General features: G+C 45.3%; 44 protein-coding genes, 1 tRNA gene, 1 pseudogene and 1 riboswitch (1 of these 47 running past the window's edge). Of the genes and pseudogenes, 11 read left to right on the forward strand and 35 right to left on the reverse strand.

The features are described 5' to 3' along the window. From AB4Z30_RS22515 to AB4Z30_RS22555, 9 genes are all read right to left on the reverse strand, one after another. Positions 1–1,583 carry the 5' portion of an extracellular solute-binding protein gene (locus AB4Z30_RS22515; RefSeq protein ID WP_441929696.1) on the reverse strand. 109 nt of this gene lie to the left of the window's left edge, so the window shows 1,583 of its 1,692 coding nt (coding positions 1–1,583); it begins with the start codon at positions 1,581–1,583; its stop codon lies beyond the left edge, outside the window. A 124-nt stretch (positions 1,584–1,707) separates the two neighbouring features. Beyond that, positions 1,708–3,336 (reverse strand): response regulator transcription factor, encoded by a 1,629-nt coding sequence (locus AB4Z30_RS22520; protein ID WP_441929737.1) that lies wholly within the window; start codon positions 3,334–3,336, stop codon positions 1,708–1,710. Positions 3,337–3,357: 21 nt separating this feature from the next. Then, positions 3,358–5,118 carry a sensor histidine kinase gene (locus AB4Z30_RS22525; RefSeq protein WP_441929697.1) on the reverse strand — a complete coding sequence of 587 codons (1,761 nt, stop codon included), beginning with the start codon at positions 5,116–5,118 and terminating at the stop codon, positions 3,358–3,360. Positions 5,119–5,434: 316 nt separating this feature from the next. Beyond that, the gene (locus AB4Z30_RS22530) at positions 5,435–6,133 is read right to left on the reverse strand and encodes a hypothetical protein (RefSeq protein WP_441929698.1); all 699 of its coding nucleotides are present in this window, start codon (positions 6,131–6,133) and stop codon (positions 5,435–5,437) included. A gap of 162 nt (positions 6,134–6,295) precedes the next feature. Beyond that, positions 6,296–7,825, reverse strand: coding sequence for an ABC transporter substrate-binding protein (locus tag AB4Z30_RS22535; RefSeq protein ID WP_441929699.1), 1,530 nt, complete (start codon positions 7,823–7,825; stop codon positions 6,296–6,298). Positions 7,826–7,954: 129 nt separating this feature from the next. After that, positions 7,955–8,863, reverse strand: a complete 909-nt coding sequence (locus AB4Z30_RS22540; protein ID WP_441929700.1) for a carbohydrate ABC transporter permease — start codon at positions 8,861–8,863, stop codon at positions 7,955–7,957. Positions 8,864–8,880: 17 nt separating this feature from the next. Next, on the reverse strand, positions 8,881–9,867 hold the full coding sequence (locus AB4Z30_RS22545) for an ABC transporter permease (RefSeq protein WP_186809556.1): 987 nt from the start codon (positions 9,865–9,867) through the stop codon (positions 8,881–8,883). 181 nt (positions 9,868–10,048) lie between these two features. Then, a complete protein-coding gene (locus AB4Z30_RS22550; protein WP_441929701.1) occupies positions 10,049–11,662 on the reverse strand; it encodes a response regulator transcription factor in 1,614 nt (537 codons plus the stop codon). Then, on the reverse strand, positions 11,637–13,430 hold the full coding sequence (locus tag AB4Z30_RS22555) for a histidine kinase (protein WP_441929702.1): 1,794 nt from the start codon (positions 13,428–13,430) through the stop codon (positions 11,637–11,639). The genes AB4Z30_RS22550 and AB4Z30_RS22555 overlap by 26 nt, the downstream gene beginning before the upstream one ends. Before the next feature lie 298 nt (positions 13,431–13,728). On the opposite strand from AB4Z30_RS22555, the gene AB4Z30_RS22560 reads away from it, so the two are divergent. Then, the gene (locus AB4Z30_RS22560; protein ID WP_441929738.1) at positions 13,729–15,147 is read left to right on the forward strand and encodes a hypothetical protein; all 1,419 of its coding nucleotides are present in this window, start codon (positions 13,729–13,731) and stop codon (positions 15,145–15,147) included. On the opposite strand, the gene AB4Z30_RS22565 is transcribed toward AB4Z30_RS22560, so the two are convergent. The 4 genes from AB4Z30_RS22565 to AB4Z30_RS22580 all read right to left on the reverse strand — a co-directional run bounded on the left by AB4Z30_RS22565 (position 15,144) and on the right by AB4Z30_RS22580 (position 19,170). Continuing rightward, on the reverse strand, positions 15,144–15,752 hold the full coding sequence (locus AB4Z30_RS22565) for a DUF4269 domain-containing protein (protein WP_441929703.1): 609 nt from the start codon (positions 15,750–15,752) through the stop codon (positions 15,144–15,146). The genes AB4Z30_RS22560 and AB4Z30_RS22565 overlap by 4 nt on opposite strands. Continuing rightward, positions 15,749–15,961 carry a YwbE family protein gene (locus AB4Z30_RS22570; RefSeq protein ID WP_441929704.1) on the reverse strand — a complete coding sequence of 71 codons (213 nt, stop codon included), beginning with the start codon at positions 15,959–15,961 and terminating at the stop codon, positions 15,749–15,751. The genes AB4Z30_RS22565 and AB4Z30_RS22570 overlap by 4 nt, the downstream gene beginning before the upstream one ends. Positions 15,962–16,270: 309 nt before the next feature. Beyond that, complete coding sequence (locus tag AB4Z30_RS22575; RefSeq protein WP_441929705.1) at positions 16,271–17,050, reverse strand: polysaccharide deacetylase family protein; 780 nt, start codon at positions 17,048–17,050, stop codon at positions 16,271–16,273. Positions 17,051–17,139: 89 nt separating this feature from the next. Continuing rightward, positions 17,140–19,170: a Na+/H+ antiporter gene (locus AB4Z30_RS22580; protein ID WP_441929706.1), complete on the reverse strand. Its 2,031-nt coding sequence runs from the start codon at positions 19,168–19,170 to the stop codon at positions 17,140–17,142. A 208-nt stretch (positions 19,171–19,378) separates the two neighbouring features. On the opposite strand from AB4Z30_RS22580, the gene AB4Z30_RS22585 reads away from it, so the two are divergent. Further along, a complete protein-coding gene (locus AB4Z30_RS22585) occupies positions 19,379–19,678 on the forward strand; it encodes a hypothetical protein (RefSeq protein WP_441929707.1) in 300 nt (99 codons plus the stop codon). Positions 19,679–19,773: 95 nt separating this feature from the next. Here the strand turns inward: AB4Z30_RS22585 and AB4Z30_RS22590 are convergent, their stop codons facing one another. Further along, a complete protein-coding gene (locus tag AB4Z30_RS22590; RefSeq protein ID WP_441929708.1) occupies positions 19,774–20,256 on the reverse strand; it encodes a MarR family winged helix-turn-helix transcriptional regulator in 483 nt (160 codons plus the stop codon). Between the two features lie 286 nt (positions 20,257–20,542). Here AB4Z30_RS22590 and AB4Z30_RS22595 point away from each other — a divergent pair, with 286 nt between their 5' ends. Continuing rightward, positions 20,543–21,673, forward strand: a complete 1,131-nt coding sequence (locus AB4Z30_RS22595; RefSeq protein ID WP_441929709.1) for an FAD-dependent monooxygenase — start codon at positions 20,543–20,545, stop codon at positions 21,671–21,673. An 82-nt stretch (positions 21,674–21,755) separates the two neighbouring features. Here AB4Z30_RS22595 and AB4Z30_RS22600 read toward each other — a convergent pair whose 3' ends face one another. From AB4Z30_RS22600 to AB4Z30_RS22650, 11 genes are all read right to left on the reverse strand, one after another. After that, entirely contained in the window at positions 21,756–21,989 is a 234-nt protein-coding gene (locus tag AB4Z30_RS22600) for a hypothetical protein (protein WP_441929710.1), read from the reverse strand. A gap of 90 nt (positions 21,990–22,079) precedes the next feature. Beyond that, complete coding sequence (locus AB4Z30_RS22605) at positions 22,080–24,659, reverse strand: beta-mannosidase (protein ID WP_441929711.1); 2,580 nt, start codon at positions 24,657–24,659, stop codon at positions 22,080–22,082. 20 nt (positions 24,660–24,679) lie between these two features. After that, complete coding sequence (locus AB4Z30_RS22610) at positions 24,680–26,281, reverse strand: helix-turn-helix domain-containing protein (protein ID WP_441929712.1); 1,602 nt, start codon at positions 26,279–26,281, stop codon at positions 24,680–24,682. After that, positions 26,278–28,113, reverse strand: a complete 1,836-nt coding sequence (locus tag AB4Z30_RS22615; RefSeq protein ID WP_441929713.1) for a sensor histidine kinase — start codon at positions 28,111–28,113, stop codon at positions 26,278–26,280. The genes AB4Z30_RS22610 and AB4Z30_RS22615 overlap by 4 nt, the downstream gene beginning before the upstream one ends. 29 nt (positions 28,114–28,142) lie before the next feature. Beyond that, positions 28,143–28,997: a carbohydrate ABC transporter permease gene (locus AB4Z30_RS22620; protein ID WP_441929739.1), complete on the reverse strand. Its 855-nt coding sequence runs from the start codon at positions 28,995–28,997 to the stop codon at positions 28,143–28,145. Between the two features lie 36 nt (positions 28,998–29,033). Beyond that, a complete protein-coding gene (locus tag AB4Z30_RS22625) occupies positions 29,034–29,915 on the reverse strand; it encodes a carbohydrate ABC transporter permease (protein ID WP_441929714.1) in 882 nt (293 codons plus the stop codon). Positions 29,916–30,057: 142 nt separating this feature from the next. After that, a complete protein-coding gene (locus AB4Z30_RS22630) occupies positions 30,058–31,371 on the reverse strand; it encodes an extracellular solute-binding protein (protein WP_441929715.1) in 1,314 nt (437 codons plus the stop codon). Between the two features lie 288 nt (positions 31,372–31,659). Next, on the reverse strand, positions 31,660–33,747 hold the full coding sequence (locus AB4Z30_RS22635; RefSeq protein ID WP_441929716.1) for an acyltransferase family protein: 2,088 nt from the start codon (positions 33,745–33,747) through the stop codon (positions 31,660–31,662). A 497-nt stretch (positions 33,748–34,244) separates the two neighbouring features. Beyond that, complete coding sequence (locus tag AB4Z30_RS22640; protein WP_441929717.1) at positions 34,245–34,961, reverse strand: hypothetical protein; 717 nt, start codon at positions 34,959–34,961, stop codon at positions 34,245–34,247. After that, complete coding sequence (locus AB4Z30_RS22645) at positions 34,958–35,809, reverse strand: ATP-binding cassette domain-containing protein (protein WP_441929718.1); 852 nt, start codon at positions 35,807–35,809, stop codon at positions 34,958–34,960. The genes AB4Z30_RS22640 and AB4Z30_RS22645 overlap by 4 nt, the downstream gene beginning before the upstream one ends. Positions 35,810–36,347: 538 nt before the next feature. Continuing rightward, positions 36,348–40,172, reverse strand: a complete 3,825-nt coding sequence (locus AB4Z30_RS22650; protein ID WP_441929719.1) for an LAGLIDADG family homing endonuclease — start codon at positions 40,170–40,172, stop codon at positions 36,348–36,350. A 227-nt stretch (positions 40,173–40,399) separates the two neighbouring features. Here AB4Z30_RS22650 and AB4Z30_RS22655 point away from each other — a divergent pair, with 227 nt between their 5' ends. The 3 genes from AB4Z30_RS22655 (at position 40,400) to AB4Z30_RS22665 (ending at position 44,455) form a co-directional block, all read left to right on the forward strand. Next, the gene (locus AB4Z30_RS22655; RefSeq protein WP_441929720.1) at positions 40,400–42,160 is read left to right on the forward strand and encodes a DEAD/DEAH box helicase; all 1,761 of its coding nucleotides are present in this window, start codon (positions 40,400–40,402) and stop codon (positions 42,158–42,160) included. Positions 42,161–42,163: 3 nt separating this feature from the next. Next, on the forward strand, positions 42,164–43,339 hold the full coding sequence (locus tag AB4Z30_RS22660) for a YqhG family protein (RefSeq protein ID WP_441929721.1): 1,176 nt from the start codon (positions 42,164–42,166) through the stop codon (positions 43,337–43,339). Between the two features lie 129 nt (positions 43,340–43,468). Continuing rightward, on the forward strand, positions 43,469–44,455 hold the full coding sequence (locus tag AB4Z30_RS22665; RefSeq protein WP_441929722.1) for a hypothetical protein: 987 nt from the start codon (positions 43,469–43,471) through the stop codon (positions 44,453–44,455). 183 nt (positions 44,456–44,638) lie between these two features. Here the strand turns inward: AB4Z30_RS22665 and AB4Z30_RS22670 are convergent, their stop codons facing one another. Then, positions 44,639–44,830: a YqzE family protein gene (locus tag AB4Z30_RS22670; protein WP_441929723.1), complete on the reverse strand. Its 192-nt coding sequence runs from the start codon at positions 44,828–44,830 to the stop codon at positions 44,639–44,641. A 190-nt stretch (positions 44,831–45,020) separates the two neighbouring features. Between AB4Z30_RS22670 and AB4Z30_RS22675 the strand changes: the two genes are divergently transcribed. Beyond that, entirely contained in the window at positions 45,021–45,770 is a 750-nt protein-coding gene (locus AB4Z30_RS22675) for an N-acetylmuramoyl-L-alanine amidase family protein (RefSeq protein WP_441929724.1), read from the forward strand. Here the strand turns inward: AB4Z30_RS22675 and AB4Z30_RS22680 are convergent. After that, entirely contained in the window at positions 45,745–46,611 is an 867-nt protein-coding gene (locus AB4Z30_RS22680) for a divergent polysaccharide deacetylase family protein (protein ID WP_441929725.1), read from the reverse strand. The two genes, AB4Z30_RS22675 and AB4Z30_RS22680, sit on opposite strands and share 26 nt — an antisense overlap. 660 nt (positions 46,612–47,271) lie before the next feature. Here AB4Z30_RS22680 and AB4Z30_RS22685 point away from each other — a divergent pair. Further along, positions 47,272–48,498, forward strand: a pseudogene (locus AB4Z30_RS22685) (carbohydrate-binding protein); the annotation flags it as partial. A 306-nt stretch (positions 48,499–48,804) separates the two neighbouring features. On the opposite strand, the gene AB4Z30_RS22690 reads toward AB4Z30_RS22685, so the two are convergent. Both AB4Z30_RS22690 and pelA read right to left on the reverse strand, forming a co-directional pair. Next, positions 48,805–48,889 (reverse strand) — tRNA-Leu (locus AB4Z30_RS22690). Between the two features lie 205 nt (positions 48,890–49,094). Further along, positions 49,095–50,048, reverse strand: a complete 954-nt coding sequence (gene pelA, locus AB4Z30_RS22695) for a pectate lyase (protein WP_441929726.1) — start codon at positions 50,046–50,048, stop codon at positions 49,095–49,097. Between the two features lie 383 nt (positions 50,049–50,431). After that, a riboswitch (cyclic di-AMP (ydaO/yuaA leader) is annotated at positions 50,432–50,563 on the forward strand. A 5-nt stretch (positions 50,564–50,568) separates the two neighbouring features. Here pelA and AB4Z30_RS22700 point away from each other — a divergent pair. Next, positions 50,569–51,033, forward strand: coding sequence for a C40 family peptidase (locus AB4Z30_RS22700; protein WP_441929727.1), 465 nt, complete (start codon positions 50,569–50,571; stop codon positions 51,031–51,033). A gap of 102 nt (positions 51,034–51,135) precedes the next feature. Here AB4Z30_RS22700 and AB4Z30_RS22705 read toward each other — a convergent pair whose 3' ends face one another. The 4 genes from AB4Z30_RS22705 to AB4Z30_RS22720 all read right to left on the reverse strand — a co-directional run bounded on the left by AB4Z30_RS22705 (position 51,136) and on the right by AB4Z30_RS22720 (position 52,988). Then, positions 51,136–51,465, reverse strand: a complete 330-nt coding sequence (locus tag AB4Z30_RS22705; protein WP_090924755.1) for a carboxymuconolactone decarboxylase family protein — start codon at positions 51,463–51,465, stop codon at positions 51,136–51,138. Between the two features lie 177 nt (positions 51,466–51,642). Then, on the reverse strand, positions 51,643–51,861 hold the full coding sequence (locus AB4Z30_RS22710; RefSeq protein WP_441929728.1) for a hypothetical protein: 219 nt from the start codon (positions 51,859–51,861) through the stop codon (positions 51,643–51,645). 117 nt (positions 51,862–51,978) lie between these two features. Next, a complete protein-coding gene (locus AB4Z30_RS22715; RefSeq protein WP_110893402.1) occupies positions 51,979–52,308 on the reverse strand; it encodes a hypothetical protein in 330 nt (109 codons plus the stop codon). A 98-nt stretch (positions 52,309–52,406) separates the two neighbouring features. After that, positions 52,407–52,988, reverse strand: coding sequence for a xanthine phosphoribosyltransferase (locus tag AB4Z30_RS22720; RefSeq protein WP_441929729.1), 582 nt, complete (start codon positions 52,986–52,988; stop codon positions 52,407–52,409). Between the two features lie 204 nt (positions 52,989–53,192). Between AB4Z30_RS22720 and AB4Z30_RS22725 the strand changes: the two genes are divergently transcribed. Next, a complete protein-coding gene (locus tag AB4Z30_RS22725) occupies positions 53,193–54,248 on the forward strand; it encodes a YkvI family membrane protein (RefSeq protein ID WP_441929730.1) in 1,056 nt (351 codons plus the stop codon). A gap of 229 nt (positions 54,249–54,477) precedes the next feature. Further along, the gene (gene catA, locus AB4Z30_RS22730; protein WP_441929731.1) at positions 54,478–55,128 is read left to right on the forward strand and encodes a type A chloramphenicol O-acetyltransferase; all 651 of its coding nucleotides are present in this window, start codon (positions 54,478–54,480) and stop codon (positions 55,126–55,128) included. 68 nt (positions 55,129–55,196) lie between these two features. On the opposite strand, the gene AB4Z30_RS22735 is transcribed toward catA, so the two are convergent. Both AB4Z30_RS22735 and AB4Z30_RS22740 read right to left on the reverse strand, forming a co-directional pair. Further along, a complete protein-coding gene (locus tag AB4Z30_RS22735; RefSeq protein WP_441929732.1) occupies positions 55,197–56,321 on the reverse strand; it encodes a glycosyltransferase family 4 protein in 1,125 nt (374 codons plus the stop codon). Positions 56,322–56,688: 367 nt separating this feature from the next. Beyond that, on the reverse strand, positions 56,689–57,234 hold the full coding sequence (locus tag AB4Z30_RS22740; protein ID WP_441929733.1) for a GNAT family N-acetyltransferase: 546 nt from the start codon (positions 57,232–57,234) through the stop codon (positions 56,689–56,691). Positions 57,235–57,622 lie beyond the last annotated feature (388 nt).

A 57,622-nucleotide genomic window follows, 5' to 3' on the forward strand; every position in this document is an offset into this window, starting at 1 on the left:
CCATAGATGATCTCATTAAAGGTCTGGTTCTCGATTTTGTTGAGATAATCCAGTTTGGACTTCATTGTTTTGGTTGTAGGCCCTGTGAACATGTTTTTGAAAGAAATATCTTTCTGTTCAAGCAACACTTTCGCTGCGTTAGGTGTCTCTTTACCATAGTTTGCGGCAACATCTTTTTCCAACTTGGTTTCCGGCTCTTTGCCATCGGCCAGATTCATCAAGGCTTTCATCTGTGCATCCGGAATACGGGCACCATCACGCACGAGCAAATAACGTACTACGTTGACATGCCCGCCATCAATGTCTTCATACCGTTTTTGTTTCCCGTTCGCATCTAATTGATAGTCATAGCCTTCAAATAGACCGTTATCATATTCACTTCCCGGTTTCGGGTCTGCATAATTATCAAACAGATAATTTTGATACGTAAAGAATGCTTCCGGGTGAGCCATATCTTTCTTGATCAAAGTAACACCATTGACAAATGCTGTACCATGGCGCATCGCTTTGCCATCAGGACCACTTGGGATCTCGATTGGTTTCCAAACGGCACCTGGGACGTTTTTCACCGTATCGTTCAGTGGCCATCCACTCATCCAGTATGGACCCGGAATGATGCCGGCTGTACCTGCAACGGCCGGTTCTGCCGTTTTATTTTCATCCCACAGCGCTGCTTCCTGAGGAATGTAACCTTTCGTCAGCCATTCATTCAGCTTAGTCAAACCTTGTTTCATACCTGGGTTAATCGAACCATACTCCAGCTTGCCATCTGCACCCACATTCCATTGTTGCGGTAAGGTACCATATGCGCCAAAGATCCAGGATGGATCCCCCATCCATGTGTTCATGGATTTCTTGAAACCAATGCTCAGCGGTGTGACTTTGTCTGGAGCTAATCCATCCGGATTTTTATTTTTGAACGCTTCCATCACGGCTTCCAGCTCGTCAATGGTTTTTGGCGCTTTCATGTTCAGCTTGTCCAACCAGTCTTGACGAATCCAGAGCAGGTAGTCGTTGTTGTAAGCGTAGTCCAGTACGGGAATACCCATTCTTTTACCGTCACGGCTGTATTGATTCCATACGTTTGGATCTTGCTCCATTGCTTTTTTCCATGTGTCTGAAGCATATTTATCGAACAACGGTCCAACTTCCTGATACATACCCGAGTCAATCAAATCTTGAGCAACCAGATTGTCCGGTTGTCCGATCGTAACGATATCAGGCATTTCTTGACCAGAAGACATCGCCAAACGAAGTTTGGTTGCGAATGCACTGTTCGTATCGGTTACGGACCAAAGGGATTTGATATCAATACCGAATTTGTCCTTCGCCCATTTGGTAGCGACGTTATTTTCCATTGATTCGCCGTTTTTGAATTTCAGTTCCGGGTCAATGCCCCACGCTGTCGTAATCGTTACTGCCGGGTCATACTTTTCTTTGTATTCATTCTGAGCTCCCGTGGAGCTTGGTGCTGCACTCTCTTTGCTTTCATTGCCGCCCGAACATCCTGCAAGCACGACCGTCAGACACAGCGTTGTAGCGAGAAGCGACAAGAATCTCTTTTTCGTTGATTGCGCTCTCATGTTGTTCCCCCTTAAATCGTTTTGGTTACCCTTTCATTATAGGACGGGTCAGGTACATCAGCCTATGATACGAAATCAAGATTTCTGCACCTTTGCCAACCTATATGCTCGAATGATGTTGTATTTATGTCTGATCCCGGAATTCATTCGGTGTCAATCCATAATGTTTTTTGAACATTTTGCTGAAATATTGCGGATTTTGATACCCTAGTTCACTCGTGATCTCATATATTTTTTTGTTTGTGTTTTTGAGCAAATACAGTGCACGTTCCATACGCATACGAATCATATAATCGCCCAGACCCTCGCCTGTCTCTGCTTTATATATCTTCGAAAGGTATACTGGGTGTAAATAGACCTTATCTGCAATCATTTTTACGGAGAGGTCTTGCCCGGTGTCTCTTGTTACCAGTTCCTGTACCTGTTTGATGACATGTCTGCGACTTTGTGCACCCTCCTGATCGGACAGTTCCTCTTGCAGTTTCGCCAGCATGTCCATCGCCCACCGACGTAGCTTCTCTGGGGATTGGATCAACTGATGTGCCAGCAACAAATCAAACCCCGCATGATCGATCTCGTGTACCAAATGACCCTGTTTGTGGGCAATATACATAAAAGCATTAGTAACCGACAAGTACATCTCATACACATGCTCTCTGGACAGGCAAACCTGCTCCGCTGCATCAAAAACAGCATTCAATTTTGCAGCTGCCGCTTCCCACTGTTTGGTCTCCAGCAACTGAGGCAATACAGGCGGCTTGTACAACTCTTCTAGAGCTTGGGTTGCATCAGTTTCAGAACGTTTGTTCAAGTTGTTTTCCATATCCATATAGATGATTTTGTGTTCTTCCGGCCCCGATAGGATAAGTGAACCCAAACTTTTACGATAAACGTTGGTAAGATCCTGAAAAGGAAATGGCGGGGTCACAACTACGGACAACTCCCCTTGAAGGTAACGCACGACATGCTCACGGAAGGTCTCAACTGCATCTTGCATGTTAGTGCTCCCTAACCGGGATAGCTCTGGCAGTTCCCGGTTCTGGAGAAACATAACCAAACAATCATGAGGCCCGCGACTCAACCAGACATGGTACGTCTCTCCCAGTACTTCCTCAGCGATATTCCCCACAGCAAAATCCATCAGATCAAGCGACTGTTGATCCATGGTTGCAAAACGCCCAGCCAAGCGAATCAGCATCATCGCAGCAAGCTGCTCCGGCTCCATATGAAGCTCATATTGTTCTAACTGCTCACGCAAAGCTTTTGATGAAATGACTCGGCCGAGCAGCAAATCATGCATTAGATTCTCTCTTAAAATCTTGTAATCGGATTTACGGCTGTAGAGCAGACGATGATACTTGTCGAACTCATCCCATTCATCCCGAAGTGAGGTAATCGCCGCTGAGACTGAATTCATAAACTCATCATCGTTGACAGGCTTTAAAATATAATCTGTTGCCTGCAATTGAATTGCTTTTTTGGCATAGTCAAAGTCACTGTGCCCTGTCAGCAGAATACAGCGCACATGAGGCCAGCGCCGGTTTACTTCCGAAATCAGATCAAGGCCTGTCATACCCGGCATACGAATATCTGTAACGACGATATCAACTGCATTTTCCTCCATGATCTCCAGTGCTTCCTTGCCGGATGCCGCACGCAGCACTGTCGTGACTCCAAGTTCCCCCCAAGGAATCGTTAACTCCAAACTTTCCGTTACATACGTTTCATCATCAACAAGCAATATATCAATCAATGTAGTCACTCCCCCGTCCACTTATATTGAATCTTCGTCCTCCAGCAGAGGTTGTTGTTCCACTGGCCATGACAAGGTCACACGCACTCCCCCAAGCTCCGATGCTGAGAGCTCAATGCCGCCCTTCCCTCCATACCTGAGTTGAAGCCTCTGGTTCACATTCCATAACCCGCAACCCATCTCCTGATCCATCGTGCCTGCAAGTTTGATCAATAGCGCTTCGCGAGCTTCTTGTGTCATTCCTTGACCATCATCTTCAACAACTAGAAACATAGTGCCGTCACGTTGCTCACCAGACACTCGGATCTCGCCAGCCTCGGCATCCGCTTCAATACCATGGATAACGGCGTTTTCAACTAGAGGTTGTACGATTAGCGGCGGTACCTCGATCCGCAGCATATCTTCCGGCAAATGCAGCGTATAGTGGATGCGTTCCATACGCATACGTTGAATTTCCAGATAGTTGGTTACAAATTCAATCTCTTCTGATAACGGAACAACATCCCGTTCCTGTCTTGTTGTATACCTGTAGTACCTCGACAGATTATGAGACATGGCCACAACGGCATCGACACGCTTCAGCTTCGCCATACTCGTGATAAACGAGAAACAGTTATAGAAGAAATGCGGGTTAATCTGGGACTGAAGCTGCTTTAACCGGGCTTCCCGGACATGGATCTGCTCCAAGTATACGTGTTCAAACAGCTGCTGTATCTTTTCCACCATGGAATTAAAACGTTCGGACAAAAAGCTGAACTCATTACGACCTTTGGGCTCAATACGAACAGAGTAATCCTCTTGCTTCAATCGCTGAAAACCGCGAATCAGTTGCTTCACTGGCACTTGAACTTGCACATACAACAAATACGCAGCAATACAACTCATCAGTAGCAGACAGATCATCGCAGAATAAAACAGGAGATTCGACTGGTGAATCGGTTTCAAAATATCTGACAGTGGCATATAATCGACCAAATACCAGCCGGTTGTACTCGATTTCACAGAATTGACCATGTATGGTTCATTCCCGATGACAATCGTACGATTTTCCACGTCTTGCAGTGCATGGCTGGATAATTCCTCAATTAATTGATTGGTTAGCGTGTGGTCTGATGTCCGATTATAGATCACCCCTGTTCCTTCACGAAAATAGAACGGGTCATGTCTACCATCGCCTTTGAATTTATCGAGCATATCCCGGATATTGTCACTGTCAAATTCGAGCTTAATGATCGTTTCTGCATTCTCCGCAGGATTCTCGATGCCATAAGGAGATACGGTGATCCAGCTGAACTTGAAGCGATCATTTTCCCCATCTTTGATTTTGTGTACGTCCCAGCCGGAGATTATATTTTCTTTTAAAGCCTGCTTGTCGTAAGTACGAGCATCTCGCTCCGAGATCACCCTGCCGAGGGAGGGTGAGTACAGATACAATTTGGTTTCCCAGTTAGAGGAGCTTTCCTGAATACTCAACTTGTTCTGAATTCGCTTAACGAGATTGATTGCATCCAGATCAAAATAACGGCTCTCCGCAAAGATGCGCCGAAAACTCGCAATATCGGGGTCATGAATCAGCAAGTTGGGCCATGAGGATAACAACTCAATATTGGTATTGACCTGATTTTGGAAGAATTCAAGCTGATTGCTGTTCGAACGGTTAAGCTCTGCCCTTAGTACGGCTGTTGTTTTATGATTCGAATACCAGTACAGAAGCACAACGGGAATAAGCATGATCAGAATTAAAATGACCATCTTGGAAAACAAATTTGTCCGGTATGACATGGAAGTTTCATCTCGCTTCATCTAATTTTCTACTTAATATCGTGACATTAATTGTAGTCAAGTCCGCTGTAAATACAATCTATTTCTTGGACATGAAAATAAATAGATTACTCCATTATTTAGAGTAAGCGTTATGAACCCTATGGAAAAGGAGATAAAACCAATTTTTCAGCACTAAATTCAACTTTCCGCACACAAAAAAACCGGCGGTAAGCCGGCTTCGTTCGTATGGCAATGACTCCCCTCTACGTTTTACTTCTGTAAGTGATTCATTATATTGTTATGTACTTGAAACTAGAGTCTTGTATATTACGAACTAAGGAATGTCATCATCCAGAACACTATTTGTCCCGTCAACTGCCACATCTAGTACGATATCCTTCAAATTGCCCCTCACTTCGAGTGGACATTCTGCTACACCAGAGAATTCAAGTTTTCCAGTGAAGGTCTTCCTTGGCTCAATCTCTATTGGCATCGGCTCTAATCGAACCGACTTCAAGGAATTGGACAGCGGATCATCCTGATTATGATAACTTCCAGCCAAGTCAGGTTTAACTTTGGCAACAACCGCTGAGTTGCTGTAGTTTTTCAGCGTCAATTCACAGCTTGCCAAGGCTTGTCCATTGGATGACACATCATAGGTGCATGAACTGTCATTCTGGATATAAGATATGCTACTCATGCCCTTTGCTCCCCATTTCACTACGTACATTAACTTGTCTGTCATAAAAGAATAACTGAATATAACGACCAGAACAGCAATCCACAACGTTTTTGCCAAGAGTGGAAAATCACACACAATTTCCTTGCGTGTAAGATAATATCCACAAGCCAGCATGCCAAGTCCAAAGTACATCGTAATATGTACACCACTTAAATAAGATGTGGTATAAGGAGAAATGCCAAGGGATAACAACAACGAATCGCCTACTGAAAAACCGAGATGATGTTTAAAGGTAAAGATGATGGCAAACAGCAATAAAGCCCCTGAGAACACAAGCCTGGTTCTCGACACACAAACACCTCCTAATCAACCCCCTGATTATATCATATTTTTCCTATTTTTGATTAACAATCCAGACACAAAAAAGGAGTTATCGGTTTTTCACCGATAACGTCCCTTTTGTGTCCTGCCAGATGAAGTAAATTTGATGGACTACTTCGTCAGAACATTTTTTTACTTTTTAGCCAGGAATGCATCCAATTGCTCCTGTTTGGCCGCGATAATTTTATCAATACCTGCCGCTTTCAATTTTTCCAAGTACTTCGGAATCATCTCGTTCGGGTCAACAGCACCCGAAGTCATTCCCGGCTTAAATTGTTTGTTGACGTTATTTACAGCCGCAATTTCGTTTTTAACCGACTGGCTGTTAAACGTGAAACCAAGGGCAGGAGATTTTACGCCTTTCGCGTTAAACTCTTTGAACTTTTCCCATTTCTGTGGATCTTCGTTATCCCACAGATAGTTCAGGAACTGGTTACCCAGTTGCCATTGTGCACCTGGATTATAGGTACGACTGTTCGCATCTACGCCGTCAGGCAGCTTAATGATGTTATCTTGACCTTCTACTTTTACATAATGTTTGCCTTCAATACCGAAGTTGAGCAAGTTGTTAATTTCTTTGTCGGAGTGAAGTAAGTTAATCACTTGCATTGCTTTCTCCGGCTGTTCAGAAGAACGGGAGATTGCAAGCATCGCACCAGAGGCATCGCCAGTTGTAATCGTTGGACTTGTCATCTCAATTTGCGTGAGCGGATGTCCTACATACCCTTCTTCTTCCTTGTCTTTACCTGGCTTCATGCCATCCGTCCACATGAAGGCTTTTCCGGCTTTTGCCTGATCTTTCGGGAATACATTGGACGTTGCTGCGTCACTGTTGATGTAGCCTGCTTGGTACCATTTACGTGCAAGCTCGGCTGCTTCTTTGAACTCCGGTGTTTCCACCTCGTTCAGTACGGTAGTCTCACCTGCAGTCTTAGAGATTACGCCAGGTACCGATGCATCACCGAGGTAATCCCAATCCAGATTTTCCAATAGTCCGTTCCCATTCGTATTGGACATGTAGAACGGAGTAACAGACGGCTCGTTCTCTTTAATGGTTTTGAGCAGCGGTTCCAGATCAGCCCATGTTTTTACTGCGGTCAGATCCAATTTGTATTTATCAGCCAGATCCTTGCGTACCAGCACACCGCGTGTTGCCGCAAGTTCCTTGTTCGTTGGTACGCCATAGTTGACGCCATCCACCTGAGAACCTTCCAGGAAGGCTGGGTCCAGATTTTTCTTGATATCCTGACCATGTGCATCCAGCAGATCATTCAGCGGCAGGAATGCCCCCTTCGCCACGTTTACCGTGTAGTTCTGCCAAGCAGCAGTAAAAATAATGTCTGCTTTTTCCCCGGAGGAGATCATCAGGTTCAGCTTGTTATCCCACTGTCCCCAGTCCACCGCATTGATTTTAATCGTAGCTCCAATCTTCGGCTCCATCTTTTTATTGATTTCCGCTTCAACAAGAGCCACATCTTTCTGTGGTGTTCCCGGATAGAACAAGGAAACCTCATAAGGCTTTTCATTGCTAGTGTTCGGTGTACTGCCTTCAGCACCCGGTGTTGCAGTGTTCCCCTTGTCGGACGAACAGCCAGCAAGCACCAGTGCCAGCGCCATGGCCGCTGCCGTCATACGTGACCAACCTTTTAATGTTTGAACCAATTGAACCCCTCCTGTTCATATGATGGACCCTTCACCGTTTAGCCCCAATTCCTAATAAACGGTAAGCTATCTGTATATGCCCTTTCGTCTATCTTCGGTTGATCCTACTCACTCCCTAACCGGCCGGAGTTATCCTTTCACAGCACCTACCGTCAGACCTTTGATGAAGTAACGCTGGAAGAATGGATATGCCAGTACGATTGGACCTATACCAACGACAGCCATTGCCATTTGCAGCGTTTTGTTTGGCAGATTGAGAATCCCGCCCTGCGACGAAATCTGTGAAGAAACGTTGGAGTTGGTAGTTAAATATTGAATATCGAGCAGCGTTCGGTACATAAGGTACTGAAGGCTGATCGTCCGGTTATCCGAAATGAAAATCATACTAAGGTACCAGTCATTCCAGTAGTTCAGCGTACTGAACAGCGCAACGGTTGCCATAACAGGCAATGAAAGCGGCAGTACGATTCGCAAAAATGTTTTCAATTCACCTGCTCCGTCAATACGAGCCGATTCCAGAATGGATACCGGAATGGAGTTTGCAAAAAACGTACGCATGACAAGTACAAAGAATGGTGACAGGAGCAGTGGCAAGATCAAGGCAAGGATCGAGTTTTTCAAATCCAGCACGTTGACGTACACCAGATACCAGGGAACCAGCCCCCCGTTAAACAACATCGTGAAGAAGATGAAAAAGGCGAACCAGCCGCGGTACGGTAAATCTCTCCGTGATAACGGGTAAGCATATAGTGCAGTCAAAGCCACACTTGTAATCGTACCTACAACCGTAACAATGATAGAAATTCCGTAAGAGTGGATGATCTGATCCATATCTTTAAACAGGAATTCATAGGCTGTGAGGCTGAATTGCTCCGGTATGAGCTTGTAACCATGGGCGATAACCGTTGTCTCGTCCGAGAAAGAGATGGCGAAGACCAGTATGATCGGCACGATACAGGCAATGGCATAGAATAGAAACATGAAATGAATGACGGCTGCGGAACGCTTGGATACAGCTAATGGATCACGTGTTTTCACAACTGACTTGCCTCCTCTCAAAATAATGCATTATCTTTGTCGATCCGTCTGACGATAGTGTTGGACACCAGCACCAGTACAAATCCGACAATCGCTTGATATAGACCTGCCGCAGATGACATCCCGATGTCTCCACCTATGAGGAATGTCCGATATACATACGTATCAAGTACGTTGGTTACAGGGAACAGCGCGCCTGATTCCAGCGGAACCTGATAGAACAAGCTGAAGTCTGCATAGAAGATACGACCAATCTGAAGCAGTGTCATAATGACAATCAACGGGATCAAGAATGGAATGGTGATAAAGCGAATCTGATGCCACTTGGATGCACCATCCAGCACAGCCGCTTCATAATATTCTTCGTCAATTCCCACTACAGCGGCCAGATAAATGACGGCATAATAACCGATATTTTTCCATGTATTCACAAGCGGCAGGATGTACGGCCAATACTTCGGTTCAGAGTACCAGTCAATCGGTTGCCCTCCGAACATTTGCAGTATCGTCGAGTTCATAAATCCCGAGTCCTTGCCGAGGAAAGCCAAAACGAGATAACTAACTACGATCATCGATAGAAAATAAGGTAGCAACATCAGCGACTGATACAGTTTGGACATCGCTTTGTTTTTAACCTCATTAAGCAAAATGGCGAGTCCTACACCGACAGTAAGATTGAGTGCAATAAACACGGTGTTGTATGCAAGGGTGTTTCGCGTAATCTCCCATGCATCGCTAGTGGAGAACAGGTATTTAAAATTATCCCACCCGCTCCACGGGCTTCCCCATATTCCATCCGCGTAGTTTACATTTTTGAATGCGATCAGAACGCCGAACATCGGCATATAATTGTTTACCAGCAAAAACAGAATGCCTGGCAAAAACATCAGGTAAAGCACCTTGTACTTGCCAAGATTGTACAACACGGACTTGCGCTTTCGAACCGTGCCTTCCGGTATCTCCGATATCCGTACGCCCTTACCCGCTTGGGGTTGTGTCTTCATAACGTGTTCTCCCTCACTCCTCTTGAATTCTTCCTCAGGATGAAGCTCCGTGCGCCTCCTGTGGTTCAAGTATACGGCGGGGCGATCAAGTCCTCTATCTGCTGTGGTGACCTATTCAGTTATCAAATTATGACTTTCATCCCATAAAAAACAAACAAAAAGCGCAGCATGCTGCGCCTGATTACACGGTTCTGGATTGTTTGCGAAACTCCTGCGGCGTAATGCCGGTGCATTTTTTGAACATTTTCGTAAAATGAGAGTAGTTATAATATCCGACTTTACCCGCGATATCCGTCACCTTGACGGTGGATTGAGACAGAAGCGTTTTCGCCATAGCTACTCTGCGTTGAAGAATGAATTCGGACAGGGACATTCCCTTCTCTTTACGGAACAACCGGGACAGATAAGCCGGGTTAAATCCGGCAAAAGCAGCCAGTTCCTCGCGCATCAGCTCTTCACCAATATGGTTCTCAATGTAGATACATAACTGATCCACAATCGACATCGGATTATGATCGTCCGGGTACAATATCGGAATGACGCGATCAATGAGATCAAGTGTCCACTGTTTTAACTGCGGCAATGACCTTGTAACCACCGTTTCTTCCGGTTCTCGTTCTCCCGGGTACAAGCTGCGGATGGACACATTTTTCTGATGCAGCAGTGGGTAGACAACGTGCAGCATGGCATGGAAGTAGAGGCGCAGTATCTCTGGAGATAAGCCCTCCTGGGCAGCAAGCAACTCGAAGATTTCATCCACGCGTTCCCGCAAATCTTCTACTTTACCTGTTTCAAAAAGGATAGACAGCTCCGAGAACCATGGAATAGGCAAAAACCGGTCTTCTTGACCCCGATCTCGCTCATCGTAAACAAAAACCTCTTCCAGCTCTTTAATGTTGCGCCGCTCCATATCCATGAGATCATTTAACATACCTTGCAGTTCGATTACAGATACAGGTGCACCGACATAACAGGACAAACGGCAATAGAAGTATGTGCCACACTCCTGAATATAACGCTGGCAGCGCTGTTCCGCTTCACTTGCAGCAAGGATAACGCCATCTTGTTCGTAAGCGAGCACAATATTTAACCCGCTGTGATCCTGAAACACCTCACCTGGCTTATCGCCGAGCAGTATTTCTCTGGCTGCATTGCGCAGAGCATATTCCAGCACCTCTTCATCGCGCAGATTAAATTCACGCACCCACTCTTCAACGGAAATTACGATGGGCAGTACACGCACCTCGGGATCAATCTCTGCACCGTATAGTTCAGCCAGTTGCTGTAGTCGCTGTGGTGTGAGGGTGCTTCTCTGGGACACCGCATCTTTCCAAAATCGTTCCGTCAGTAAAGGTTTATGTGTTTTCCACCGGTTGTATACGGTTTCGTAAACTTCGTTGGTGCGGGTGCGCTGCTCTCCGTCGCTGATCTTCTCCAATGCCCGTGTAACGACTTTGAGGAGTTGGTCAGCGGGAGCAGGTTTCAACAGATAATCAAAGCTGTTCAGTTTGATGGCGGTCTGGGCATAATCGAACAACGCATGACCTGTCAGAAAAATCGTCAGGATGCCGGGGTCATGCTTCAATACCCAGCTCTGCAGGTCGAGTCCCGTTTCCCCGGGCATTTCGATATCACAAATCAAAATGTCGATGGCATGGGTTCGAATGACTTGCCTTGCTTCCTCGACATCACATGCTCCGAATACCTGATCTATACCGGTCGCCTTCCAGTCTACCCCTTCCAGCATAGCCTGCAAGGCATACACTTCATCATCCACGATTAACAGGTTCCGCATGACTTCCCCCTTCTTGCTCTTCGGTCTGAGCAGGCAGATATATGTTTACTGCAGCGCCTCCGTCTATCCTATTTTCAAACATTATCCTGGCCTCCGGGCCATACTTCACTAGCAACCGATGGGCAACATTCCATATTCCGATATGCTGCCCCCCGGGATCTTTGGCATATTCCCCCCGTTGCAGTTGCTCCAGCAGCACTAATTCGAATCCTACACCATTGTCCATAATTTGAAGCTGGAGCATGCCACCTCCGGCCTGACTGCCCGATGCTTCCTTCAGGCGGGCCGTAATCCGAATTACAAATGACTGCATTCTGCGTTGAAAACCATGGATAATTGCATTTTCAACAAAAGGCTGAATTGTCAGCGGCGGCAGAACATATTGCCCCACGTCCTCGCCAATATCGAGTTCAAAATCGAGCTTGCTCGGGAACCTCAGCTTCTGAATCTCAAGATAATGCCGAATGTGCTCTATCTCTTCATCCAGAGTAATCACACGTTTGCCGGCTCTTAAGCTAGATCTGAAATAATCCGCCAGATGACCTGCCATCTGCTGCACGAGTTCATGTTTTTGCAGGGAGGCTAAGCTGTGAATAATATTCAGAGAATTCAGGTAAAAGTGAGGATTAATCTGCATCTGCAATTGCTTGAATTCTGCTTCCCGTGTCCGCAGCTGCTCCTCATACACATCAATCTTCAGATGCTGAATCTCTTGAATCATCTGATTGAAGCTGCGTGTCACAAACTCCAATTCAGACGAAGATGGCGCATCCAGCGTCACATCCAGTTCCCCTCGGCTAACCCTTCTCATTCCCCGAATCAGAGCGTTCATCGGACGAAACAGAAGCTGTCGCAGAAAAAAAAGGGACGTGATCAAAATAACGGCTGCTCCGATCGGAAGCAGTCTGATGATCTGCTGGAAAAACGGCAGATTACGCATCATATCTTCCTCTGGCAATAACACGACATAGTTCATCTCCGACATTGCGGAAGGAATGCCAACCATCAAATATTGACGAGCCGCGCTCCCCCGTTCGGAGATCACCTGATACGGACTTTCCAAACCGGTCAAATGATCCGCTACCAACCTGATTTGTCCGGTATTCAATGTAGAATCCGATAATGCTCTGCCATCAGGTGTAACGATAACCGCACCGCCTCTGTCCCCCGATTCAGCAAACTGTTGCGAATCATTCAGCGCATTCATATCAACCAGCGCTCCGGCATAGAACTGCTGATTAATCCGTACCGTTTTCACAAGCGCATTAAAAGATCCTCCGCGAACAATGCTCCATTCCGGCTTCTGAATATCCCCCTCCAGTTGCCGCAACTGGGCAGGCATATTGCGCTGTACCACCGATTTTTTAATATCATAATTACCTGCGGTCGCCAGCAACAGGTCATCATTCACCGCATCATACAGATAAAATGAATCGATGAGATTGTAAAATCCGATATCGGTCATAAATTTGTTCATAATACGCTGCTTGGCAATGGTGTAGTCTCCACTTCCGTATTGAAGAAAAAACAGGGAGATTATATCAGGGTCACGCTCGCCCAAGCTGTATAAATATCGATTGGTTTCCTGTAATACACGCTCATTCTGTTCCACGTTTTTGGCCAGATGATTCATATTGGTAAGGGATACCTTGTCACGCACGACCTTCATGGCGTACACGTTGTTGTAGTACAACAGCATAAATAGCGGCAGCATGATTAGCGTGAGTCCCACAATAAATTTAAAGCGCAATGAACGGATCAAGTTCATACATTAACGTCCTTTTGATTCAGGCTGAGCTGAATTTTCTAATTTCTCCCTTAAGATGGCATGTATATTGTAATCACCTCGGTTTGACGTTGTCTATCAGGTCCGGTGACCCTAGGATGTGCGTTCTTGTGACTTGATATAGTCATATGCTCTGTCGTGTGAGGCTTCGTTTCACTCATATAATTCTCTGAATGTAAAAAAAATCCTGCTCGCCTCCCTCCACGAACACCTAGGGCTGACATGCATAGGATATAGCACTCCCAGGATCGATGACCAGGGATACAGGGAGGCTGTTATGATGATAAATATTCAACTCATCCCGTTGCATTATGTCTATTTGGCTTTTATTATCTTGATTATCGCCGTCATGGTTCGTCGCAAAGACACAACGATCATCTGTGTCGCAGGCATTATGACCATCGGACTTCTGGCAACAGAAACGTTAAGTGGCTCCGTCACCGGGGTTTTCAACAGCTTTATCTACGCAACAAAGGAATTGTTAAGTACAATCTTTATCATTTCAATTATCGTTGCGATGAGTCGTGTTCTGATCCGAACAGGTATTAATGAAGTCATGGTCACACCGCTCACCCGATTTATTCGTACGCCTCAAGCTGCATACTGGGGCATTGGACTCATCATGATGGTCGTATCTTTATTTTTCTGGCCCTCTCCTGCAGTAGCCTTGATTGGAGCAGTACTTTTACCCGTAGCCGTTCGGGTAGGATTACCTCCAATTGGAGCTGCCATCGCGATGAACCTGTTCGGGCATGGCATCGCCTTGTCAGGGGATTACATTATTCAAGGTGCTCCCAAACTTACTGCCGACGCAGCAGGTATACCGGTTACGTCAGTGATGGCTGCCAGTGTTCCTCTCGTCGTCGTCATGGGCACGGTATCTACCCTTACCGCCTTCTGGATGCTTCGCAAAGAAATGAAATCCAATCAATGGAAGGAACAGGAGCTTGAGCAACCACAATCACCTGCGTCTGAGTTTCAGTCAGAACCCAATTCCCCTGTACCCGTCCCAACAATGCCTTTTCGTCTTAGAAAAACTTTCGCTGTACTCATTCCGTTGTTATTCGCACTGGATGTCGTACTGATGTTTGTGCTGAACCTGCAGGGCGGGGATGCAACGGCACTAATCGGGGGAACCGCTGTCGTTATTCTGATTGCTGTTTCCATTGCCGCACACCGCCATAACGGATCAGAGGAAACGACTAATTATCTTATCGAAGGATTCCAGTTCGGATTCAAAGTATTTGGTCCGGTCATTCCGATTGCCGCATTCTTTTATCTCGGTGATGCTGCCATAACGGAGTTGTTTGCAAACCCTTTGCCTGAGGGATCACACGGAATCGTCAATGATCTTGGCGTTGCGCTTGCGGGGATTGTACCTATGAATGGAACAGTTGGGGCAATTACAATGACCGTCACTGGAGCTGTGACGGGCCTCGATGGCTCAGGCTTTTCGGGAATTTCCCTCGTGGGCTCCATTGCTACCATGTTTGCAGGTTCAGCACACTCGGCGCCGGTACTTACCGCCCTGGGCCAAGTAGCTGCCATCTGGGTTGGAGGCGGAACGTTGATTCCGTGGGCGCTAATTCCGGCAGCCGCCATATGCGGGGTCAGCCCGTTTGAGCTGGCACGGCGTAATCTGAAACCGGTTATACTCGGATTAACGGTAACTACAATTGTAGCGATCTTTCTCATCTAAAATGTGACGCGTGACCTGGCAAAGTTCCATAGTTCCTGCTCCTTCAGCTCAGCCAGATCGCGCATCGCTATATAAGGATTGCCTTCCAGCCCAAGTACATGGGCAAAAGCTGGCTCTGTTTTCAATCCTGCTTGTTTCAATCTGCGAATCTTGCGGTGCCCCGCCTCTCCCCATAATTGTAACAAACTCCATTCCACTTGCATGTGAAGGTAAGCATTTTGCTGATCAATAGGCACCGATTGGGCAAATATTTCAACAGGCCATGACCCCAATTTCAGTTCACATGTAACATATGCTTTCTGATCTGAATCGCCAACTCCGTACATCCACTGTATTCTGCCGTTAAGCGCAATAACCTCCAGTTGACTTCTCATCGCTGCTTGAAAAGCATCCAGGTCGTGCACATAACACAGCACGTCCAGGTCACTGTCAGGAAGATCAACATCAATCGGTACCGTTCCCGCAGGGTACACGAAGTAAGGAGCAAGCATAGCTAGCAGTCTGCTATCCTGCAAAACACGGCAAGCATCTTGCTGACGTTGATTACCAGTCGACAGATGTGTCATCACTTTATCTGTAGTATTGAGCCTGCCCTTCATACTCATTGCGATGGATTGCCTGCGGATATCACTTGTTTCACTCGTCCCACTTGACCATTCGTTAATCGTACTTTGATGCCATGGGGATGTGAAGGAGATTTGGTTAACAAATCCTTGACGATTCCTCTCGTCAGTTTGCCTGAGGATTGATCTTGTTTCAGTACGATATCAACCTCTAGGCCAGGTCTGATGTCAGCTCGCTTTTGTCCATTCAATTCATTCACCTTCTCTAATGTTATATTCGGGTCTAATCTAAAGACTTAATCTATTGTAGACGTTTCGACTGTAAAACAAAAGCGTGTGACTGTTCTCCGAAACGCTTGCTGCATCTTCACCAAGCCCCAATGTACCTACATGAAAAATTTCATGCCAAACAACCGCAGACCATGATTAGTTCAGGAGTCCTGCGGTTGTTTGTAATTTGTAATATACACATAAATTTATGCGCTCTTGCTTTCAGCTCAGTTTGCCGCCAACTGGCAAGGATGTCTTGCTGATCATCTTTACTGAGACTTGTCCTGTCTCTATGGTAAAGAGGACGACATCCCATCCTTGGCAGCTTCACGAGCTTTAACAGCAAGAAGTTCGGATACGGTAACAAACTGAAACCCTTGCTCCTGCAGTTTAGGCAAAATCGTACGCAATGCATCAATCGTATGGGATTTGCTCTCTACTTTGTCATGAAACAAAACGATATCTCCATTACGTGCATTATTAAGTACTTTCTTCGTAATGGCTGAAACACCTGGTAAAGCCCAGTCCCGGGTATCTTGATGCCAAGACCATAATACGATGGTGTACCCCTTTTGCTTAGCCGCCTGAATCACCATATCGTTGTAATACCCCCCAGGAGGTCTGAACAACGATGGGCGCTGCGCACCTGCACTTACAATTGAAGCCTCTGCTGCTTCCATGTCTTTCATATATTTGTCCGCTTTTGTTGAGCGAACGGCATACGTGTGTGCAAATGTATGATTTGCGATCTCATGCCCTTCTAGCTGCTCCTGCCTGACAATGTCAGGAAATTTCTCTGCCCATTTCCCGAGTACGAAAAAAGTTCCCTTTGCATGGTACTGTTTGAGCAAAGCTAAAATTTGCGGTGTCTGAACAGGGTCTGGTCCATCATCAAAAGTCAGGGCGATCAATTTGTCCTGCGTGGGAACTTCCCACACGATCTCGCCCCGTTCTTCATAATACTGACGATTCTTCTGCACCGGCTTGGCGTACACTGAACTTGTCGAACTGCTAAGTATCATTCCGGTCAGCATGAACAATGCGATGAATCGGGTGGCTTTCAGGGTCATATCGTATCCTCACTTTGATTTTCATACGTCAAACTCTCCGTTAGCATTGCCCGATTCATGTGAACTCATGAATGATCGATTAATAAGGATTAATCATTTTTCAGAGCTGTTGCTTCTACATCATTGATATAACGACGTAATTTGGCCGCAACATCGCGTGTAATCTCCCCGTTCTCATATAATTGCTGCACTGTATTTCGCTGTTCCTGAATGGCTACCATTTGAAGTTCCAATTTATCCTGATTAAACGGATCTTCAGTCGTCTTATCCTGATTCCAAGCACGCAGTTTCGCTATGACCCGTTCATATTTAGAGATGACCGAGAGGGCCGCCACACGATTGGTGTCATTCATCTGTGCCCGGATAGCCTTGATCGCTGCCTGGGATGTACGCAGCTTTACTTTGCGGAACAGTTCTGCATTTTCAAGCATAAAGGGCTGTTCTGGTTTGCTGGAACGGTTGGTGAATAATTGACTGAGCATTCGTCCGATTTCATTAAGCGACGCCAGTAGCTGGGTGTTCGTCCGGTTGGAGAGCATCATCTCCTTGCGATCCAGCCAGTTATCACATTTGAAAGCCGCTTCGGGGCCAAGGGCATTTTCGTCCATCATCACTTCAATTTCTCTGCGCTCCGCCCGAGTAGCGATCAAATTGATCGCTGTTTCCTGTTTCTGCAATACTTTACGATTATCTATGCTAAGTTGCCCTGTTACCTGTTTGATATATTTGGACAGGTCGGATACAACGGCCAGTGCAGCGGCTTTATTTTCTTCGTTCATCTCGGATTTGACCGCTCGAATGGCGGCATTCAGCATAATGTCTTGTGCTTTCCGTTCAGACTTATGTGGTGTGTTTTCCTCGGAGGATTTTCCATCGTCCTTGGCTAACACAGGTAACAACACACTCGCAGCAACCAAAGAGAACAAAATGACGCCAGCTGCCAGAAAAATAATCAAATCTCGCTCGGGAAACGGTGAACCATCCTGTAGAACAAATGGAATTGAAAATGCTCCAGCCAACGTTACCGCACCTCTGACTCCCGATAAGGAGAGGATAGTCATTTCCTTGAAGCGAGGTTTGCCAATAGTGGACTTGGGACGCAGCCATTCATTAACTTGCCAGAACAAATAAATCCACAGGAAACGAAGTAGAACAAGTAGTACTGAGATCAGCAATACATACCCCAACACTTCGAAGTTATTAAATGACACGTTCACAAAGATCTTACTCAGCACATCCGGAACCTGCACACCTAGAATAACAAACACCAGGCCGTTCAAAATAAATAAAATAACAGACCATGTGCTCGCAGATACCACCTGCATCTTAATTTGAACCGATTCGGCCCGGTCACGTTCAATCGCATGAATGATCCCGCCTGCAACGACCGCCAGAATGCCGGAGACCCCAATCTCTTCGCTCACCAGATAGATCACAAATGGAGTCAGAATCTGAAGCAGCATATGTATCGTTACATCTTCCATACCCAGTCTGCGGATCCACATGCCCACTCGGATGAACAGGAAGGACATTAATGCACCTGCGAGCAGACCTCCTGCAGCGATTATAATGAAACTAACCGTTGCTTGGGCAAGTGAAAAAACACCCGTAACCGTCGCCGCGATGGCAAATTTAAATGCGACCAGCCCCGAAGCGTCATTCATTAACGCTTCGCCTTCAAGAAGTCTATGTATACTTTTGGGCAGATGCACACGTCCAGCCATAGCACCTACAGCCACTGCATCTGTCGGAGACAGAATGGCCGCAAGTGCAAATGCGGCAGGCAGTGGAATGGTCGGGATCAGCCAGTGTATGGCATATCCGGCAACAGCAACCGTAACAAATACCAGCCCGAGCGCGAGCAGAAGAATTGGCGCTCTAAGATTCCATAGCTCGTTTCTCGGTGTTCTTTTCCCATCGTTATACAGTAAAGGAGCGATAAATAGCACAAAAAACAATTCTGGATTCAGTGGCAGATGCACGCCAGCTGGCAGTAAAGCAACACCTACCCCCAGTGCAATCTGAATAAGCGGAATGGGGATAAAAGGTACGAACCGGTTCAGCACGTTAGATAAACCGATCAGTCCCAGCAATACAAGTACCGCGATGAATAGTTCCATGTTGACAACCCTTTCCGCTTTATAAGTCGCAAATCGTTCATGATGCCTTATTTTATCAAAAGCATAGTTGTTTATAACAAAGTTTTCATATTCATTTACCCAATTCAATGGAGCTGATACGCATCGTGCCAAAACATTTTTGATCGAGTTCATATATAAGATGTACAATATGTGAAAGACATACTCTGTTAGAAAGGAACGTTCAACTATGGCTTTTGGCATTAAACGGCAAGAACTTGCAGTATGGAAAGAACGTGTCGCTCGCGGGGAGATTGCCTATCTCACTCATTTCTGGATCGATTCCAGATTTCCTGGCATCACCAGTGTTACCAAAGTAGGCTGCGCCGACCTGAATCGCCTGGAAAAATGGTGCAACGAACACGGTTTAGACCCACGTTACATTCATCGGAGACAACCCTTCCCCCATTTCGACTTAATGGGCAGCAGACAGAAAGATATTCTTATCCAGGAAGGCCTGACCGATCATGTATCCCGCTTTCATCTATAAGCACTGCTGTAACACGTAAAACGCCAGTCTTCACAAATTCATGCCCGGTAGTGGGACGAATAGATGAGGACTGACGTCTTCAGGTGTCATATGCATTAACGGTACGTCTGCTCGAAAGATTTCATATCTTCCAGCAGCTTCATTTCTATTTTCTTGAGCATGCCCAGCATTAACTGCTGCTCCTCCTCCGTCAGTGCTTGTAACAATTCCCAAGTCATACGACCGCGGTTGGCATTCAATGATCTGGTTAATTGCTCTCCCTCTTCGGTTAAGGATAACCACACGATTCTGCGATCTTCCTCGCTGCGTTCCCGTTGAATGAGGTTCTCGCTTTCCAGTTGATTAAGCACAATGGTTGTGGCTCCGGATGACAGACTGAGCTGACGTGCTACATCAACAGCCATGCAGCGCTTTTCACGTAAAATCATACCTAATATATGGATTTTCGTTGGATTCAGTTTGCAGTTCGTTTCCGACTTTTGCTGCTGATCCAATACTTTATTTTTATATCTGAAGAAGGCCTCCATCAATTGATCAACGTTTGCCAATTGCGAGTTTCGCTCCGTATTCGGGCTCATATCCGTTCCTCCTGCCTTTCATCATAACCTGCCTTATATTGTAACATATTTACACACATTTGGTTGTGAAAAAAACGAGGTTTCCTGGTTAGCAACTGGATTCAACTCTTTGTAATAATAAAAAATTTGAATTTGGCCTATTGTATATAAGGAACACTTTGTTTATAATAACGTATATCCTTTAAGTTACTTTTAGTTACTTAATGATTTAAATAAATTTGTTATCATAAAGTAAACAATTGTCATCCATATATCTCTACCATTATATAGCAAGGGAATAATGCACATGAAATCGATGAAACCTCAAACGAGCGATATCAGTCATACAGATGTATGTATCGTCGGGGCAGGGCCGGGAGGCGCCTTGCTTTCATATCTGCTGAACCGGAAAGGCATCTCCACATTACTCATTGAGCGACAGCCTCATCTGCATAAATCGTTCCGTGGAGAACTGCTGAATGCAGACGGCGAAGCTGTTTTGAACAAACACGGATTATATTCCCACATTCAAGAGCAGGGCTTATTGCATCTGGAGCAGATTCAATATTGGGAAGAAGGAAACATCATCCATACCATTAATCCCGATCCAAGCAAAGGGGAGCATCATGTTGGCGTGCACGTACCACAAGATCATCTTCTCGAAGCGATTACGTCCCAGACTGAAGCGCTAAGCCCGTTATATCAGGTTCGCTTTAATACAGTCATGACCGGTTTGCTTCGGGACAAGAGTGGTCGTGTTGCTGGCATTAACGTGCGCCAAAATGGTGTTCCTGCCTCCATCCGAGCATCGGTCGTTATTGGTGCTGACGGCAGATATTCAGCAGTTCGCAAACATGCCGGTCTTGTACCCGAGATACGCAAGCACGGGTATGATCTGTTATGGGCACGCATCCCTGCACCCTCAGGATGGGAACCTGCGGTTCGCATGGCAAGCATGGATGGTCAGCAGCTCGCGTTATTTTCACAATACGGCGGTTATGTACAGATTGGATGGAACATTCCCGAAGGAGGATATACCCAGCTCCGTAAACAGCCCTTTGCTCCTTTTGTAGGTAAACTGGTAGCCGCCTTCCCTTGTCTTGCCGATTCTGTCGCCGCAAATATTAAGGACTGGAGTGACTTCGTTTTGCTGTCCGTTGAGAGCAGTTATAGCCCCAAGTGGACCGATGACAATGTCGTGCTTATTGGGGATGCTGCTCATACGATGACGCCAACAGGAGCGTTTGGCTTGAATGCTGCGTTAGAGGATGCCGATACTCTCTCTGAGCTACTCTTGCAATTGGCAGAGGACGAGTTCAAATCTACCGATGTGCTGCAGCAGTTGCAAGCCATTCGCGGCTCCAAAGTACAGCAACAGTTGTCACGCCAAGTGGAGATGGAGTCCTCTTTTCAGCAGCGTTATGAATCCTTCCGGTAATTAAAGATCAGGATGCACAGTATAGGTTTAAACCAAGTGAAGAAGCCATGTTAGTCCCTTACGGGCTATCATGGCTTCAGACTTATCTATGAGGTTTACCTTGCTCTGCAGGCTTATCGAGAACAGCTTGATCGGGATGTGGCTCACCATACTTCGTGTTGGACGACAGGTTCGCCTGATCATATACGGCTTTTTCCAGACTATCGATTCGACGAAACAACTTTTTACCCTTACGGATAACATAAACGATAAAAATAACCATCAGAATCATAATCAATAGAAATATGAAGATTCCGGGAAAAAACACAAAAGACATTGTGTGTACATCCTCCTCTCATGTTACATATTTCAATGTTGTCGGAATGTACAATCGTATACTACTCTACGTAGGAGGCTTACACCGGTTTCAAATCTCAATACCATTCATTGCACTTACCCTCAGCTCTGTGAGTGGCAAACTTTTGATCTCTGGATGCCGAATCGTTACCATTCTACTCTCTCCTGGAAGCAGATCAAAATAGTTATCACTGAATCGAATTCGTCCTAGAGGCAGTTCCATCTTCACCATTCGTGCAATGGCACCACTCGCAGTAACGGTAACCGATTGTTCCTCTTCGTTCACATGAACGCCGAGCTTGCACTGTGGCAGCGCGATATCTTTAGGGTCACGCAAAAAGTAACGATTCATCGGCGCATTAAACCCTTCGGCCTGTAGTTCTACCATCACTTCTTCCGCCTGTTTTGTCCCGAGTACTTCGGCCTCCTCCAATGTTTCGATCTGCATCGAAGATTGAGCAGGAATCTTCACTTCATATATGGTGGAATGCAACCTCTCTCCATGAAGATCATAAACATGCAGCCGAAGTTGTCCCGCTACTTCATCCTGTGTATCGTTAACGATCCATAAGGCTAGCGGTTGTCCCGGCTCATGCTCCAGTGACAGTAGCACAGGATGAAAGAACGTTTTTGCATAATAAAAGGAGGCCTTAGGCAGCAGTTCATAATCAATCATCGACCAGCTTGTACCCGGCCAGCTGTCGTTTAGTTGCCATACCAGAGCGCCGCTGTTACGATCATTGATTCGTCTAAAATGTTCAATACCATAGCGCAGTCCCTCTGCTTGTGTCAGCATGGAAAAGTTCATGTATTCCTCTATATTCTGAGGAATACCCGTGTACCCTTCCATCAACAGAATGCCTTTCTGATGATTGGTATCCTTGTTGCGATAGGCCATTTCGGGACTACCCCAGTAAAACTGGCCGGCAGGCATGTTTTTCTCCAGCGTGTACCGATTAGCCGAAGCATGCATGCCAAATTCGCTACTGAACAACGCATGATCCTTTTTGTAATTTTTAAACGTAACCCCTTCAATGCTGTAATCCAGCACCGGTACTTCTCCTTCTTTCCTCGGGTATACAGAACCATGCCACACCTGCCAGTTATGCCGATCCCCTGTATCCGGATCATTCGCATCCTGTCCATGGTTTCCGCCATAAGGTGAAGAAGGCCAATATGGACGAGACGGATCAAGCCGCTCCAAAGCCTCAGGGATCAGCTCGTGGTAGATATGCTCCCCGTAGAATGGACTCGTGATATCACCGCTCGCCGTCTTCATGTCATACAACCAATCGATTTCGTTGTTACCACACCAGATCGCTAGAGAAGCACGGTTGCGTAAACGAAGGACGTTATTCTCAACCTCCTGCTGTACATTGTGCATGAAGTCACGATTGAAATCCGGGAACAACGCATTGGCAAACGCAAAATCCTGCCATACGAGCACCCCTTGCCGGTCACACTCATCATAAAAGACATCTTTCTCATAGATACCCCCTGCCCACACCCGCAACATATTCATATGTGCTTCTACAGACAACTCGACAAGTTCACGGTATCGTGAGCTCGGAATTGTTCCAATCAGTTGATCGGCAGGTATCCAGTTTGCTCCCTTGGCGTAGATTTTGACTCCGTTCAGTATAAAAGCAAAGCGCCCCTCTCCCTGTTCATTATGCAGCGCCAGTTCAATCATCCTTATGCCATAAGGCTGGTAATAACGATCCACAGCTATGCCATCCGCATACAACGTAACTTCCAGGTTGTACAGATAGGGTTCACCCAGATCATGAGTCCACCATAAGCGGGGATGAAGCACGTTTAACACCGTCTCTGCTTTCCCCTCAGTCACAGATAATGAGGCAGAACTTGCCACAACATCCCCAGTGTCATTTAGAAGGCGAATATCACAAGTGGTGACAACAGGCTGTGTCCGTTTATGCCTGCTACGGAAAGAAAGAACCGATTGTACATTTGCCGTGACTTGGACTTGGGCCTGTTTCTCACTCACAGACTTCGTTCGGGCGTACACATTCTGCAGCTTGGCAACCGTGTAGCGCTCCAAGCGTACAGCTCCCCAGATGCCCAATGTAACGATGCGCGGCCCCCAGTCCCAGCCAAAATTCATTGCTGCTTTACGCAGCCAAGGGCGTTCTTTCGTGTACGAAGACCAGTCGAACGTCTCCTTATCACGATGATGAAGATGAAGCGGATCAAACCGCACCGCAATGGCATTCCAGCCGCTTCGCACCAGACAGGTCACATCCAATGTGTGAGTCATTAGCATATTAGCCGTTTCTCCAACCTCATGTCCATTGACATACACCGTAGCAAACGTGTCCAAACCTTCAAACACTAATTCAATACGCTCCTCGGGTGATACATCCAAATCCAGATTAAAGGTGGTGCGATACCACCATTCTTTCTGCTCAATCCAGCGACTCTTGGCATCGTTATGTCCAAAATACGGAGGATCAATAATACCGCGCTCTGCAAGTGCCCCATGAACGTCACCTGGCACCGCCGCGCCAATCCAGAATCGGTCATCCAGTGCTGCAGCGGCGACATCCATTGCTCGCTTCTCTCCAACCTCATAATGCTGTATTCTCCACTGTCCTGATAAATCCTGAGTGGAACGACAAACGTTTACCATTATACTCCCGCTCCTTCCGTCTAGCTGCCTGAAGATTTGTAAACAAGTGCCTGCTCCCGGTATTCACTCGGAGTCTTGCCTGTATGTTTTTTGAACAGTCTGCTAAAATACTTCACATCCTCGTAACCACTCATTGCAGCGATTTCACTCACTTTTGCTGGGGATACTGCGAGCATGTCCATCGCCCGTCTAATTCGCATATCCGTAACAAAGTCGCCAAAGGTTACGCCCATTTCTTTTTTAAACAACTCACTGAGATGTCCGGGATGCAAATGAACTTGCCCAGCCACCTGCTGCAAGCTGATATCCTGTGTCAGTGAGGTTTCAATATAACCGATCGCTTTTTGCACATGTGCGGCCTGACCTTGTCCCATACGGCTGTGATATGCTTGCATCAGATCATACAGATGATGAAACAGTTCATCCCCTATCTCTGTATATGTCTTATCCGGTTGAGGGGTCCAAGGTTCAAGCCGGGCAGGTTGTTCTCTTCCAATCGCCTGTAGTGTCCTGGCAAGCCAGCGGTGTCCCGCGATAACTGCCGAGTTCAGGCAGGCTGCATAGGATGCTGGTGTGACGTCAGGTTCAGCAATCAGTCTCGTCATCAGTTCACGTATCCATGTGGTGAGAGTGACCGGATCATTGTCCAGTAGCAACGTACCGAGAGTTGTTTCCTCTTCGTGTGTCAGAACCGTTTTGCCGCCTTGTCTGGCGCTGATTTCTTCATATCTCCACACTTTAGCTTCAATTAGCCCGCGGTGGCGAAAAGCTGCAAGCGCCGTTTGATAGCTATGGTGCAGTTCGGTGGCGTAATCAACAGGCTCACCTGTCGCTGCTCGAAGCGAACACTTTAACCATTGTTCCACTCGTCTTAACCCATCCTCAAGTCTATATACGCTTACGCCCATGTCAGAAGCATAAGGCAGGACGCAGACTATATGTTGCTTCTCAATCTGAGCAATCGCTCCGGCTAGAACGTCTTCCAACATATTTTGAACAGCGAACCGGAGCAACGCATCCGAAGAACGCCCCCAGCCCTCGGCATGAATCAAAACAACTTGTCTGCTCATAGACAGATCGCCATCACTACCATGACGCATGGGTTGATGGGGCAACTCTGTTTCCTCGCCAAACATCAAAAAGGCTGGACAATTCACCGAATCGATATTGCCTTCGATTACCCACCCGGCAAACTGTCTTTCCCGGTTCTCACGCAACCATTGTCCTTCGCGCGACTTCTCTGCCCACCGTTCGGTAATTCTTGCTTTGGCTTGCAACACCGTTTTGATGATTTCTTCCGGTTTACTCGTTTTCAGCAAATAGTCTGTGACCCCATTACGAATAGCCTGCTGGGCGTAAGAGAAATCATCGTAACCTGATAAAATAATGACCTCCAGCTCTGGAAGCAAGTGCAATGCTTCTTCCGCTAGCTCCAGTCCAGACTTACCGCTCATCCGGATATCGGTCATCAGAATATGCGGACGTCCCTCGACTAGGCGTGTCAATGCCTCTTCTGCCGAAGCAGCAGGTTGTAAGAGTTCAATACCAAGTTCATGCCAGGCAATCACGCTTGCGAGCCCAGTGCGTATAATTACTTCGTCATCAACGATTAATAATCTCATGGCGATTCCTCCAGGATTGGAATGGAGAACGAAATCCGGGTACCCCCGCCCTCTCTACTGTCCACTTCAAGCAGCGCATCCGTTCCATAATGGAGCAGCAGTCTTTCGTTCACATTACGGAGACCATACCCTCCATCAGACAACGTATGCTGCAATTGCAGTTTCTCCCCTTTTCCATTTTCTTGCGGATGATTGCCAGATGAAAGCATGTTTCCCTCATCCGTAGGAACAAGGTTTGCCCTCAAACGCTCCAGCTGATCTGGAGCCATTCCTGCACCATCGTCCAGCACCAGAATATTCATTCGCTCAACCACCGCATCCTTCTGAATCATGATCGTGATAGTCCCTTGTCTTCCCGCCTGCTGAATCCCGTGAATCATTGCATTCTCCACTAATGGTTGTAAAAGAAGCTTCAGCATCATTTGCCGTTCCAGCGCAGGGTCAACAATATAATGCAACACGAACTGATCCGGAAAACGAATCGACTGTACCCTCACATAATGCTGGATATGCGCAATTTCTTGAGCAACCGGGCAATAATCTTGCCCTTTATTCAAACTAATGCGTAGAAAATCACTCAGTCCCTCCACCATTTCCGCAATTCGATTTTCTTTGGACATCAACGCAATCCAGTGAATGGAAGAGAGTGTGTTATATAGAAAATGAGGATTAATCTGTGCCTGGAGTACACGCAGATCGGCTTCTTTTTTACGAGCTTCACCGCGGATAATCTCTTCCTTCAGCAACTCGATATGTGCACCAAGCAGATTGTAACTCTCGCCCAACTTGCCAATCTCATCATCACTCTCTGATCGAAATAAGGGCAATGGACGCTTCGGGTCAATTCGAGACAGATGTCTAGTTAATAAGAGCAACGGCCTCGTAACCCTACGAACCGTGAACCAGACCAGGCCGCCACTGATTAATGCTGACAACGCAACTGCAATTGCTGTCAAAATTAAAATATAACTATTCTCCGACTGGTATTGTTCGTAAGGAACCGTTCCAACAAGCGTCCAGCCCGTCAATTCCTCAGGGTAATAGAGAACTGTACGTTTTAACTCTTTATCACCATACGTAGTCGTTCCGCTATATCCCTTCTGAATGCGTGTGATGAGTCCTGGTTCGAGATCGGACATATGAAGCCCAAGCCGGGATTTATCCATGGAGGACAGCACCTCTCCTGTACTGCCGATCAATTCCAGTCTGCCTTCTCCTCTGCCTAGTCCAAGTGCCGGCCATCCTTTAGAGATAATTTTTTCATTTAAGCTAATGGTGAGCCAGCCGATCGGACGATAATCGTGAATACTGCGGATGGGCCGAATCAAAGTAATAACATTCTGAATGCCTGCATAATTGCGGACAGGGTACACCCCCGTCCATCTTTTATCTGCATTTCCGCTAGGAAACGTAGGGTAAAACAGATTTGTCCCTTGCACCTCATACCAAGTGGCTGTTGATAACGCAGCGTCAAAACGTCCAGGATAAATGGCAATGTTCGCAATGTATTTTTTGGATGCAGCCAGATTCGTCATTCTGCCCAAAATGTCCAAGCGATCCCGTTCATGGTCCTCATCACCGCTTAAATACTGCTGTATATCCCGTTCTCCAATGAGGAAAATGGATAAATTCTCAGCATCCTGGAGCATATAACGAAGATTCGCCTCCACTTGTTTCAACGTATCCATCCCCGACAGTTTCGTTTTTTCCTCCGTAAGGCGTGAAGAAAACAGGAAAGCAAACAGTCCAAGCGCCAGTAGCGGCACAATCATTGAAGCTGTAACAACTACGGACAGCTTGCGCTGTAGTGAAGATGTAAGCCAGCGAACCAACTCTGTTCCTCCTTTGGATACGCTTTCGCTTACCCTTTGACTGCACCTGCTGTCATTCCCTTCATGACCTGTTCCTGAAAAATCAGATATACAATAATGGTAGGAATCACAGATAGAGTCATGGCAGCAAGCGTTAGACCATAATCAGTCTGATATCCGTCTGCAAAGTTCGCAATGGCAAGCGGTAACGTTTTCAATCCGGTTTTATTAATAAATACAAGGGCAAAAGAAAAATCATTCCACGCATGCAGGAAACTCAAAATGGTCACGGTGGAGAGTGCTGGCAGCGACATCGGAAGCATAATTCGGGTGAAAAGCCCCCATAGTCCCGTTCCATCCATGAACGCCGCTTCCTCAATATCACGCGGAATGCTGACCAGATACGCTGTAAGTACAAAGATCGCTGTAGGTAATGCAAACGCAGTATACGGCAGAATTAATGCCCAATACGTATTCAGCAAGGACATCTGTTTCATCAGAATAAATAACGGAACAAGTGTACTGTGGATTGGAATGAGCAGCCCTACAACGAAAAACGTCATGATGAGCCCTTTCCAGCGAAACTGAAATCGTGCCAGAATGAACGAAGCCAGCGCCGCTATAAATAGCGTCAGGATCAGCGAGCCAATCGATACCGTTAGTGAATTGCCGAAGGCAGTTCCGAGCTTCGAACTTTCCCAAGCATTAGTGAAATTGGCTACATTCCAGTGAGCCGGCAGACCAAAGGGCCTGCTGTAGAAATCCTCATTCGTTTTGAACGCACTAATCACGAGCCAATAAAACGGATACAATGTTAAAATACCATAGACCGTCAGCAGCGTCCAAACGATTCCGCTGCGCATCCGGCGAACGGGATGTCCTGCGCGGCCTCGTCGTGTTGTCATAGACACAGGTGTTACTTGCATAAACATGCCTCCTTTCTATCGGTTTTCTTTACGTTTCTGGCTAGTCACCCATTGACTTGTTCCAATGAGCAGCAAGGAAATCAAAACAATCGTTGTAGAGATCGCACTACCGAAACCATATCGGTACGTTGTAAACGTCGAGTTATACATGTACGTTGCAAGCAGTTCCGTCGCGTGAGCCGGTCCGCCCTTGGTCATAATGTAGACGAGATCAAAGGACTTCAGACTGCCCGAAATACATAAGATTATCGCGACTTGTACCGTACCCCATATCATTGGCAGAGAGATCGACACCAGTTTGCGGACCCCCGAAGCTCCATCGATTTTGGCCGCGTCATGAATTTCTCCCGGAATGTTCTGCAAAGCTGAGATAAAAATAATCAGATATAATCCAACAAAACTCCAGAGCAAGGGTGGCACAAGAGAAAATATCGCGATCTTCGCATCCGAAAGCCACTGCAGCTTCCAGCTCTCCAGCCCGAGTGCATCCAGCAGGAAGTTGAGAATACCGATCTGGGGATGATAAATATACTGCCAGATCATCCCGATAACCACGGTTGACAATACCATCGGCAGAAATACAGCCGAGCGCAGAAAGCGCTGGAGCGGGTTGCTCTTGTGTAACATAACTGCCAGCATAAGTGCTAATGGAATCTGACCAAACACCGACGCCAGCACAAATATGACGTTATTTTTCAAAGCGCGCCAGAAGATCGTGTCATTCCAGATTTCCACATAGTTACCCAGGCCAATATACGTCGATGCTCCAATGCCAGACCAGTTGAAAAAGCCGTAATATGCAGACCATACAACCGGTACAAACACAAACAATGCATAAATGATGACAGCCGGAGCAAGCCCCAGCATAATGAAACGCCGACTTTGCAATGCGTTCAATCGGTTCACTTCCCCTCGTTATTGCCATTCTCTTCTGTCCATCATTGGACTTTAACCACTATCTAAAAAACCCTCCCCTGCCGGGAAGGGGAATGAACTTTGCTTTCGTTAATCAAATCAGTAGTCAAAAGCAGGAAGCAATCTATTGATTCATTGCATTCGCTTGCGCTGCCTGAATTCTGCCTGCAATATCCTCCGCTTTGCCGTCCATTAGCAGCTCCTGCAAACCATTATTAATCACCTCAACCGTAGCCGATCCCAGCTTGGAATCGTATACCGGCGTAATTTTCACTTCCTGCATCAGATCGTACAGTTCCACGAATAGCGGATGCGCTTTGGACTTATCCAGATCAATCTTGTAGCTCACCAGTGTGCTGCTATCCAGCGTAGCTTTCTGACCTTCCGGACCAGCCAGTGCGTAGAATAGCTCCATCGCGGCCTCTTTTTGAGCACCACTCAGCTTTTTGCTGACACCAAGACCCGTTCCAACGACTCCTGATGTTGTTCTCGGTTCACCTTTGCCACCCTCAACAGGGGGCAGAATCGTAATATGTGTATTGTTTAGCACTTCTTCCGGTGCATTGTTAACGAGGTTGGCGAGCGCCCACCCGCCATTCATGACCATCGCAGTTTTCCCTTGAAAATAAAGCTGCATCATCTGGGTTTCATCAATACTGTTGAATCCGTCCTGAAAAGCCTTCATGTTTCCAAGCTCCTGCATTTTCTTCAGCGCTTCAACAAATTGCGGATCAGTGAAACTTGCGCCATCCTGAGCTACGGCTTTCAAAAACCAGTCTGTCCCCGTCACCCGGTCAGCCAGCGTACTGAAAATGGTAGACTGGGCGACCCAGTTCGTTTTGTTGCCTAGCGCCATCGGAATGATTCCTTTTTCGTTAAACGAAGCAACCGCCTGCTCCAATTCAGCCCAAGTTTCAGGAATCTTTACGTTATGTTCTTTGAAGAGCGCCTCGTTGTAATAAATAAAAGAGCTGGGCGCCAGATTCATCGGAACGGAATAAATATTTCCATCTACCGTGTATCCATCCAACGCATTCGGAATAAAATTGTCTTTCCATTCCGGCTTCGCATCAAGTTCTGTATTGATTGGCTGCAACAAATCTCCTTTTACGAACTCCTTCGTCATCGCATCAGGCCACATAACGAATAGATCCGGCATCTCGTTGGCTGCAGCAACCGTACGCAGTCTTGTTTTGAGACCGTCCGTAGGCAAGCCTTCATCCACCACTTCAATCTCTGGATGTGCCGTGCGGAAATCCTCAATAATCTTCCGCATCGCCACCGCTTTGGCGTCCTGTCCGGTCCAGTTATGCCAGATGGTCACGGAGACTTTGTCTTTCCCACTACCTGATTCGGCTGAGTCACCGCTTGTGCACCCCGCCAGAATAACTGCAAATAAACCTAATGCTAGCATGCCTGAAAACCACTTTTTCCACATCGTTATACTCCCCCTTGAGCATTGGATACCTGTATTGTAAATGGTAACGCTACCATAGCGTAAGGTGACGATCCACGGATGCAGGGGTGAATAATATCGGTTCCCGCCCGTATATCAAAAAAATCTCTCCCAGGACAACGTCATGAAGTCAGCATAACTTCAATCACATTCCTGTCAGGGAGAGACTTTAAAGATGGAATAATACTCTATTGGATACACGCATAACGTTACACTAAAAGTTAAAATACAAGATAAGTTCGAATTAGATTCCTTCCGTCTATCAACGTGTTATCGAAGGCTGCTTTTCACCAGAGCTGCAAAAGCTTCAGAACCTTCTGTGGTCAGATGCACTCCGTCTTTTTCGAAATATTCGTCATGACCTTCACTCGCCTGATTCCAGTCAATCAGAGAAACATTACTGTAACTGGAGGCTGCATCCGTCAGAGCCTTATTGACCGTTCGTTCCCAAGGACGCGGCACACGTACTGTGACAAGGTATACCCGGGTTTTATCCTTCAAGCCATCCAGCACAGCTTTTAAATTTTTGGAGTTAAATGCACCATTAGTTCCAAGCTCTAGCACCACCTGGCTGCCCATTTGCTTGTTATGCTTCAGATCCTTCAGCACATCCCCAGCTTGCCACATCTGACGACCAACATGGCCATCGACATACACACCGGATATACTCTGCTCGAGATATGGCTTGGCATCCAAAATAACCGAGTCTCCAATAACCGTGTATTGGATTTTTCCGTTCTTTACGACGGGTGCTGGAGGTGTGTTTTCTTCACCTGAATCGGTTGCATCCTTTGTGCCATCATCTGGTTTTGAAGCCGACGGATCTGTTTCTTCGTTGCCAGAAGTAGACGAATTGGAATCAGGTTGATTCTCGGACGTCTTGTCCTGATCCCCGTCTTCATTGGAAGAGTCTCCAGGTTTAGTTAGTTTCGACCCTTCTGCAGATCCAGCTCCAGCCTTGTTATTTCCATTCGTTTTCGCATCAGACCCTGATTCAGGCCCTGACTGAGATGCTTGATTCTTTTTCCCGGAATCCGAAGGTTTTGTTGTAGTCGGTACAACATCCTGCCCCTTTTCTTCAGCAGACTTCTCTCCATTAAACACGGTAGACATAGATACCGAATGAGAATCTGAATTGGCCGCTGCGGGCAGCACCATCTGTGACACGGTATAACATAATAACAGCAACGTCATTAGAAGACCTGTCCGTTTCCACCACACATGCCGGGGAACGAGGGATATGCGCCCTTTTCCCCACAATTTAGACAAGGATTCGCGAAATCCATTATACCGGATCGGGTTTTCAATATATTTTAGTGACATGGACGCAAACACAACTGTTGCCGCTACCTGTAGCAGCATACGCACAGGATGTGCACCGCCAGTATCTACAGCAGGACTGGTCAGAACAATGATGGGATAATGCCACAGATACATTCCATACGAACGTTCACCAATCCAGCGCAATGGTTTTGCCCCAATGAGGCGTGCCAAGAAAGACGAAGGATGCGCGAGGACGGCCACCAGTATTGTCGCGGCAATCGCTTGCAGTACCATCCCGCCCCGATACAGGAACGAATCGTATTCACTGGTATTCAGCATCATATAGATCAACACCGCTAGGGCAGCAACTCCCACTGCATCCAATACAAGCTTGTTCACCCCAGGCAGTGTTGCGGACAACTTGCGACTCGGCCAGACTACAGCTAGCGCTGCTCCCGCAAGCAATGCAAATGCACGGGTATCTGTTCCATAATATACACGGCTTGGATCCAAATCCGGGTTATATATGATGGCCATTGCGCCAGCTGACAGTTCAGCTGCAACAATGATGAACACGACGAGCCATCCTTTTCTTTTGAACAACATAATCGCTGCGATTAACAGAAGAGGCCAGATCAGATAGAACTGTTCCTCGACAGCCAGTGACCAGAAATGTCCAAAAGGGGATGGGGGCCCGAAACTTTCAAAATACGAAACATGGTGAAAGATATACCACCAATTACTTATGTACGTAACACCGGATAAGATATCCCCTTTGAGTGAAGCAAGCCGGGATGAGTCTGTGCATAACAGCCAGAGCATCACAACCGCCGTCATCGTTAGCATGCCAGGCAACAGGCGCCTAAACCGCCTTAACCAGAAATCTCCTAATGCAATTCGACCATGTTCCCGCCACTGGGATAACAAAATATCTGTAATCAAGTAGCCTGACAGAACAAAAAATATACCTACACCGAGCAACCCGCCCGGAATAAAATCTAAATTTAAATGATAAGCAATCACGCCAAGTACCGCGATGGCTCGCAAGCCATCCAATCCATTCATATGCCTCTTTCGTTTCACTGATTGTGACATGTGCACCCCTCCTTGTTACTGCGAGTCCACATCCATCGAGATCGGGGCATCCTGAAAAATTCGGTCATTCTGGTTGTTATTAACATACGTATTGCACCTTCCATCTTTCATTTACAACATAAAGAAGACGAATTGCCTATAGATTTAGTTGTATCAAATGTGAATATAAACTATATTTTTTCGTGAGTTCACGATTACGATTAGCATTATACGACTGAAACCAGATTTATAATTTACAAGAATAATTACAAACTCATTAAGCCGATGTAACCTTTCCTACCAGCACAACCAGCTGTAAAATCATACTCTATAATTAATGTTTAATATAGTGCTTTTCATCGACTGGACATAATTACCTGAGTCTTTCAAATAGAAAAAAGCTGCCGACTTGCTCAGCAGCCACTATCCATTATAAACCTATCTCAGAGTGGATTGAAAGTTTTGCTCATAATTGCTTCTTCCTTCCTAGGACTCTAGAGGTAGGATGGATGGAAGTATCAATGCGTTGAATCCAGCTTGCGTTTATGAATCATGGAAAGAAATATAACGGTTGTAATCGCACCATATACGATCGGTGCAATGGTCACCAATAGCTTCTTGAGTAGCGTTTGTGCATCATAATTAACTAACACATTTATTGTACTATTTAGAGGAGGCAACAGCACGATCATTGATTTAAATCCGTCTGGCAACACATTTTCTATACCTTGCACAGAAAGTGTAATAACAATCAGCACACTCAACATCAAAAAGGACATTACGCGGGAACGAATAAACTTAGAACTAAACCAACAGGCTAATGCGACTCCCAGCCAAGATGAAACCAAATGATAGATCAGGGCCATGCCTAACTCCTCAACACTTGGATTTCGATCAAACTTTTGAAAAATGGCTGGAAAAGAAACGGCATACAGAGCTAGTGGAATAGTAAAAAGCCAGCAATACAACAATTTTGCAAGATAAAGTTTTATTAAACTGCCACTATGCAATACCGTCACCGATTCCTGATTTGTCGTTTCCATATCAATCAACGTATAACAAATGACAGCAGAAATAATAAAAATAAAGGTTGTTGAGAATGCATAACTAGCCATTACTGGATTAGGAACGACACTATATACGAAAATGATCCCCATAAAAAATACAAAAGTAGCTGGACCATAACGATATGAACGTATGAAACAGGTATGTAAATATGACAGTAATGAGATCATGAGCCTAGCTCCTTTCTTGTTAAGCTAACAATCTCTCCGCCGTTATTTATGAATTCGGGTAAAAAGCTACTATAATCTTTATACATAAAATTCATGACCATATAACCATTTTTGCTTCTTTTATATGTAATATCGGGGAAACGTTCAAGAAGATGATTAACAACCTCTACATCTAGGCTGCCTTCCAGTTCAAAATATACTCCCTTTTGTTCAGAAGACGTATTTATAATCTCCTCGCTTAGTCTTCCTTGATGAATCCAGTATATGTTGCTTTCCAATTGACTTGCTAATAATGGATCATGAACAGCTGCCAAAATCGATGTCCCTTCATCCTTAATTTTCTTCAGAGAATGAAGCAAATGCCCCGTTGATTCTTCATCCAATCCTGAGAAAGGCTCATCTAATACTAGGAGGTCTGGCCTCTTGATCATAGCTTGCATTACATTTGTTTTTTGCAACATGCCTTTCGAAAAATGACTCATCTTCAAATGAGCACTTTGTTCAAGACGAAAAAAATCATGCAACTCCCTGATGCGGTCTTTCAGTTCTTTCCCAGTCATACCCGATATTCTCCCCATGTGTGTCAAATACTCCGTTGAAGTCATCCTTAGTTTAGATATTCGATCAGGGGTATATCCAATCACTAGATTCGTATGATCAAGCAACCTTTGACCCGACGTTAATGGAATTAATCCACTCACCATTCGGAGCATCGTACTTTTCCCCGAACCATTATTTCCTCTTAAAATAATACAATCTCCTTGATTAATCGTAAGCGAAATATCTGTTAAAATTTCTCGCTCACCATATTTCTTGGAAGCTTCTTTTAATGTTAACAGTGTCTTCATTGTCAATTTCTCACCATCCCTCACTAACGATCTCGTTTTCTTTCTAATGCAATCCATGAATAGTAGAGCACCCAGAATAGAGCTGGGAATATAACTACTGCAATATATCGATGGTGATATGGGAGCGAAAAAATGGTAATTACGGAGATCGGTACGATCACAGCAAACAAAAACAAGTACTTTTTCCAATGGTTATTCACGATAGATTCTACCTCCTTCATTCGTCCAGCACCTGTTGACGAACATGAACTTGAACGGAACTTATGCCTCATTTGTCTAGATTTGTAAGCATGACGTCCTTATTTTAACATATTTAAGAGTAAAGGGATTTCTAATGATTAAATATTTCAGATGAAACTAGATTCAATGTACACCGTTGACTAAAGAGACCTATCGACGTCTAGGCAGTTCAATAGAAGCCTAGCAACACAAAAACGAAGTGCTGGTAAATCAGCACTTCGTCTGTACGCTTTTTAGGTTGAAATCCCTGTTCAGGCTCATTAGAGCAATAATTTATTCCAGATTGTTCTGGAATAGCTTAATTACACCTGCTGTATCCGCAGTTACTGCATGTTTTACATCCTTCCACATTGATCAAGGACGCCGAGCCGCATGAAGGGCATAAGTCGATGGATTGGATAAAAGCTTTTTGCCCCTCACCTCCTGCATCGACCAAGTTTGGGGTAGTTTCCTGCGTGTTAAGCAGAACTCCCTTTGTATTGTTGCTGCTGTTCACAGGGTTAGTACTGTTCGGATTCTTCACTCCAATATCCTCATTCATCTGAACATGGCTTTCCAACGCTTTCGCGACAGCATCCGCAATGGATTCCACACGATTAGCTCCAAAACCAATGGCCCCTGAACCTCCGATGCCTTTCAGATGTTTGATAAGCAACTCCACCTTATGGCCATGATCACCATATCGCAGGAATAGAGAGCATACCCGGCCCAGTGCCTCCGCCATCGCAAACACGTCCGAGCCTGCCTTACCTACGTTGAGGAAAATCTCACACGGTGTTCCATCCAGATCATTAATCGTAATGTAAGCCATGCCGAACGGCGTATGCATCTTATACGTTGCTCCGCGCAATACTTGTGGGCGGCGTTTATATTGTTTATCCACCACACCCGTAGTCTGTTCTCCCAAGTCTGGCAAGCTTGACTCTCGCTTTGCATACACCGAGCTTGCTACCGAAACGGACTCAGCTGCCAGGCTGTTGAATTCCTCTTTATCCGTATTCTGCTCCTCAATAGCTGAGGTGTTTTCTTTCTTCGAAGTAGAAAGTACCTGAACATCTCTGCTACCGTCCCGGTAAATGGTCACCCCTTTACAACCCAGATCAAAGGCTAACTCATATAGCTCTGCTGTATCCTGTACCGTAAAATCAGCCGGACAATTTGCCGTTTTCGAGATTGAACTGTCCACCCACTTCTGAATGGCAGCTTGCACGCGAATATGATTCTCGGCCGAGAGATCCATCGCCGTCACATAATAATCCGGTAAGGACTCGCCAGGATGTTGCTCCAGCCACTCCTCGGCAATCGGCACAAACTGTTCATCATACCCAAGACGGCTCTGGCGAAAATACTTAAAAGCAAAATAGGGCTCAATGCCAGTCGATGTGCCCACCATCGTTCCGGTACTTCCTGTAGGCGCCTGAGTAATCAGCGTCACGTTACGAATTCCTTTTTCACGGATCGCCTCCCCAACCTCCGGGTACGTTGTCGTCATCTGTCTCATAAATCCACTCTGCAAATAAGGTTCTGCCTCAAACGCCGGGAATGCCCCTTTCTCCGCGGCAATCTGCGCTGAAGCGAGATAGGCTTCCTTGGCCATAAATCCATACAGTTTATCGAGAAAATCGAGCGATTCCAGACTGCCATAGCGGATACGTAGTTTGATCATCAGCTCAGCAAGTCCCATGGTGCCAAGCCCCACCCGGCGTTCACGCTGCTGATTTAATCGATTTTCTTCAAAATGATACGGCGTCGCGTCAATCACATTATCCAAAAATCTGGCCGAAATGCGCGTCGTTTCCGCCAGCTCTTCCCACGCCACATCGTGGTTTGTTTCATCATAAAATTTGGACAAATTGATCGCCGACAAGTTACATACTCCCCAGCCTGGAAGGCCCTGTTCCCCGCAATTATGAGCCACAACTCCACCAGCAATCAAGGAATGTGTAACTGGCTCTGTTATATCATATACAGTGACGTATTCCCCTTTTTCCAATTTCTTCACTCTCGACATAAACTTTTCTGACTTTCTTGATGGTCTTGCAATTCGCTCTAGAGCCTGTTGTTTCCTCGTAACATATTTAAAACCTATTTTTTCTTTGAAGCAAAGTAGATTGTTACCTGATATTATCAACTCGTAGAAACCCTTACTCTGGTAAGTCCTAAATTCTCCACCTTTTGTTGTGTAATTGAATAAAGATTGTGAAGATTTAGGTCGAGCATAAATTGAACTATTGATTCCATAATTCAATAACAGCAACTGAACACCTTGTAACAACTTTTTAGAGCTAGAAGTTAATCTTGCTGTTCGATGCATTTCATCTCTTTCATATACAGTACCATCAGCGCTAAACAAAGCTTGTAAAAAAGCTTTCACTGTTTTTTTCGAGGATGTAAATATCAACTCGGGAACCACTTTCTCCGGTCCTTTTGCTGAAGTTACTCCAATACTTGCTAGTTGTGAAACTAAGTTTTTCCTCCACCAGTAAACTTGTTTTGTTCCATTTGTTCTTTGATAGATCTTTGCCCTTATTCCTGATATTTTCTCACCGACATCTATAAGATGCGGTATCACCTCTTCATCGTCAGCTCCAAAAACCATGCCTACTTCCCCACGAGCAGAAACCCATCCATCACCAATTAACCACCCTAAAAATAATCCCCATTCCTCTCCAAGTTGATCTTCTTCTGCAAATCCACCTTCAGCTGACTGAATATAAACATAGTCTTCAGAGTCTAGGTTCTTGGCTTGTTTCCACCCAAAATTAGTGTACAACTGATGCTCAGGAGTCACACTAATTTCAATTCCATTTTGTAGATGTATTTTAATGGTCTCTTTCTTTCCAGTTGGAAATACTGTTGCTGATCTCATCTGTAATCCAGGTATTTCGTATGAACGACCGCCAACAACTTTGGCCTTTTCGATAAGTCGATTATCCGTACCTACCATAAAAAACTCTCCTGTTTTTCTTCTATACAGATCTTCAATTGTTATAAGTCCATATTGGGTAGCTATTCTTGTTTTAGGATGGAAGCAAGGATTTGTACAGATGATCGGATTAAAATACCAGCTGTTCGACATCTGGTTGTAATACTCCATAAAAACCACACCAGGTTCGGCTGATTTCCAAGCGGATTCAATAATCGTATGCCATATATCACGTGCTTTGACGGTACGATACGGAATAACGTTACGGCCTGCCTCTTTCCATTTAGTAAGATCACCATCCCACTGCGTATCATAGTCCGGGTCACTGGTATCGGGAAAAACAAGCTCCCAATCCCCGTCCTGCTTGACAGCCTCCATAAACGCATTGCTTACGCAAACGGACAGATTGGCATTCGTCACCTGCCCCATCGTTTGTTTAACCGTAATAAAATCCAGCACATCCGGATGCCAATCATTCATCATTAACATCAGGGCGCCACGTCGGCTGCCGCCTTGTTCGATAAGCCCCGTCGTATAACTGAACAAACCGCCCCAGGATACCGATCCGCTGGACGACCCGTTCACACCTTTCACCACAGCCCGCCGAGGACGAAGGGAAGACAGATTGATTCCGACGCCACCACCGCGAGCCATAATTTCGGTCATTTCGGTCAACGTCTTCATGATGCCGCCCCGGCTGTCTTGCGGAGAAGGAATGACATAACAGTTAAACAGCGTTAATTCATCACTAGCCCCTGCACCAGCAGCAATGCGTCCACCGGGAACCAGTTTCCAGTCATCCAGCACCGAGCGGAACTTTTTCTCCCAAACAGCCTGTTGTTCAGGTGTCGATTCAACAGATGCCATCGCTCGGGCAAGACGATCCCACATTTCTTCCGGTGTTTTCTCTATTGTAAGAGTCAACTTTTCCACATCGGTCTCTATGATGATATCGCTACGTGTCCGCACTTTAACCTGTTGTCCTTGCCGTTCAACAATCTCACCGACTTCCTTCACCGGAAACTTGGGATCATCTTTCGTTAATACAAGTACAACATCTCCGACTTTTGCATGATTTGAATCGGCATTCTTCCATGCATACCGATCCAGAAATATTTTCTCGCTGAGCCCTTCCAGCTTTTGTTTGTTCTCATGATACTTCACTTGTTGGTTCGTTCCTGTATTGTTGGATGCCATCTCTGCAATCAACCTCCCCGAATAAACCGTTCATTTTAGATTAAATGCTATCACTGAGAATAATTTATGCCAACATACTACATGTAGTGATTTATAATCACTATATTACACTATATATTGATTTTCTATGTGATTTAGTTCATAGATTCTCTGATGCAGGTTATGAACTTGCCTTCCTTCGTCCATACTATTACCTACGAATAACACACGAACGGAGAGGAAGCATCATGAACCGGAAACATCCGCATCATATGAATCAACCTGTAGCTGAGTTACCTGTTCCTCTTGAGTTTGATCGAAGCTGGCTGGATCAGCTTGAATCTCGTTTGGACAAAGGCGGGCCTTGGGGGGATTACCGACTCTTTCAACTGGGTATTCAGGCGGAAGAAACGAATCTCATTCCAAACTTTGACGAAATTCAATGTCTGAAACACTTACAGGATCTTACTCCGCTTCCTCACCAGATGGATACGGCACGTAAAGTATTATTTGAAATGTCCGGCCGAGCCATTCTGGCTGACGAGGTGGGTCTGGGCAAAACGATTGAAGCAGGCCTTATTTTGAAAGAATATATGGTTCGCGGTCTGGTATCGAAAGTGTTAATTCTTGTCCCCGCCTCGCTTGTATTGCAATGGGTACGTGAACTCAATTCCAAATTTGGCATTCCTGCAGTTGCTCAGAAAAAAGCTTATTCGTGGCAAAATGACGTCGTTGTTGCCTCTATGGACACTGCCAAGCGAGATCCGCACAAGGATATGCTGCTGAGTATGGACTATGACATGATCATCATTGACGAAGCACATAAACTGAAAAACAAAAAAACAACTAATTATCAATTCATGCTGCAATTGCGTAAAAAATACTGTCTGTTGCTCACCGCTACACCTGTGCAGAACGACATGAGTGAGCTCTTCAATCTAATCAACCTGCTGAAGCCTGGTCAACTGGGTCGTCAAGGCGATTTTGCAGCCAACTTTGTTGTGGATAAACGTGTTCCCAAAAATCAGGCACAACTCAAAGATGAGCTGTCCAAAGTCATGATCCGCAACAGGCGTGGCGAAGGTCCCGTGCAATTTACGAAGCGCAACGTCTCTAATGTGGATCTGCAACTCTCCCCCGAAGAGCAGGCGCTCTATGACGGAGTGACCTCGTTTGTCAAAGATCAGTACCAGGAAGCTGGCGGGAATCTTAGCAGTATGCTCTCGCTCGTCACGTTACAACGGGAAGTCTGCAGCAGCAGGGACGCCGTGTTTGTGACGCTCGTGAATCTGTCGAAGAAGCTACCTTTTGATTCTCCGCTGAGGGATAAAATCTGGGAGCTCGTCGCACATATCAAGGCAATCAAAGAAAATACAAAAGCCGAAAAGACGATGGAATTGATTCGTGATATGAATGAGAAAGTCATTATTTTCACGGAGTACCGGGCAACTCAGGAATATTTACTGAACTATTTTCGCAATAACGGCCTGACGGCTGTTCCCTATCGGGGCGGGATGAACCGCGGCAAAAAAGACTGGATGATGGATCTCTTCCGCGGGCGTGTACAGGCAATGATTGCAACGGAAGCTGGCGGTGAGGGCATCAACCTGCAATTCTGTCATCACATGATCAACTTTGATCTGCCATGGAACCCGATGCGGGTAGAGCAGAGGATTGGCAGGGTGCACCGACTCGGGCAACAGAATGACGTTAACATTTTCAACCTGTCTACCAAAGGCACAATCGAAGAGCATATCCTGAATCTGCTGCATGAGAAAATAAATATGTTTGAGATGGTCATCGGCGGACTGGACGTTATTCTGGAACGGCTCGAGAAAAAGGAATCTATTGAAAAAAGTCTATACAAAATTATGCTGGAATCGCAGGACGAAGAGGATATTCGCCGTAAAATGGACTCGCTCGGACAGTCGCTAAACACGATTCAGCGCGAAGTTGCTGACGAGGTGCCTTTAATCACCAAACTTGATCTTCACAAAGGAGGCCACTGATCCATGACGATGTCACCGCATGAGATCCAGGCTTACGTCCTGACCTATCTGGAAGCTCTGGATTGTCAGATCATGGAACGCTCACCTGCTCATGTAACCGTTAAACTATCACCTCAAGCTGACAAGGCATTAACGAACCGTCCATATTACTGGGGATTTGTGGAGCGTGTCGGAGTGGAGCCAGAGACAATGTCATTTACATTTGTTTTTGACCCGGAGGCTTATCAGCAAATGTTGGAAGCCGCAGAGCCTGTTCAAGTGTCCCCTGAAGCAAATCCTGGTGCATCGAAAGACACGATTCTTGGACGTTATTTTGGCATTACACCTTCGATGCCGCAGCTCGGCCCTGGACGCATCCTTCGGGAAGATATCGTATATGGCAGTCGCAGACTGCAACAGATTTTTGAGGCAGCTCGTGAAGGTGGTGCCTTTGTTAACTTGTTTGAACAGGCAGCCAAACGCCAGATAAGAGCCACAGTTCCGGCCGTGTATGAACCGTGGCTCGGGGTTTGTTTTAAAGTAGAGTTTTCCTGTGATCTGAAACGGGAGGAATTACACTTCCTTGGTATTTCATTACGTTCGGGTGAAATTATCGAGAAGTTTGGCAGTAAGTTGAGCCGTCGTGACCTCAGTCCAAGACTGGCTGAAAATATGCATGCCCAAGCACCCAAAATTTCGCTCGCTGATGCAGGGGCTGCACTCGAATCACATCTCACCCAACATTTAAGTAGGCTCGATTATAGCTGGGCGGAAAAAGCCAAGGAACGTCTGCAACTCGAACTTGATGTGGTTGATGCATACTATGAAGCTGTGCTACGTGAAGATATGCCTGAGGTGACCGAAGTAGACACCGTTCGTACTAAATCGAAATCCTCATCAAAGGGTTCAAATATCCAGACGTCAGCTGAAGTTAAGGCTGTCCCAGCTCCATCTGGCCATAATCGGGTTCGTGGCCTATTATTGCAGCCAACACGGGATGACATAGAACTGGCTGCCGAACCAGCCGTTTTGGAGGCGCCAGATCAGGATGAACCCGAACAAGAAAAAGCCAAACAAGCAATCATGGATCGTGAAGCGATGAAATTGCAATATGAGACAAGGCGAACCGAGATGATCTGGCAATATGATCCCAAGGTGAAAGTCACCGCCATCAGCAGCGGCATGTTTCATTTAAGATAGACGAAGACACTACTTTTCCTGCAAATGCTGGCAAAAGTAGTGTTTATTCATGACTGGCGAACCGACAGGTTGCAGCAACCTTTGCATCGTCTCTCCTCTACAATTAAAGTCAGGAAGAAGGTGTATATCTTGAAAAAATGTTTTACGACAGAACGAGAAAGGTATGGGAAGCCTGTATATCTCTTCCTATGTGTGATCATTGGGTTCGCCCTTTTCCCGTTCTGGCCGACAACTCATGCAGCTGTACCCGATAACAGATTGGCGCCGGCCGCTGTAGAGCAATATGCACAACAACAGGCCAATGCACTGGGCACGTCTGATCCGGATTGGCTCGCTGCCAAGTTTGATTATTATCCGTTAGGGCCAGGTACCCATGGCTGGTTTGTGCAGGCTAGCGTTCAGGACAAACCTATTGGATATATGATTATCTCCGTAACTTCACAAGGAGAGCTCATCCTTAGCGAGTATGGCAAGGGTGAACAAACCCTGTATAATAACGAGTTACTGGGACAAGCTCTAGAGCGACAAGACTTAAGTTTGAGCACATTACAAGCCTCAGGCGGGAAGCTCACACGTCATTATGCTTTCCCCCTTTTGGCATATTGGAAAGTGGAACGTATACATGATGCGGCCTTATACATCGATGCATCCAATGGAGATTTATTGCCGGATGCTGTCTTAGAGCGGATCGAGACAAACTTTGAAAAGCAAACGCAATCTTTCAACCTGACGGAACTGGAAAAGAAACAGGTTATACCTGCCGTCACAACGTGGATAACAAGTCCACTACATTTGCAGCCGGCTTTTGACCCCTCACAACAACTGATCTGGCTGACATCAGAACCGCTGCAAATCTCTCAGGTCCAGCAACAGATTCAGCGCATTCCTACAACTGGTCATACCGATTCCCTCATCTTCTCAGCAGGAGAACGCAATCTATTCTACGGGGGCCCATTGCCGATAAGCGGGTACCAAATGTGGCATATGGAAGAAACAGCAAAAGTCCTTCTTTACATAGGACTTGGGGGTTTTAACTCTGTACAACGGTTTGTTCCCATAAATAAACTGTTGAATGACGGACATTTTTACGTTCTCACAATTCGCAACTCTTCTTAAACCTCAAACACATCACAAAAAGACGCATTCCTTTTTAAGGACTGCGTCTTTGAGTTGGTTACGGCGAATGTTCCTTGTTAAATACTACAATTGAAAAACTAAATCTTTGTTTTCAACCGTTATGTGTCATTCGCGTTAGCTACGTTAACTCTCTTTAGAGGATTACAGGTGTAAAACAACCGTTCACTCCGAATCTTTTTTTCTTTTTGCCACCCACAGAGATACTGCGAACGGTATCATGCCAAACCATTTCATCGACCATGGCTCTTTCCTTCTGCTCTGTGCTCTCCGTTCTTTCCGCTCATCCTTCGGGGTGTCAATATAATGCACCACACGCTGTGTAATATATTTAACAAGCTCATCACTTTTAGCCATGATGCAGCCTCCTTTTCTTCCGCACATTCGTGAAGTAACGTTAGTTCTATTGTGCGCAAGATGTGATTGAATTAAACATTTTTTTGCAATCAACGTATGAAATGATGTGAATTGCACAGTCTAATGCCAAAGGTATCCATCATGTCTCACTTTTAACTTGGATACCAACTTTGTTAAGGAGTGTGTTTCCATGTATAAGCTGCTGTTGACCGTTTCTACCGCGCTGCTGATCAGTGTCTATTCTCTTCCCGGTATCTCCTTCGCTTCCGCGCTGATTGGGCATGATCCGGTTGCCAATCAGCCATCCATCATGCCGATGACCGATGGAGATGCTTATCGCTCAAGCCATCATGCTTTTGCAGCACCCGTTATTTTGCTGGATGTTGGGCATGGCGGTATTGATGGCGGCACAACAGAAGCAGGTATCTTAGAGAAAGATATCAATTTAGCGATTAGTCAAAAGATCTATCTGCTGCTTCGCAGCAAAGGTTACGCGGTCATCATTAACCGTCTTGGCGACTACGCGCTCAGTGACGAGAACCGCTGGTTGAATACCCGTTCACGTCATATAAGAGATCTCGCACAGCGCAAAAGCCTTAGTGAAGAAGTAAGCACGGATATTGTCGTCAGTATTCATGCCAACTGGAGCCCGCGTTCGGCTACTCATGGCCCTGTAGTGCTTCACCAGAAAGAGGGTCGTAGTTATTTGCTGGCACAATCGATTCAAGATGCCATGAACCGCTTATGCGGAACGCATCGTGACGTCGTATGGGGCAAGACGTTTTACATGTTGAACTATGTGAAACAGCCGGCAGTGATTGTGGAGACCGGTTTTTTGAGCAATGCAGCCGACCGGGCGAGAATCAATGATCCCGCAGAACAAAAACGGATTGCCCAGTCGATTGCCGAAGGTATTATTTATTATCTGTCGGTAGCCTAGGTGCGGCCTGCCAGTGCCATACATCTCGTACCATCTCTCCGATGCCTACGAATTGAACCTGGTTTTGCAAGCGGGAGACTGAATCGCGAATCACGGCAGAGGTGTTCATGCCTGTATGCCCCACGTGTCCAATGACAACGCAGCTTTTCTTGTCAACCGCATGCTTCGCAGCCAGATCAAGCTGTTTGCGAATGTGTGCCTTCGTATTTTGGTCATCCAGAAAAATGTCATTGCCCACGGGCGGCAAATTTTTGGCTACGGCAAGCTCACCAACTACGGAACGAAAATTCGTACGGCTGTCAACGAAAAATAGACCTCGCTCAAGACATACATCCAGCACAATAGACATGATACGTTTATCGGAAGTAATTTTGGAACCCATATGATTGTTCATGCCAATGGCATAGGGCACATCATCAATAGCCTTTTCCACCCGTTCCCGAACCTGCTCGTCCGTCAGATTGGATGTGATTGCCCCTGGTCCAAGCCACTCAGGCTTTCCCTTCTTGGGTTCCATCGGCATGTGTACAATCACATCCATCCCTTTTTCATGCGCAGCGATTGCATCTTGTTTCGTTGTTTGCAAAAAAGGCATCACGGCAACAGTCAGCTTCACAGGCATATCCAAAATCTCCTTCGTACCCTTCATATCATTACCGACATCATCAATAATAATGGCCAGTCGATTGAGCTGAGAAGCAGTTGATGAAGTCGTCTCCGGTGATATGGCAGAAACTTCAGTTCCGCCTGTTCCAATGACTACACTTACGACACACAAGCAGATCCAAAATTGAAATCTCAGTGCACCCAGGCAGCCCTGTTTTCTTTTATTTCGCTTCATACCCTGCAACCCCCTCTAACGTGTTGTTCTCATTGTTTGATATCATGGGCACTTATATGTAAGCTGCCTTTCCCAATTCATTCTAGGACAACTGGAACACAAAAAAGCCTGCATCAAAGCAAGCTTTACATTCTGAATTTCCATAAGTTTTCCTACAATGGAACCCTTAACGTTTCAGTAAAATGATCCGCTTTTCAAAAATCAGAGGTTTCTCTCTTTCGTTCACGGTTTAATGCCCGAGCTAAACGCTCAATATACTTGGTTTGAATCAACTGACTTCTATCTGCCTCGGGAGCAACATGCTCTGAATGATCCCCCCCCCTTCTCCTTCTAAGTTGTTTCCCGCTCTGACATAAATTCCGAAGAAGGTCATTCTGCTATGAAAATAGCAATAATGTCATGAAAATATAAAAAATTACAAAGAACTGCAATATATCAGGTATTTTTAACAGGAATAATATAGTAGAATTTACAAAACAAAGATTTTTAGCCAAGTTATCCATTAAACACATTTCTACATTGAGAGGAAGTGATGCCCCACCCTTTTCGAAGCTATACCGAGGAATTTACATTTCTTGTCCAAGCTTACGCAAGTCAATTATACCGAGGAGAGTGAGCACATTGAAGTTGAATCTCAAATTTAAAAAATCAGTCAACATTATGTTAGCCTGCTTAACAGCACTACCATTGATGTTAACCCCAACGAACGTATCCGCAGCGAGTGACGCCAACATTAACTTATCCTCACAGAAACAAGTAATACGTGGCTTCGGCGGCATTAACCATCCCGCTTGGATTGGTGACTTAACGGCAGCACAACGTGAAACCGCTTTCGGAAATGATCAGAACCAACTGGGATTCTCCGTGCTCCGAATCTGGGTTGACCCGGATCGGAATAACTGGTCTCGTGAATTGGCTACAGCCAAACGTGCGATTGAAAAGGGAGCTATCGTGTTTGCATCGCCTTGGAATCCTCCAAGCAGCATGGTTGAAACGTTTAATCGAAACGGTGATCCCAATGCAAAACGATTACGGTATGACAAATACGCTGCTTATGCGCAACATCTGAATGATTTTGTAACTTATATGAAAAATAACGGCGTGAACCTGTATGCCATTTCCGTTCAAAACGAGCCGGATTACGCTCATGAATGGACTTGGTGGACACCGCAAGAGATTCTTCGTTTCATGAAAGAAAATGCAGGTAGCATTCAAGGTGCCAAAGTCATGGCTCCAGAATCCTTCCAATACTTGAAAAACATATCCGACCCAATCCTGAATGATTCACAGGCACTTGCTAACATGGACATTCTGGGAGCACATTTGTATGGAACACAGTTCAACAATTTTGCCTATCCTCTTTTCAAACAGAAGGGCGCTGGCAAAGAGCTTTGGATGACTGAAGTATATTATCCGAACAGTGACAACAATTCCGCTGACCGCTGGCCGGAAGCGCTCGACATCTCCTACCACATGCACAATGCAATGGTGGAGGGCGACTTTCAAGCCTATGTATGGTGGTATATCCGCAGATCATATGGACCAATGAAGGAAGACGGTACGATCAGTAAGCGCGGATACAATATGGCTCATTTCTCTAAATTCATTCGCCCAGGCTATGTCAGAGTAGATGCTTCCAAAAACCCGGATACAAACACTTTCGTTTCTGCGTACAAAGGCAATAACCGAGTGGTTATCGTAGCGATTAACCGCGGTACATCTGCTGTTAACCAAAAATTTGTGTTGCAGAACGGCAATGCTTCCAGCGTATCTTCTTGGGTAACAGACGCTAGTCGGAACCTGGCTAGTCAACCTGCAATTAATGTCTCTAACCGTGCGTTTACCGCACAGCTCCCAGCACGAAGTGTAACCACTTTCGTAGCTAATCTATCGGGTACGAACTTTATCTCTGAAGAGGACATTGCGTCCGAATTTGAGATTGAACTTCCATTGACAGACATGGAGACTAACGTTGAAACAGATGTTACACCTGCTGTTGAACCTACCGTTGAACCCACTGCCGAACCTGTGAATCAATAAGAATTAAGCAATAAGCCCTCTTTTCAGAACCTTGCCCAATGTTGGCATGGAAGGAACTGAGGGCTTTTTTAATCAAGAAAAGAAATTATAAGTCTACTCAGAAAAATAAAAAAGGTTCCTTCAGAAATTAATCTGAGGAACCTTTTTATGCGATGCGGTCGAGAGGACTCGAACCTCCACGGGGGGTTAGCCCACACGGACCTGAACCGTGCGCGTCTGCCAATTCCGCCACGACCGCATATATTGTGTCTCTCCGATTATTATCGGCGACAAGAAATAATATACCATGCGCAGTTTAACATGTCAACACACATATCTATCCATCACAAATCAGTGCGAATCAGATATGTAACCGATTCGCACTGATCAGGCCTGCTATAGATTAAACTTATATTTCAGGCACCAGTGGACTTATTAGAATATCCAGTCAAAAAGAGAACTTTCTAAAGCTTGGAAGGCCAGTTGCCGTACCATGCATAACCGCCTCTTCTTTCCTTTTCAATATCGCTCAGCTTATATTTCACAACGCCATCACGTCCCACAAAGATCGGTTTGTCTGTACCGAGTTCATAGAAACGGGCCCAGATCGGTGATGCACTGGAATCAGCAATAATTCGGCTATCCCCATTCGCTCTCTCATACCGATATCCTGTAATTTTCACTTTGTTAAACCAGGCTTCGGCACCTTTGATGGATGCAGTGATTCTTGAATTAGCCGGTCTCGTTTTCAGAAACTTCACAATGTTTACGCTCTCACCTGCCGTTAATGAAGGCACTTCATAGATTCTGGCCCCGGCTGGTCTCAGTGAACTGGAATCATGTTGTTGTCCCCATGCCGTTAACTTCCCACCCGATACTACCTGGGTATTCAGGATGGCATCCACTCCTTTGGAAACGGCATTTTTACTGCGATTTGCGAGAGAACTGTCGATAAAGGAAAAGATCCCCTTACGTCCTGCGACTTCATCCAGCATGTACAATACATTAATCATCGCGTCATCATTATAGGTTATATGTTTATGATAGCCGGAGCTTTGATAGACTTGAGGCCAACCGCCATTGGAGTACTGCATGTTAAGCAAAAAGTTGATGCCTTTGATCGCTGCAGCCGAGTATCGCGGGTCATTTGTTTTTTTGAACTCACTTGCTAGTCTTCTGATTTCTGAGTATGTAGCTTTGTTATCGATCGTTGATTTGGCCCATTCACCTGACGTCTGACTGTAATCTTTTCTCCAGCCTCCATCCGGGCGCTGATTTTTTAAAATATCGGACAGACTYGCTGTTGTACCGGAAGCATCAGCTGCCGATACGGTTGGTACAGGAAGGACAGCCATTCCTGCTGCGGAGAATACCATGGAACATGCCAGTACAAATGTTACTAATTTTTTTGCTTTCACAAGACAACACACTCCCCAATTCACAAATTTGATTAATCAACCAAACAAATTCCAATGAAAACAATTTAAATACAAATTTTGTATTTATTAATTGTATGATATGCAATAAATAAACTTTTGTCAATATATGCAACAAAACGCAAAACTTCTCTTTATTTTAACATATAGGAATAACACTTTTAGCTCTTGACAAACTTGTTTAATATCCAGGTCTCTCTCTGATGAAACATTAATGACTTTTTTGTAATCTTTACCCCCTCTTTTAAACATTATTATGACGAAAAATGATAATTCCGCTAACATTGACGCTAAATGAAGTGCTTTAAACAGGTTTGACAATTACGCATTTATGCAATATAGTTTCAAATAGTTACAAAAACTTAATTATTCATTTGCCGAGTTTCAGGATTGAAAACGGGGGAACCATTTTGGGTGAATTATTCTTATACATAGGAAATATAGGGAACCTTCTACCGAACCCTTAGCTAACTCCGTAGGCATCGAAGGGAGAACATTGATTTTGAAAAAACTGATCATTTCCATTTTTGGAGCTGCTGTACTATTTACATCCGGGGCAACAAGCACAGAGGCAAGCACAATTAATACGGTGGTTAATAATATGACAGGCATCCCGTACAAATGGGGCGGCACAACTATGGCTGGCTTCGATTGTTCCGGGTTTATGAGATATCTTTTTAACAAATACAGCATTGAATTGCCGCGTACGTCGCAACAACAAGCGAAAGCAGGGACACCCGTCTCCAAAGCTACGATTCGCACAGGAGATCTGGTCTTCTTCAACACAACAGGTAAAGGCATCTCACACACAGGAGTATACATAGGCGGAGGTCAATTCGCACATGCTTCCAGTAGCAAAGGTGTCAGCATCACCAAGTTGTCCAATCCGTATTTTAATGACCGTTATGTAACCGCAAGACGAGTGACAGGACAATTTATGTATAACAAGATGTTGGGAAAACTCTAAGCAGACATCTAGTCAGTCCCACTCCACTTCGATATAAAATGTAACAATAAATAGGAGGCTCCGGTTTGTTCCGGAACCTCCTTTTCGATGTAGACATTAAAACTAATGCAGTGCCTTCTGAACACGCATGGCTCCCTGTGACAGGGCATGTCCGCCTCCTACTGCTCCAGCGACAGCCACGGTCTCCATAATTTCCTGATCAGTCGCACCTTTGGAGCGAGCTTCCTCTACATGGTAAAACGTGCACACTTCGTTATTAGCGAACAACCCAATACCCAATGCAATTAACTGCTTCGTTTTGGCATCAAGCACACCAGGCTGGAAGCATTCTCCCGTAAACTCATGATATGATTTCACCACGTCTGGGAGAACATCACTTAATGCACCAATCTGATCCTTATAAGCATGAACTTTATCATTCATCAATGTCATAGCTTTAAGCACACCCTCTCGGCTGTAAATACAGCGAATTTTTCCACTCTCACTGTATTTATCTTCTCTCGCGTGTGTCGCAAATATGCTAAGCCTAGGTGGTAAATCCAAACATTTTGTTTTGAAGAAATACGCTTTAGTAAAGAAAGCATGCCGTTAAGCAAGCACTCATGTCATTTATTCACTGAGGGCACTTTGACGCGGCTCACTGAACAGCTGATAACGGTATGACCGATCCAGCTTCACAACACGGCGATTCTGCCTGCGGATCAACACTTGTTCATCATCCCAAGCTACCACGATGCCCGTTACATCGTTAGACTCAAGCTCATCGCGAACCACTCTTACCTTTTCCCCTGACAATCGCAGGGCATCCAACTCTGTATCACTAATCATGTCCATACTCCTATATTCAAATTACTTACAAAAAGAGACCTAAATGAAAGATCATTTAGGTCTCACGTGACTGTATTGGACTGTCATGTCATTCGAAAAAAATGTCCCGACTGAGAGTTACCGCTGCGCGTGCTCTTTGCTGTCGTTCTTCTCGAACCAAAAATCAAGCACTTTGGCGGACATCACACGTTCTTCAAGGTACTCCACTTGGTGCGGTGTAAATTGTTCTTTCCAAGAGAAGGACAACTCTTCACACAAGCCTACAATCGTCAGTAATTCTGACCAGGCAACATAGCGTTTGTACCAGAAAAATTGAGGATGTTCAATCATATAGGGATAAAGGTCATCGAATTCCGTATGTTTACAATCCAGGGCACGTTCAAAATGAACTTTCGATTCCGCCAGCTTATCAATGAAAAATTGGTCTGTTGCCGGTTGGTTCCCCATGGTGTTGCCTCCTCTCCCTAACATAAACTCATTATAAAGGAAATCGGCGTCCATGCAAAGTCATAGTTCAAAAATTAGGCCCTATTTCCTTCAAAATGTCATATTTCATTATCGTCGAATTGCACGGTGCCATGATTCAGTGAACGAATACGGACAAGCGCCTCAACTGGAATCCCTTGCTCCCGGATCGTGCGGGCACCAGCCTGGAAGCACTTCTCGACCACCACACCAAATCCCACAAGCTCTGCACCGGAACGCTCGATAATTTTGATGACACCGCGGGCAGCGTCTCCGTTCGCAATAATATCATCAATGAACAAAATGCGGTCATTCTCATGAATGAATTCGCGAGATACCATAATATCCGTTACGATCCCTTTCGTAAAGGATGGTACACGCTCGCAGTAGGCATCAGGATCGGCCAGAAGCGTTTTTTTGCGGCGGGCAAATACCAGAGGTACCCCCAGTTCATGTGCTGCGGCAAAAGCAACCGGAATCCCTGAAGATTCAACCGTAATCACCCGCGTCACTCCACTCTCGCGAAAGCGTGCAGCAAATTCTCGTCCCATCTCCATCGTTAATGCAGGATCAATCTGATGGTTCAATAGACCATCCAACTTCAATACCTGATCGGAAATGACGACACCTTCTTGTAAAATTCGTTGTTTTAATACGTCCATGATTTGACCTCCCAAGCCTATCCTATGAGGTTTAAAGTATCATATATCCAGCTACAAGTTCAAGCGAAATCAACCACAAGGCCATAGAACCCGAAAATTCAGACTCGTTGGCCGATCCTGCAGTCATGACTTTCATTGGTCAAGCATAACTTGTACTATGGTACCCGCATGTCCAACAATCCCGGGACCTGAAAGGGGAAACACATGAAACAGGTATTCCGGGTGCTACAGATTGCATTCACATACATTGGAACCGTGGTAGGGGCCGGCTTCGCCACTGGACAGGAAATATTGCAATTTTTTACCCAGTATGGCAAGTGGGCCACAATCACCATCGCTTTGTCCACCATGCTTTTTGTCTGGCTCGGAACCAAAATGATGCTTATCGCTCATGATACCCGCTCGCGTTCCTATGAGGATCTCAACAAACATCTGTTTGGCCATAAAGCTGGAAAATGGATCACATGGATCACTCTTATTGTTCTGATCGGAGTAAACAGCGTCATGCTCGCGGGAGCAGGCTCTGTTTTTATGGAACATCTGGGTTTACATTACCAAACAGGTTTGATCATTACTTTGATTGGTACATACCTTCTTCTGGGACGCGGAATGCAAGCTATTCTGCAAATGAACAGTATTGTTGTGCCCATGATGCTCCTGTTGTCCCTGCTTATGATTTTCAGTACGCTCCATCATCCAGGTGTATTTCGTTTTGTCACACTAACAACAGATAGCAATCCTTTTCAGGTATGGATCTCCCCGTTGCTTTACACCGCATTTAATCTTGCGCTCGCTCAAGCGGTACTTGTCCCTGTAGGCAATCAAATTCGTCATCGCAATACATTAAAATGGGGCGGAATTCTAGGCGGGATTGGCGTAGGTTTTATGCTGATGGCAGCCCATTTTGCAATGTCGGCCCAGATGCCAGGCATCATACAGTTTGAAATACCGATGGGAAGTATCGCTTTTCAACTAGGATGGATTGTACAGTCTGTATATGTCACACTCATTTTCATGGAAATATTCACAACGTTTGTGGCCGACATCTATGGCATGACTTTGCAGCTTCGACAACATGTCGATGTTCATCCCCGGTTAATTACACTGATTATCATGATGTTGTGTTACTCGTTCAGCCAATTTGGCTTCAGCTCCCTTCTTTCCGTTCTTTATCCCATTTTCGGATGTATGGCACTCTTTTGGGCGGGTAAACTCTTAATCGATCGCTGGGGCACATTTCGGGGTCGGAATAACATATAATAGACTCCTCATAACTAGGGGTAACGCATATTAGACATGCTTGAAATGGGCTGCCCTTTGTCTTTCAATTACGTTTCGTTTTAGGGCGTGTCTTGAAACCTGTTGAGTGGGGTTGTTGTGTTACAATATCAAATGAATATTAATGAAGGACTGGTTCTTATGAAAAAAGCAGACAAGTTAGCCTCCTAAATCCATTTTGTTTTATACAAAAATTTAGGAGGCACATCTAATGAATTTTAATAAAATCAATTTTAACAATTGGAACAGAACAGAGATTTTCCATCACTATATGAATCAAAATACGTCTTTTAGTCTAACGAGCGAAATCGATGTCAGCATCTTATATCAGCTCATTAAGCAAAAAGATTACAGATTCTATCCTGCTTTTATCTTCTTAGTCACGAGTGCGGTCCATTCTCACCGGGCTTTCAGAACGGGTTACAATCATGACGGAGATTTAGGTTATTGGGATAAGTTGGAACCACTCTATACCATTTTTGATCAAGGGACTGAATCTTTCTCTGCCATTTGGACCAGTGTCAACAATGATTTCAATGCGTTTCATCATGCTTATATTTCGGATGTCGAAAAGTATACAAGTTTAGGCAAGTTGTTTCCCAAAGTACCTATACCTGAAAATATATTTTCTCTTTCTATGATCCCATGGACATCTTTTACTGGATTTAATTTAAATATAAATAACAATAGTCACTACCTTCTGCCCATTATTACAGCAGGGGGATTCATCCATAAAGATAACTCCATTTATTTGCCATTAACTCTACAAGTTCATCACTCTGTTTGTGATGGTTATCATGCAGCATTGTTTATGAACTCTGTGCAAAAATTAGCAAGTAATCCGGAGGATTGGCTGTTGTAAAATGCATTAAATACACAAAAGCCGCTGTATCACTACAGCGGCTTGTTCATACGTTCGCTTTCCCAGTTTTATGCCTGGAATTGCAAGTACATTTTTTTCAAATCATTCACCGATCTTCCCAGCGAGTACATGGTTTTGGCTTTTTCACAAGCGGAACGGGCCAGTTCGTAGCGATATGCCGGGTCCAGCATGACCTTTTCCAAAGCATCAGCCAAGGCAGATGGATCTTCAGGCGGCACAAGCAGTCCGTTCACTCCATCCTCAATCTGTTCAGGTATTCCCCCCACATCTGTACCTACAAGAGCCAGGCAGCTTAACGCCGCTTCAGCGAATACTGAACCAAAGGCTTCTGCACGCGAGGGCAGTACAAACACATCAAAGAACGGCATAAACTCTTCAGGATGCAGTGTATATCCATAAAAAATCGTCTCATTATAGATTCCCAGGCGCTGCGCCAGCTCTTCAAGATCAGGACGAATCGGCCCATCTCCAATAATGTGGAGCACGTAATCATGTCCTCTGTCCTTCAGTTCCGCACAGGCTTTAAACAAAATATCCAGTCCTTTGGCCGGAACAAGACGGCAGACCGTTACCAATTGCGGTACCGCATTATCATGAGGGATCGGCTTAAAGCGTTTCTCATCAAAACCATTCGGTATAATTCCAATGCGGCTTGGATGTTTCACATACGGGCTTAGATATTGACGAAATGATTCAGATACCGTTAACAGACGTTCTGCACGATGCTCAAGTTCTCCATAGATGGCCTGTAGGAATTGATGCTCCAACCCATTCGGCTCAATACGACCATTCAGGATAAGCTCTCTTTCGTAACTGGAGTGAATCGTCTGAATGAGAGGAATCTCGGGAAACACAGATTTCATGGCAAGCCCTGCAATAGGATGATGAGCATGAATCAGATCATAGGACTTCTGAATACGAAGCCTGGTCCACCATAGATAGTCACGATACGTTTGAATATACTTTTGCACTACAGGACTATCCTGATAGATGGTCCAGTCGAATGTTTCAAATTGCACTTCCTCTCGCCCTTTGTTACGAATCCGCTTAGGCAATGAGAACAGATCCATTTCCCACCTTGGACTTGCAAACCTCTCCTGCATGTAAGGAATCATAGAGGATACACCTCCGGGCTGCTCCGGAGGAAAGAATAGAGCCTGTAGTAATTTCAACGTCATTATCCCCCTTTCCACTTCATTTCTCTTTTTCCATATTCATTTATGATATATTAGAACATATGTTCAGTAAACCGGCTCTTAAGCCTTCAACTCCGTTTTCCGCACGAAAAATGTATTTTCATGCATTTTATTGCATATCATTAATGTTTATTATGACATAGAAAAGCATGAACATCCACCGTTTTGACAACAAATTATTGATTCGTATATACAACATATTCAGTCTTCTTTCCGTACAGAAGCTTATATTTGCAGTTTTGTTCTCGACTACGGAATCAGTCGTGCAGACAAATACAGCCGGATAAGCTTATCAGCTTCCGGCTTTTTTATCATTTTCTCAATAGCTTGTTACGGAACCCCTCTACAACTCAACCAGTTTCTCGTAGATGCTGAATCCATCATGCCCGCCTGCATAACGGAATCCATTTCCTGCATAAAAAGAATTTAAAGTTACATTATCAGCGCCGCAATCAAGTCGTACGAGCGATTTTTCTTTAAATTGTATGCCGCTGGTTGACCATTGTAATATGGATTTCCCCAGACCAGTTCGTGCATATTTTCTTCGAATCGCGAGCCGATGCAGATAGAGTGCTTCATCTTCCGCATGGGCCTGATCTCCCCATAACTTGATATCCCAAGGACTTGGCTTCGGCATGAGAATGACCATTCCTGCGATCTCTCCCTCTTTTTTGAAAACAAAAACATCGCCTCTCTGTATTGCAGAAGGTGTATCATGAGAATCGTGCCCTTGAAGCAATGCATTCCATTGGGAAGAACCTTGACTTTCCAGCCAAGATGCGGTCTCCACAAGCAATGAGAGTATCTCTTCCGTGTCCCCTGACTGTGCTTGAACAGCTTGAAAACCATCATTAATATATTGGTTGCGAATTGTGAATGAGTGCGTCATTATGCCCCTCCTATATGCTCCGGTTTCGACTGCTCGCTTCCCTTGGTTTGGACTACGTCCAAATCCAAAAGTCGCTCCCATTCGATACCATCGCAACTGCATTAATTAAAAGAACTAGTCGTAATAATAACGGGAAATTTTTTTTTCGTCAAAAATGAATTAAAAAATGTTCAAAAAAAGGATAAAAGGCTTTTAAAATGTACCCTATAAGATGGACACTTAAAAAAGGTCATCTTGTAGGGTCTTTTTGTGTACAATGAATAAAAAACGAGCGGTGGTCAAGCAAATGTCAAAAAAACACTTTACAATGCTAGAGCAAGATCAGTTGAGAAGAAATCCCTATGTGAGAAATGTTAGTGCTAAAGCGATTACATACACGGATGCATTC

Source organism: Paenibacillus sp. 2TAF8, assembly GCF_052114825.1.
Taxonomy (GTDB): domain Bacteria; phylum Bacillota; class Bacilli; order Paenibacillales; family Paenibacillaceae; genus Paenibacillus.

Excerpts from the sequence above, each read along its gene's own strand:
- AB4Z30_RS22525 (WP_441929697.1), bottom strand. The coding sequence starts at position 5,118 with ATGTCATACCGGACAAATTTGTTTTCCAAGATGGTCATTTTAATTCTG.
- AB4Z30_RS22545 (WP_186809556.1), bottom strand. The coding sequence starts at position 9,867 with ATGAAGACACAACCCCAAGCGGGTAAGGGCGTACGGATATCGGAGATA.
- AB4Z30_RS22550 (WP_441929701.1), bottom strand. The coding sequence starts at position 11,662 with ATGCGGAACCTGTTAATCGTGGATGATGAAGTGTATGCCTTGCAGGCT.
- AB4Z30_RS22555 (WP_441929702.1), bottom strand. The coding sequence starts at position 13,430 with ATGAACTTGATCCGTTCATTGCGCTTTAAATTTATTGTGGGACTCACG.
- AB4Z30_RS22560 (WP_441929738.1), top strand. The coding sequence starts at position 13,729 with ATGATAAATATTCAACTCATCCCGTTGCATTATGTCTATTTGGCTTTT.
- AB4Z30_RS22565 (WP_441929703.1), bottom strand. The coding sequence starts at position 15,752 with ATGAGTATGAAGGGCAGGCTCAATACTACAGATAAAGTGATGACACAT.
- AB4Z30_RS22575 (WP_441929705.1), bottom strand. The coding sequence starts at position 17,050 with ATGACCCTGAAAGCCACCCGATTCATCGCATTGTTCATGCTGACCGGA.
- AB4Z30_RS22580 (WP_441929706.1), bottom strand. The coding sequence starts at position 19,170 with ATGGAACTATTCATCGCGGTACTTGTATTGCTGGGACTGATCGGTTTA.
- AB4Z30_RS22585 (WP_441929707.1), top strand. The coding sequence starts at position 19,379 with ATGGCTTTTGGCATTAAACGGCAAGAACTTGCAGTATGGAAAGAACGT.
- AB4Z30_RS22590 (WP_441929708.1), bottom strand. The coding sequence starts at position 20,256 with ATGAGCCCGAATACGGAGCGAAACTCGCAATTGGCAAACGTTGATCAA.
- AB4Z30_RS22595 (WP_441929709.1), top strand. The coding sequence starts at position 20,543 with ATGAAATCGATGAAACCTCAAACGAGCGATATCAGTCATACAGATGTA.
- AB4Z30_RS22600 (WP_441929710.1), bottom strand. The coding sequence starts at position 21,989 with ATGTCTTTTGTGTTTTTTCCCGGAATCTTCATATTTCTATTGATTATG.
- AB4Z30_RS22605 (WP_441929711.1), bottom strand. The coding sequence starts at position 24,659 with ATGGTAAACGTTTGTCGTTCCACTCAGGATTTATCAGGACAGTGGAGA.
- AB4Z30_RS22610 (WP_441929712.1), bottom strand. The coding sequence starts at position 26,281 with ATGAGATTATTAATCGTTGATGACGAAGTAATTATACGCACTGGGCTC.
- AB4Z30_RS22620 (WP_441929739.1), bottom strand. The coding sequence starts at position 28,997 with ATGACAACACGACGAGGCCGCGCAGGACATCCCGTTCGCCGGATGCGC.
- AB4Z30_RS22630 (WP_441929715.1), bottom strand. The coding sequence starts at position 31,371 with ATGTGGAAAAAGTGGTTTTCAGGCATGCTAGCATTAGGTTTATTTGCA.
- AB4Z30_RS22635 (WP_441929716.1), bottom strand. The coding sequence starts at position 33,747 with ATGTCACAATCAGTGAAACGAAAGAGGCATATGAATGGATTGGATGGC.
- AB4Z30_RS22640 (WP_441929717.1), bottom strand. The coding sequence starts at position 34,961 with ATGATCTCATTACTGTCATATTTACATACCTGTTTCATACGTTCATAT.
- AB4Z30_RS22645 (WP_441929718.1), bottom strand. The coding sequence starts at position 35,809 with ATGAAGACACTGTTAACATTAAAAGAAGCTTCCAAGAAATATGGTGAG.
- AB4Z30_RS22650 (WP_441929719.1), bottom strand. The coding sequence starts at position 40,172 with ATGGCATCCAACAATACAGGAACGAACCAACAAGTGAAGTATCATGAG.
- AB4Z30_RS22655 (WP_441929720.1), top strand. The coding sequence starts at position 40,400 with ATGAACCGGAAACATCCGCATCATATGAATCAACCTGTAGCTGAGTTA.
- AB4Z30_RS22660 (WP_441929721.1), top strand. The coding sequence starts at position 42,164 with ATGACGATGTCACCGCATGAGATCCAGGCTTACGTCCTGACCTATCTG.
- AB4Z30_RS22670 (WP_441929723.1), bottom strand. The coding sequence starts at position 44,830 with ATGGCTAAAAGTGATGAGCTTGTTAAATATATTACACAGCGTGTGGTG.
- AB4Z30_RS22675 (WP_441929724.1), top strand. The coding sequence starts at position 45,021 with ATGTATAAGCTGCTGTTGACCGTTTCTACCGCGCTGCTGATCAGTGTC.
- AB4Z30_RS22680 (WP_441929725.1), bottom strand. The coding sequence starts at position 46,611 with ATGAAGCGAAATAAAAGAAAACAGGGCTGCCTGGGTGCACTGAGATTT.
- AB4Z30_RS22705 (WP_090924755.1), bottom strand. The coding sequence starts at position 51,465 with ATGACATTGATGAATGATAAAGTTCATGCTTATAAGGATCAGATTGGT.
- AB4Z30_RS22710 (WP_441929728.1), bottom strand. The coding sequence starts at position 51,861 with ATGATTAGTGATACAGAGTTGGATGCCCTGCGATTGTCAGGGGAAAAG.
- AB4Z30_RS22715 (WP_110893402.1), bottom strand. The coding sequence starts at position 52,308 with ATGGGGAACCAACCGGCAACAGACCAATTTTTCATTGATAAGCTGGCG.
- AB4Z30_RS22720 (WP_441929729.1), bottom strand. The coding sequence starts at position 52,988 with ATGGACGTATTAAAACAACGAATTTTACAAGAAGGTGTCGTCATTTCC.
- AB4Z30_RS22725 (WP_441929730.1), top strand. The coding sequence starts at position 53,193 with ATGAAACAGGTATTCCGGGTGCTACAGATTGCATTCACATACATTGGA.
- catA (WP_441929731.1), top strand. The coding sequence starts at position 54,478 with ATGAATTTTAATAAAATCAATTTTAACAATTGGAACAGAACAGAGATT.
- AB4Z30_RS22740 (WP_441929733.1), bottom strand. The coding sequence starts at position 57,234 with ATGACGCACTCATTCACAATTCGCAACCAATATATTAATGATGGTTTT.